Consider the following 57,671-nt stretch of genomic DNA (forward strand, 5'->3'; position numbering starts at 1 on the left):
GGGGCTAAATGCGACGCCCCTGACCGCATTGCTATGCCCCTTGAAGGTGGTGATTTCCTTACCTGTAGCTGCATCCCAGAGTTTGACGGTCTTGTCATCACTTGCAGAAGCGATGGTCTTGCCATCGGGGCTAAATGCGACGCTACTGACCCCTTCGCTATGCCCTTCCAAGCGGTTTTGTTCTGGCCAATTGTAAATTGCACGCTTGAGTGCCACTACAGCTTGCTGGTTAGCCGTTTGTTCTAAATTGACATTTTTAATTGGTCTACCTGAAATTTGTCTACCTGACTGTATAGCTGCAACCGCAGCCTCAAGTTGCCTGTCGGATAGTAAAGAAGCTTCAGAACTTTGAGCCAGAGCAACGGCACTTTGTTGTGCTGCTTCCTTGGCTTTGTTTTGGGCGTTCCACCATTGATAACCAGCAAAGATCGCAACTCCAGCTAACCCCATACTAAATAAAGTAATAACTCGATTTTGCCGCTTTGCTGCTGCTAACTTTTCTTGTTGGCTTTCTTCCGCTTTTAGCTCAAGGCGATTTTTTAATTCTTTACTCTTCTGAATGTATTCCTCCGCTAACCCATTCAGCATTTGCCAATCGCCAAATTTAGTTAAATATTCTTCTGCTACTGCTAACCTGCCATATTGTCTGAGAAATTCCTCATTTTTCTCCTTCTTCTCCCATTCTTGGGCTTCCCCTTCAATCTGCCGCTCAATGCCTATTCCCAACTTATATTCCTCTTTCCACTCCCGCAACATCTGCCAGTGACGGATTAAGGCTTCGTGGACAACATCTAAAATTACATCCTGGGAATCCGGCTCATCCCTCTTGGTAATTAATCGTGCATCTTTATCGGCTAACTTCTCACTCACCTGTTGCAAAAGTTCCAAGGAATGATGGGAATTAACCAACTCGCCTAAACGCACGCGCCGCCTGACATCTGTGGTTTCTCCCATTTGAGTCAATTCTAGAAAAATCCGCCGCGCCACAGTTTGTTCTATTGCTGAAAGACTTTCGTAAACTGCATCAGCGCGTTTTTGTAGCGTTCCTTCCACCCCGCCTAATTTCTTATACAGCGCTTCCCGCTATTATGTAATACAGTTTTTCTTCTTCCCCCTCTCCTGCATAGCTATGAGGTTTGAGGATGTACCTCATAGCTGCCGAAAGTGCTGTAAGTTTCCAGTTTAAGATCCTGATCGTCTTTCTTTCTCGACTCACGCCACAATTCTGTTAGTGTATATTGCAGCAAGGGCAAACTTTCGGGGTAATCTTCAACATCATTAATTAGTTGCTGTTTTAACGTGCCTTCTATGCCTAATCCTACCCAATCAGCCGGTTTAGTAATCGCTTCTTCAATTTCCTCACGGTTTAAGTGTTCGACGTTGACATAAGGTTTATTAATTCTGCTGGCGAATTCGGGATATTCTCGCCATCTCCCGCGAAAATCCGATCGCATCCCAATGAAGATATAGAGGTTATCTGTACAGTCAATTAATTCCTGCAAACAGTCAAAAAATTCTTTGCGCTGACTGTCATCGCACATAGTAAAGCATTCTTCAAACTGGTCGATAATCAAGATGACTGGTGTGTTTAATGCTTTTAACTCCTCGCCGAGGATATATGCAATATTTTCCGTTGTCCCGCCTAACTTTTTAGATCCCCCTAAATCCCCCTTCAAAAGGGGGACTTTAAGAGATTCTTCGCCCTGCTTTTGAAGGGAGACTTTAAGAGACTCTTCGCCCCCCTTTTTTAAGGGGGGTTGGGGGGATCTAAGACTTTGAAAGCACACCCCAGGCAAAGAAAGTGCAAAAGCCTCTTGTAAACTGTCAACAGGAGATTCTTTAGGCGTAAACGGTGTAATATAAGTCCAGCGATCGCTTCCGGGAATCTCTTGTCCTAGCTTCAACTGGTAGAGTAACCCCGCCCGTAACAAAGATGATTTCCCACCACCGGAAGCACCTAATACAGCAATTAGGCGATGCTTATCTTTTACCTGTTGAATCAACTCCTGAATTAGCGCACTCCGCCCATAAAAAACCTCAGCATCTTCCTTTGTCTCGGTAAAATACGACAGAGAACGATAAGGACACTTATCCTGAAAGCTTTTTTGCGAAAACTTAGTTGTCAGCAAAATTGCTCGTGGCGAATTGGCAATTAACGGACGCTGGACTGCACTCTGCATTTGCTTGAGAATGAAATCTCCCAATTTGTGGCTATTAATGATCCCATCTGCGTCATTTTCCGGGTTCAATCCTGCAAGTAACGCCTTCGTCAACAACCCCTGCTTGTGAGGAATTTCCACACCAGTTTCGTAGGAACGGGTTGCAGTAATAAAACAGTAGTCTTTATCTGTGGGAATAAACTTTAGCAATTCACCGCTATAGCAGCAATCTAGCCAAACAACGACTCGTTTAGCCTGACTTCTTTGCAGCTGCTCACCCAACCAACTTAAAGGTATACCATAGATTTCATCTTTCGGTAGAGCATCACTAGTAGCTATAAACACTTCTTCCTTCCCCGCTACAGTTTTGCACCACCCATGTCCAGAAAAAAAGAATAAGGCTGTTTCTGGCGTGGGGTTTGGATGAGGAGGATTGAAAAGATTAGCGATCGCTTCTTCTAATTCTTGCACCTTTACCGCCCCTTGGCGATCAATTTTACTTTCTCCCTTCTGGTTTAAAGTTCTAGGTAAACACTGAGCGCGAAAAGGTCTATAACCGTATATTTCTAGTTGTTCGGCAATTTTCTCTGCATCCTCTGCTGCTGCTGTTAGCGGCTTTAGAGTGGTGTACTCTGGGTAATAATTAATTCCAATAACTTGAGCAGCCCATTCCGATGCCATTTTTATTACCTGACTGACTCTGATAACTTTTTGGTTGAACTGTAGGCAAAATCTGTCTACAGCATTCGTTTAGGTTGTATGAAAAATCACTAGAATACAGTGCAATAAACTAAATTGATTTACACAAGCAAAGGTATAATAAAAAACATTTTAGTTAGTAAATTATTCTTTTTAGAGATAGAAAATCAAAACTGAACATGAAATATATGCTGTAATTATCTCACTGAAATTACGTTTATACTAGTCGTAGTGAGTTTGGTATAAAAACCTATGAATACAAAGGCCGATAATACTATTATCGCTTTTCTCTTGGCGTTTCAAGACTTAAAAACCGCCCTTGGAGAACAAGAGAAACAAAATTTAAAAGAAGTTGCCAAGCAATTAGACACTCAACCCAAAGCTTGGGAAGACTATATTAAAGGACGTTTATTAGAAATAATTACCCTTAATCCTGACTTAAATAATTCTTATCAACTTTATAAATCTCAATTAGATAATCTAGAAGAAATTCCTGATGATTTACTTCCTAGTGAAGCAGAAATTAGTAGACTCAATACTCTTGAAAAGGCTGCAATAACTAGAGGCTTTAAACCAAAAAATGAAGCTACAGGCTACGAAAGCCAACTTAATAATGTTGTAGTCATAGTTGGTAGTTCTTCTAAACCCGAAGAAACAGTTAAACAAGCCACATTTTTAGAAAAATTGAAACAATTTTTATCTCAATCCAATCAATCAAATTAGTTTTGCCCTTGTGATGAGCGATTTAATCTATCCGACACTCGATTTGTTTTTATATGCTTTAAAAACTTCTTTAAACACAACTGATGCAGAAACCAAAAAAAATCAAGCGGCTTTTTTAGCTCAGTTACCACCTATACCACCTAATACTCAATTCCAAGAGCATGAAGGTGAAAATGAATATTTAGAGCTTATAGAACCTGCTCGTCGAATTGACTTTATTTCTCAAGATAAAACTTTAGAAGGATACTATTATCCTGTTAGATTAAATGATACTTATGGCTTACAAATAGATTGCTCTATTAATAATCAAACTGAAACTCAACCAGCTAAGTCTTTTACAATCTTAAAAACTGAAATCGAACAAAAACTAAATAAAGAACTGGCAATAATTGGACAAACCTGGTTGCTGTCTGGTTGGCTACCAGAAAACTCGTCTCGAAATCCTGAAGAGATTGCCAAAGATTGCTATTATGCTTTATTTAAAGATACTTCTTGGCAACCAGAAAAAGGTACTTTTTTAGATGGAAAAGTTTTTGAAATAGGGCACTCACAATATATAAATCAGAGCCAAGAAAAAGTAACCACTCTTCTAAAGAGTAATCAACATCATGTGGTTATCGCTATTTATCCTCATCGAGAGAGTGCAGAACAAGCTGCGGAATTTTATAAAGATTGGATGGGTTTGTTTTGTTATCGAAGTAAGATTGCGTGGGCTTATTGGCAAAGTCGTTTAGTCAAAGAATCTTTGCTCAATCATTATAAAAAAATTGAAGAAAATAGAAAAATTACTAACCAAATTAACCATTGGCAGTCAAAGCAAAGTTTTACCACTTCTCGTCAAGTTTTAAATAACGTTGATAATATTCTCCAGCAATACACAATCGACTTACTAAACCTTTCTTTTCAAAAACAAATTATTGAAATTAATTTATCTAATTATCAACTTCGCTTGGGTTTGATTAAAGAAAAAGCAGGTCAAAATAATCAGTTAGATTTTTTAGAAAAGTTTAGCGATATAGCCAACAAAAAATATTTACCACAAATTACCAAAGATATCGAGAATATGCAGCTTGGCTTGCAACTTTTAGAAGATACAATTAACGCTACTCGCAGTCGCGTAGAAGTCGAGAAGGCAGAACGAGAGCGCAATTTCCAAGAGCTTGTAGCTGTTGCTGGTGCTGGTATAGCAACTGTATCCCTGGTAAGAGAGACAGCAAAAGATTGTAAAGATATTTTTAGTCAAGTTCGCTTCTTTTGCAACTATCCTTTAAGTGCCAGTCTATTACTTGGAATCATTGTTGGTTTTATGGTTTGGTGGCTGAGAAAACGATTCCGATAAGCGTTCGCGTAGCGTCTTGCTGGCGCAGCCTCTCGTTGAGAAGAGAAGCTTAAGCCTTCTCCCTTGGAAACGCTAGCGCAAATCGGTATCGTGAGAAGATGTAATATTATCGGTATTAGATTACTGTTGTATTGCTCTCATAAAAATTCCTGTAGATGCTTACATATTCACCTACAGGATAAGTTGTATAATTATTTTATGTGTTATACGACTTTATTATTGTTGTACAACAGCTACTACCTCTATAAATAGACTATTCTACTGTTACCGACTTGGCCAAATTTCTTGGCTGATCGACATCCAAACCGCGACGGGCGGCAATATGATAAGCCAATAATTGCAAAGGAACTACTGTCAGAATTGGAGAAAGTAACTCTTCCACATGAGAGACGGGAAGAAGATCGTTAAAGATTTCCGCAGCTTCGCCATCGTTGACAGGAGTCACGCCAATTAATCGAGAATCTCTAGCTTTGGCTTCTTGGGCATTAGAAATAACTTTTTCGTACACACTACCAGGGATTGCGATCGCAACTACTGGTACTTTCGCATCTAAAAGTGCGATCGGGCCATGTTTCATCTCTCCAGCTGGATACCCTTCAGCGTGAATATAACTAATTTCTTTTAATTTCAACGCCCCTTCTAAAGCAATGGGGAAGTTGATTCCTCTTCCCACAAAGATAAAATCTTTGGTTTCGGCGAATTCGTGGGCTAGCTGTTCGGTTAAACGTTCTTGACTTTCCAAAGTTGCTTCAATTTCTTTAGGAAGCTGCCGCAACCCGTTAATAATTTTCTCTAATGTGTCTTTGGAAACTGTCTGACGACGAGCTGCTAAATCCAATGCTAAAGCATAAAACGCCATCAGTTGAGCAGTAAAAGTTTTTGTCGCCGCTACCCCAATTTCAATTCCCGCTAGGGTACTAATGACATGCGGTACCATATCACCAAGACTGCTTTCGGGACGATTAGTAATGCCTAGTAGTCGCGCTTGATATTTGGGTTCTTTCCCCTGGCGACGTTCTTTTTCCATTGCCAAAGCTGCTAGGGTATCAGCGGTTTCACCTGATTGGGTAACACCAATAATCAGCGTGTTCGCCGTCAAAGGTGATGGTGCATAGCGATATTCAGAAGCGTAATGTACCTGAGTTGAAATTCCTGCTAATTGTTCGATTAAATATTTTCCGATTAATGCTGCGTGCCAACTAGTACCACAGGCGAGGATCTGAATTTGTTCTAAATCGGTATATAAATCCGCCGGTAAACCAAGATTAATTGGGGATTCGATAGATTCGCCTGGATTAAAGTATGCTTCTAAACTAGCTCTTACTACCCCTGGTTGCTCATGAATTTCTTTGAGCATGAAGTGTTTGAAGCCCTGCTTTTCAACCATTGCAGGATTGAAGTTGAGCAGCCGGGGTTGTTTTTTCAGCCTGTCGCCAGCAAAATTGTAAATCTCAACGCCCAAAGGTGTGAGACGGGCAATTTCGCCATTTTCCAAAGGTAGCACCGCACGGGTGTAGGCAACGATCGCTGGCGTGTCAGATGCACAAAAGAATTCCCCTTGGCCAAAACCAATTACCAAAGGTGCTTGTTGACGAACAACAATCAATTCATCGGGGAAGTCAGCAGAAATAACTGCAAGTGCAAACGCCCCGCGCAAGTGGTTAACGGCTTGACGAATTGCTTCTAGGAAGGGAGATGAGGCAGATGAGGGAGATGAGGGGGGAAGATTCTTTAAAAATTCGGCGATGAGATGGGGAATAACTTCGGTATCGGTTTCAGAACGAAATTCGTGTCCTTTTGCTTTGAGTTCCTCGCGTAACTCACGATAGTTTTCGATAATGCCATTTTGCACCACCGCTACTCGCTTTGCCGTATCTAAATGGGGATGGGCGTTGTACTCTTCTGGTTTACCATGAGTTGCCCAGCGTGTATGACCAATACCAATTTGGGCAGGAGTTTCTATTTGTTCCAGTTTAGAACGCAGATTATGGAGTTTGCCTTTTGCCCGTACACAATTTACCTCACCTTCCCAAATAGTGGCGATTCCAGCAGAATCGTAGCCCCTGTACTCTAGTTTTTCCAGCCCAGCCAGTAAAATGTCTGTCGCCGCTTGAGTGCCTATATATCCAACAATTCCGCACATTGTTCACACCACTTTTTTTCAGGATGATTAAATCCAGTATAGTGTTTACCACAAACTCGACGTTTTGCAAAGAAAAAAGGGAGTAATTTACTCCCTCTACCACTAAGTATTGTTATGGATTTCGGGCTTTGACAGTGAATGCACCGTCAGCGTTTGACCTAACGGTACAAATACGGCTTTTAGGATTTAGATACCCAGAGATTTTATCCCCAATCTAAAATTACAATTTCGTAAAGCGGGCAGTGTCCACTCTACGATACTAAAGTTGCTTGCTATTGAGAAGCTTCAAAGTCTTGAGTTCCGAGTTCCGAGTTCCGAGTGAAGAATCAAGAAATTGTTTTTTTGATTTACTTCTTTCTGTTTCAACACTCGGCACTCAGCACTCAGCACTCAGCTTTTTAGTAGGCTAGACCCATACTGCGAGTTGTTTCAGCGCCCAGGTAAACCCGGATGCTCAAAAAGTCGGTGGGACAAGCGGTTTCGCAGCGCTTACAGCCCACGCAGTCTTCTGTACGGGGTGAAGAGGCAATTTGAGCAGCTTTACAGCCATCCCAAGGAACCATCTCAAGTACATCAGTAGGGCAAGCGCGGACGCATTGGGTGCAGCCAATGCAGGTGTCGTAGATTTTTACGGTATGAGACATTGAAAAAACGGCTCCTTTCGAGTGTTCTTCTCTGCGAAAGAATCATAATCAACGCATAGTCTACCGCAGTGGTTGATAGGCCGTAATCAAAAGGCTACATAACTTCAAACAATGTAATAAGCACCCAAGATATTTGTTTTTGCGCGATTGTCCCATTGACTTATTAATCAGCAACATCACAGGAGCGTATTTATCCCAGTGATATACCATGATGGGGTTGAATAGTAAAGACAGATGAAACAAAAGTCAATTTACAAAACTAGATGAGAAAGTTATCTATGCTACTTATTGATTGGTAACTATGTACCGTCATATAGAGCCAATCTATAACGAAATGTTAACTGTTAATCGAAAGTGCCAAATTAATTTTATGAGTAATAATCTGATTTTGCGATCGCTAATTCTCCGTGTAAAAAGAAAAAACTTGGCTATCTAGGTGACATAGAAGGTTATGACTATTACTGCTTAACACTGCTTTTTCGATGTAAACGATCAATTTAGAGACTGCGATCGCAGCTATATTTTTGGGCGATCGCAGTCAGTAATTGTAAGGGAACGCTCACAGATAACTTGTATATTTGACTGTTCAAGTCTGGCAATCTCATAAATTTTACTCCTACAGTTCAGAGTATTTCCGAAATTGCAAATTCATCATTTATAAGGGGAATTTCTGTTTGAATTTTTGGCTCACAAGGCATCACTTCCAGTTGTTCTTCTGGATTCTTCGCATCAGGCAATTTATCTTTTATATACTCACTTTCTCGGATTTGTCTAGCAATACTTTCTAACAGCCAAAGCTGTTCTTCCACAGACAAGGCAAGGATGGAACGCTCAATTTCGAGTAAATTTGACGATATCATTTTGTTGTTGATTCCTAGCAAGGTGTATTTTTCAAAGATATTATATTCAGTCTATCTGGTTAACCTAGAGCATCGCAAATTCCCGATCATTTTCCCCACGCTTATCTTTTCACAAATCATAAGAGATTGCTAGAAATAACTAGAAGCCAATTCTATGACTTTTTAATTAGGTATTCCTGCTGAAGTAAAATGTACGCTAAACTGGCTACATGAATTACGAAACAGCTCGGAAACTCCTCATAGATCAGACAATCACAACCGAGGAAAACCCAGATGCGCTGTTAACGCGTATGAAACAGGGGAAACCACCGGTACCCGGTCAGATCACTTCGATTTTGTTAGCATTGAAAGTGGTGTTTGAAGCCCTTAAAGATGCAAAGAGCCTAGACCGAGAACTGGCTTTGGCCCTTTATCAATTAAGTATTAAGGCGCAACAGCTATTTGGCGCAGGGCGTAAAGCCGGGGTTGATTGGCCGCCACTTCTGAAAGAAGATTTGCTACGCATTTCCTTAGCATCTGAAAGTATCTTTTCGGGTACATGGCAAACCCTAGCTCAGATGGAGTTGGGGAAGTTGTAGGATACGGATTCAGTAATCTTTCAACGAGAAGGGATAGAGGGATCGAGGGAGACAAGGGGAATAACCAATGCCCAATGCCCAATGCCCTATGCCCATTAACGAATTTGCAGTTCCTTTTCTAATTTGTCTAGGTCAGTTTTAAGCAAAACCGTCATTTGACCAGTAAAAGCTTTGCCAGCCTTGGGTTGGGCAATTTCTACCCAATATACATAGCGATCGCCTACTCGCAATTCTCCCTTCAAGGCTTCCCGAATCGGAGTTCTGGCTAGACGCGCTGAGTTAACTACCTTTTGGTTGGGATATTGATACACGACTTGGGCGCGATCGTAGTCTTGATAAATCTCTAAGCCATAAATCACCCGCAAGGATTCTTGAAGGCGCTCAAATGTCATGCCGTTAATAGCATCATACATAGCAATGCGTTCAGAGCGAATTCTGCCTCGGTCTTTGGAAAACTCCACTCTCCCAGGAGGCAATACCGACGCCTGAAAAGTGAATCGTTGGGCAGCTGTATCAGTCTTTTGTACAAATAATTGTTCTCCACTCCTGGGACGGAGTGTGGGATGTGCTTTAATCCAAGTGCCTACTTCTTCTGTACTTTGCCCTGGTAAAGCATTAGCTTGGGAATCAAAAAGCGTTCCCACGCACAGCCAAGGCATTAAAGATAAAGGCAAAATTAAATAGTTAAGGAGAGATTTTTTGAGCATTTTGCTGTTCGGGATTTTCATGGAAATTTCCCTATTAGGGAATAACCATAGTCTTCCCGTTTTTCAGCAATATTATTTCAATTAGTCACAGCGATAACCCAGCAAAGCCGAATCTTCTTTCTTTGCAAGTACTACAGTGTACACACAAGTCTAAAAAAGCTCGATTTTAGTTCTTCACAAGTTTCTCAACTTCTTATCCTAATGTCAAAAGTAGATTCAGCATAGTCATTGCTAGCCCTTGAAGACCAGGTGCTTTGAAGATGAACAAGAGAAGCTTTGCAATCATAGACGGCAATGAAACTGTTGCCCAAATCGTTTATCGACTGAATGAAGTTATTACGATCTATCCAATTACACCTTCTTCACCAATGGCTGAGTGGTCAGATGCTTGGGCTAATGAAGGAAAACGCAACATTTGGGGTACTGTTCCCTCGGTGGTACAGATGCAGAGTGAAGGAGGTGTGGCTGGTGCTGTACATGGTGCTTTGCAAACCGGTTCACTGACAACCACATTTACAGCATCGCAGGGATTATTGTTAATGATCCCCAATATGTACAAAATTGCTGGGGAATTAATACCTACAGTTTTTCATATTGCCGCGCGATCGCTAGCCGCCCAAGCCCTCTCTATTTTTGGCGACCACAGCGATGTGATGGCAGCGCGTGGCACTGGTTTTGCTATGTTCTGTTCTGCATCAGTGCAAGAAGCACAAGATTTTGCTTTGATAGCAACACGGGCAACCTTAGAATCACGAATACCGTTCCTGCACTTTTTTGATGGCTTTCGCACCTCCCACGAAATTAACAAACTTGAACTGTTAGTAGAAGATGACTTGCGAGAATTTATTCCCGATGAATTAGTATTCGCCCATCGGTCACGCGCCCTCACCCCCGATAAACCAGTTTTGCGCGGTACAACACAAAACCCTGATGTTTACTTCCAAGCCAGGGAAACTGTCAATCCTTACTATTTAGCTTGTCCAGACATCACCCAGAAAGTCATGGATGAATTTGCCGCGATGACTGGGCGACAGTACCAACTATTTGAATACCACGGTGACCCAGCAGCCGAACGAGTTATTGTGCTGATGGGTTCTGGTTGTGAGGCTGTTCATGAAACAGTAGATTCCCTCAACGCCTGTGGTGAGAAAGTGGGCGTTTTGAAAGTACGACTATATCGCCCTTATGATGCTACGCGATTTGTAGCCGCCTTACCAAAAACTATCCGTAGCATCGCAGTTTTAGACCGCACCAAAGAACCCGGTGCATCTGGTGAACCATTGTATTTGGATGTAGTCGCTGCTATTCATGAAACATGGGGAAAAGAAGTAGGGGAGCAGGGAGAAGGATCTTTTCCCCTGCCTCCTACCACACTACCCAAAATTATTGGTGGTCGCTACGGTTTATCTTCTAAAGAATTCACACCAGCGATGATTAAAGCTGTCTTTGATAATCTTGCTGCGGCTGAACCAAAAAATCATTTTACTATCGGCATTAACGATGATGTCACCCACACCAGCTTGAATTATGACCCCGACTTTAGTATTGAACTAGATAACACAGTAAGAGCGATTTTTTATGGTTTGGGTGCAGATGGTACAGTAAGCGCTAATAAAAACTCAATTAAAATCATTGGAGAAGAAACCAACAATTACGCTCAAGGCTATTTTGTCTACGATTCCAAGAAATCAGGTTCTGTCACAGTTTCCCATCTACGTTTTGGTTCACAATTAATTCGTTCGACCTATTTAATTAGCAAAGCTAACTTTGTCGCCTGTCACCAATGGGAATTTATCGAAAAATTTCCGATCCTGAAAGGCATCGTACCAGACGGTACATTCTTAGTTAATTCTCCTTATGAAAAAGATGAAGTTTGGGATCATCTGCCGACATCAGTACAAGAACAAATTATTCAAAAACGTCTGAAATTTTATGTAATTAATGCCTATAAAGTTGCTCGTCAAGCAGGTATGGCTGGCAGAATTAACACGGTAATGCAGGTTTGTTTCTTCGCCTTATCCGGTGTATTACCACGAGAAGAAGCCATTGCAGAAATCAAAAAGTCCATCCGCAAGACTTACGGCAAGAAAGGCGATGAAATTGTGCAGATGAACCTCAAAGCAGTAGATACCACATTAGAAAATCTGTATGAAGTGGGGAATAGGGAAAGGAAAATAGGGAATGAAAAAGAAAACCAATCTTCAATCCCTGGCACTGCACCTGCTTTTGTCCGTGATGTCATAGGTAAGATAATTACTCGTCAAGGGGATGAATTACCAGTTAGTGCTTTACCAGCAGATGGCACTTATCCCACTGGGACGGCGAAATGGGAAAAGCGTAACATTGCTCAAGAAATACCTGTTTGGGATACAGATGTCTGCATTCAGTGTGGTAAGTGCGTTATGTTGTGTCCTCACAGTGTCATCCGTAGTAAAGTTTACGAGCCGCAGCAGTTAGAAAATGCACCACCGACATTTAAAAGTGCTAGTGCTAAAGACCACGATTGGCAAGGCTTAAAATATACTATCCAAGTGGCAGCAGAAGATTGTACTGGCTGTGGTATTTGCGTAGATGTTTGTCCGGCGAAGAATAAATCAGAACTACGCCACAAAGCCATTAACATGGAACCGCAACTGCCATTACGGGAACAAGAACGGGAAAATTGGGATTTCTTTTTGAATATTCCTAATCCAGATAGAAGCCATCTGAAACTTACTCATATTAATCAACAGCAGATGCAAGAACCGTTGTTTGAATTTTCTGGGGCTTGTGCTGGTTGTGGCGAGACACCTTATATTAAGTTAGCAACGCAGCTGTTTGGCGATCGCATGATTGTTGCCAACGCCACTGGTTGTTCTTCTATCTATGGCGGGAATTTACCCACTACTCCTTGGACGCACAATACCGAAGGACGCGGCCCAGCTTGGTCAAATTCGTTATTTGAAGATAATGCCGAATTTGGACTTGGTTTTCGCATTTCCATTGATAAACAGGCAGAATTCGCCGTTGAATTACTCAAACAACTGACAACAAATGTGGGTGAAGAACTGGCAAATAGTATTCTCAATGCTGAACAAAAAGATGAAGCCGATATTTGGAAACAGCGAGAAAAAGTAGCGCTGTTAAAACAGAAGTTAGATCAAATATTGACTGCGGAATTAAACCCTAATCTAAAATCTAAAATCCAAAATCTAAAATCGATTGCTGATTATTTAGTAAAAAAGAGCGTCTGGATTATCGGTGGTGATGGCTGGGGTTATGATATCGGTTTTGGAGGACTAGATCATGTCCTAGCCAGTGGATACAACGTTAATATTCTGATTCTTGATACTGAAGTTTATTCCAATACAGGTGGACAAATGTCCAAAGCCACCCCCAAAGCAGCTGTAGCTAAATTTGCATCTGGGGGGAAAGTTGCACCTAAAAAAGACTTGGGTTTAATGGCGATGACTTATGGCAATGTTTATATTGCTAGTGTAGCAATGGGCGCACGGGATGAACATACTCTTAAGGCATTCTTAGAAGCTGAAGCTTATCAAGGCCCATCATTAATTATTGCCTACAGTCATTGCATTGCCCACGGAATCAACATGAGTACGGCAATGCAAAATCAAAAAGCTGCCGTCGATTCAGGTCAATGGCTACTATATCGATTTAATCCAGAACGTATTAAGCAGGGAGAAAACCCACTACAACTTGATTCACGCACACCAAAGTTACCACTAGAGCAATATATGTATCTAGAAAACCGCTTCAAAATGTTAACTAAGAGTAACCAAGAAACAGCACAGCATTTACTTAAAGAAGCTCAAGCAGATGTAAAGACCCGTTGGCAAATGTATCAATATTTGGCGGCACGTTAAATAATTCGTAATTCGTAATTGTTTGCTTTTTTATAAAAAATTGACTTGGATTTGATCAAGAAATCCAAAATATAAAACCCTAAATGATATGAGGTTATTATGGATCTTACTACAACTTATATGGGGATGAAATTGCGATCGCCTCTTGTTCCCTCTGCATCCCCTCTATCTGAGGACATTGACAACATTCAGCGGATGGAAGACACAGGTGCAGCAGCAGTGGTGATGCATTCGCTGTTTGAGGAACAGTTGCTTTTGGAACGTTATGAACTCCATCATCACCTCACCCAAGGTACTGAAAGTTTTTCTGAAGCCTTAACTTACTTCCCTGATTTAATCAACTTTCGAGTAGGGCCAGAAGCTTATTTAGAGCATATCCACAAAGCCAAGCAGAAGGTGAGCATTCCAATTATTGCCAGTCTCAATGGCTCATCTGTTGGTGGATGGACAAACTATGCCAAACAAATTCAGCAAGCAGGAGCAGACGCATTAGAATTAAATATTTACTACGTTCCTACCGATATGGAACTTACCAGTCATGAAATTGAGCAGACTGATATTGATATTCTTCGTGCAGTCAAAGCAGTAATAACTATCCCTGTAGCAGTCAAACTCAGTCCATACTTCACTAATACAGCAAATATAGCAAAACGTTTGGATGAAGCGGGTGCTGATGCTTTGGTATTATTTAACCGCTTTTACCAGCCGGATATTAATCTTAATCTCCTGGAAGTTGAACCCAATGTGCTATTAAGTACACCGCAATCGATGCGATTACCGTTGCGCTGGATTGCAATTCTCTATGGTCGCATTCATGCGGATTTGGCTGCAACTAGTGGTATTCACAGGGGAGAGGATGTGTTAAAGATGCTCATAGCTGGGGCAAAGATTACGATGCTTTGCTCGGTACTGTTACGACATGGGATTAACCACATTCGAGTCATTGAGCAGGAAATATGCGAATGGATGCAAAAACACGAATACGAATCAGTACAACAAATGCAAGGGAGTATGAGTCAAAAGCATTGTCCAGACCCTAGTGCTTTTGAACGTGTCCAGTATATGCGATCGCTGACCACCTATAAACCTGAATGGAGAGCCACTATTGCAAAAATGGAGAATTAGTCAATATCTATGGGAGGATCGCTACCTTAATCACCTTTCGTGCCTTCATTTCACAAAACACTTGTTCTAAATCTTTTAATGGCCGCTGTTCGCTAATAAGTAACTCAAAGGGAATTTTGCGACTAGCTATGAGTGCAAGGGCTGATCGCACATACTCTGGTGTATTATGAAACACGCCTTTGATGGTAAGTTCGCTATAGTGTAGCTGTTCTGTATTCACAGTAATGCTGGTATCCCGTGGACATCCACCGAATAAGTTGACTGTTGCACCAGGACGGGCGCAGGCGATCGCAGTTTCCCACACACTTGGTACACCAGTGGCTTCAATCACCACATCTGCGCCCCATCCTTGGGTAAGTTCTTTCACTACACTGGGAATATCCGAGATTTTATGATAATTAAAGGTCTGGGCTGCACCCAATTTCTGACCAATTTCTAACCTGTGGTTATTACCTCCCCACAGCAAAACCTCAGCTTTCTCACTCAGCGCCGCCACAAACATTAGCCCGATCGCCCCATCTCCTAAGACGACTACTTTATCTTTGGGCTTAATATGAGAACGCGCTACACCATGCAATACACAAGCTAAAGGTTCCGTCATCGCTGCCAATTCCCACGGCAATTCATCGGGAATCTGCAACAAATTATGTTGTACTATTGGTGCAGGAATTTTCAGGTATTGGGCAAAAGTCCCGTTATTCCAGGTCAAATTTGGACATAAAGAATATTCTTGGCGTTGACAAAAAAAACATTTCATGCATGGGGCGGAATTATTAGCGACGATGCGATCGCCTATTTGCCAATTTGTCACCCCTGCACCCAAGGCAACAATTCGCCCAGCCGCTTCATGACCGAACAGTGTCGGTAGTTTCAACATTTTGGCATGACCACCACGCCGCCAGACTTTCAAATCTGTACCACAAGTTGTTGCTGCCCCCACTTGGATTACAACTTCGCCAGCCGCCGGAGTGGGTTCAGGAACTTGCTCTAGGCGTAAATCTTCTTGCCCATAAAGTAAGGCTGCTAACAAAACTTTAAACCTATCAATTAGCTTCATCTGATTTTACCAGTTGCAGCTAATTGATAGGTCTAAACTAAATCAGTATTGATTTTTAGTAGGTTTTATATGAAAAACTAGGTACTCACTGCTGGCTGGGGAACCACCCCGGTGTTCCGGGTATCCACATTAGGCAAGCGAATAACAGTTAATAGCGGTACTTCTTGTCGGCACGACAGGCAAAACCAATATAGTTCACCATGACGGGCATGACGCAGGAGGGAACCACCGCAGCATGGGCAGGTGTTGGCTCTCGTACTCATACCAATGTCCTCCTAAAAAAAAGTTGTTGTTTTAAACTCAGAAAAAAAAGCAGTTATTAAAACTGGATGTTAGCTGCATGAATGCGGCCATTCGATTCTATGCGGTCTTTAATAATTTGTCTGTAAACAGCTTCATATCCGTTAACCATTTGGCTAACACTAAAGTTATTTTCCACATATTTTCGACAGGTTTGACGATTGAGTTCCAAAGCTGGTGGAATCATTGCTGCCATTTCTGCATAACTGTTGCAGATAAAACCTGTTTTGCCGTGAGCAATCACTTCAGGAACGGAACCGAAATTCATGGCAATGACTGGTGTCCCAGTTGCCATTGATTCAATCATTACTAAGCCAAAAGGTTCTTGCCAATTAATGGGGAAAAGAGTTATGGCAGCATTGCCCAGAAGTTCAGTTTTTTCGGCGTGGGTAATTTCGCCTAAATATTCGATTTGCTGACCATCTATGTAGGGGGCAATCTCTTGTTCAAAAAACTCAGAGTCTTTGATATCAACCTTTCCTGCCATCTTCAAGCGCCAACCACTCTGTTTAGCAATGGCGATCGCATGTTGCGGCCCTTTCTCTGGTGAAAAACGACCTAAAAATGCCAAATATGATGGTTCTGACGGTTGGGCTACGAATGGGTAATCTGCTAGCTCAATTCCGTTATAAACCGTGCCAACATAATTAAGATCGATTTGACGCTGCGAGTTACTAATACTGATGTATGGTTGCTTTTGGTGGTAGCTAAATGCGTAACGGTTGTCAGCTGTAAAATCATTATGCAGCGTATGAACTGTAGAAGTTACTGTTATCAAGTTCGCTAAAGGTAGTGCCGAAATCCCTACATGAGAATGGATAATATCGAATTGGGCAGCACGTTGGTAAACTTGGCTCAGTTCTAGCATTTCGTACACTGCATACTCTTTCACATTTGGGTCTAAGCGCAATGCACGCGGATAAACTGCTTGTAAATGAGCCAAAGTTTGAGAATCGCCAGAGGCAAATAAAGTTACCTCATGACCGCGACGAACAAGTTCATCAGTTAAGCGACTCACTACCAGTTCTATTCCTCCATAATTAGGAGGTGGAACCCTTTCCCATAAGGGGGCAACTTGAGCGATTTTCATACGTTTTTTTGCTTCAGTCTATGAAATTATCCTCAATAATGAGCTACATCATTATTTTATGAGGAAAGAGCATTTGTACTTACTATTTTGACATTTAAATTAACCTAACAGGCTACTAAAAGCGCAATAATAGTTAACCGTACCGCAAACTTTCTACCGACAAATCTAACGGACTACTAATGAAAGTCAGTCCTGAGCTACACTTCTAACCTATAGCTAATCTATTACTTGTTGCATCTGTCTTGGGGATCATAATGCAGTAAAATATTTTGTAGCAGAACTTACAAAATTGAATATTTTGTAGCTGACAATACTAAAATGTTCAATGGGATCAAATAATTAAAGCTGTGTTTAAAGGCAATTAAGAAATGAACTAGAAACTATAAATATTAAGCAACTGTACAATAATTACATAATTTGTAATTAGTAATTTACAAAAATTCTGATAACTAACTAATGAAAATCGCTACTTGGAACGTCAACTCAATTCGCACTCGCCTTGAACAGGTTATCGATTGGTTAACCCTGAATCCTGTTGATGTTCTCTGCTTGCAAGAAACCAAGGTTATGGATGCTGAATTTCCGCGATCGCCTTTTGAGGAATTAGGCTATAACCTTTATATATCAGGACAAAAATCCTATAATGGCGTAGCCATAATTAGCCGCCAGCCACTTTTAAATGTAAGTACCGGATTTCGGGCGATTTTGCCAGATTTACACCACGAATGGGACGAGCAAAAGCGGGTGATTACAGGTGTAATTGATGGTGTTCGGATTGTGAACTTATATGTTCCCAATGGTGCAGCAGTAGGAACTGAGAAATACGAGTATAAAATGCGCTGGTTGACAGCGCTACATGAGTATTTGCGATTGCTCGTGCTGTCACACCCCGCAATTTGTGTGTGCGGAGACTTCAACATTGCCTTAGAAGATAAGGATATTCACGAGCAAGTGAGTACAGAAAATCACATTATGGCAACAGAAGCAGAGCGCCAAGCCTTACGGGATATTCTGAAACTGGGATTTGCCGATGCTTTTCGCAAATTCACCACAGAAGGCGGAAATTATAGCTGGTGGGATTATCGCGCCGCCGCCTTCCGTCGCAACTTAGGTTGGCGGATTGACCATCACTATCTCACACCTATCTTGTATGAGCGTGCTAAAAGTTGCATCATTGATGTCGCACCCAGAAAATTAACCCAACCCAGCGACCATACGCCGGTAATTGTGGAATTTTGAATGGGGTTGGGGCATGGGTACTGGGGATTGGGGACTGGGGACTGGGGAATGGGGACTGGGGACTGGGGATTGGGGACTGGGGATTATTATTCTTCCTAGTCCCTAGAACAACGATTCAGTAATATATAAAACACGAGACTGGACAACCAGATTTTTAGGTCATTTCAAGCACAATTTCCTTCTCTAAAAGAAACCCGAATTTTTCGTCATAACCCTGAATACTGAATCGGTCTTCTAGTCCCCATTCCCCAATCCCCAGTCCCCAGTCCCTAGTCCCCAGTCCCCATTCCCCAATCCCATCAATTTAAAGGCTTATATATATCTTCAGAACAGGGATTGAGATAAGGACGTTGTAAATCTATTAGATGCCGCGCAAAGTGTTGGTCAATCGTCCTCATCCGTTCTTCCATCGCATTTTTACCTTTTTGCCAAGCTTCCAACAAAGCATTTGCGACGATTTGACAACGGTTCATCCCAAAACTTTCCTGTGCGGCAAATTTTTGGGTTGGTTCTTCAGCTAAACCTAAGCCTGGGGCTAAAAATTTAGTAAACAAAGGAATTTCAGGCTGGAAATGGGATTGATTTTCTTGATAAACAGCCTGAAGAATTGTGCGAATTGCTGGATAATCGGGGAGTTCAAAGTAGAGTAGCCCCGAATCATAACGTCCGTATGCACAGGGATTGTGAAGAACTTGAAAGCTAAAGGGAATCGAGGCTGCATTCAATTGCAGTGTTAAGCTCTCCATCAGAGCGATCGCACCTGATGGCGTAAAGTTAAAGTAGATTCGCCCTGCTCCTAAATCAGCATCGGGGTTACTCTGCTGTTCCTGTCCGACATTGCTCACTGCTAAGTAAGAACCGTTTTGCAGTCGATTTTTGGGCATCCAGATTGCTACCATATCACCCACTTTGGTAGATTTCTTACTGGATTCTAGATGGCAATCTGGCTCAACATAAAGTGTTAAACCGCCTTTAGTCACCGCCATAGTCCCATCAGGCTCTTTCCGCAACACCTGCCATCTAGGGTCAAAATAACCTATGCCGTGATTACTGGCGTGCAGCTGCTCGTAAAAGTCCCAATCAATTTCCAAAATGGAATTATCTGCTAAATTATTCTTTGCTGGGTGATTAGTACTATCAGTATTGACTGCTAAAGTAGTTTGCAGAGAGCCATTGTAATAGATTCCATAGAGAAAATTTCGTAGTAGTAAAGTCAGATACTTCTGTTGTAAATCTACGGAATTTTGCTGAAATCTATCGGCTATTTTAGTCGGTAGAGCAAAGGGTTGATAATTGGGATGGTAAATACAAAAATTTGGCTCAATCTGGATATTCTTAGCAATATCAAATAGAGAATTTAGCGGTTGATTGATAGAGGAATTTAGCATTAATCCATTCAGAACTGAAACTTTAAAAACACAGAATTCAGGAGTCAGAATTCAGAATTGTTCTACTCTCTGCCATTAACAACCACGCAGCCGAGTTTTTTCGTAATAAATGCGAAGTAACTGCTGTTCTTTTACAGGCTGAGGAAATTTATGAATCTTTGCGACAGGATTCAGGATTTCGGACTCTGATATCCCGAAAATTGTCAGTACACCTTGCTCCGGCATCGTGAGTAGACTTTTTGCTACTTGGAGCATACAAATATCAGCATTATTAAAGGATTTCCGGCACGTAATCATATCTTGAATTTGATGAATTAGTGCCAGTCCCGCAAACTGGATAACGCGCAAAATAAAGTCACTGCGGTATTCCAAAATCATGGGAAAAGCATTCACGTAAGCCGTAATGAGGGCAATAAGTGAAGGTTGTAAAATCTCTAACGGTGTTAACGCCAAATGTAGAGATTCTTCTAACTCAATGGTGGGGTCTACTACGAGGCTGTTGAGCCAGATTCCTAAGTAGCTTGCCAGTAAAGTTCCTAAATCAAAGGCTGGGTCTCCCCAAGAACAAGCTTCCCAGTCAATTAGTCGTACTAGACAATTGTCTAGTTGTTCCCATCTGGAATGAACCAAAATGTTGCTCAATTTCAGGTCGTTGTGAGTCAAGCAGCAAGGATTCCAGTCATAAGCCAAATCTGCGATCGCAGATTCCAAACTCTCGTACTGTTGATAGAGAACATAGAATTTTAGTGCATCTGTGGGAACAGCCCCAAAAATCTCCGGCCCAATTGACCCTATACCTTGGGCTGGATTGTAAAAGCCATAGCGAAACTCTCCTTGGGGAGCAGTTGCCATAAAATCCTTATATTCTCGGCGGTTGTAGGTGGCGCGATGCAGTCCCGCCAAAGTCGTGCCGATAGCTGAAGCAATTTCTTGTGGAAAAATCTCATTGTTGTGGTACAATGTCGCAAGTTCTAGATACTCACTCAAGTAATTGCAGACGAGAATAGAATTTTCTTCGTCAAAATGCACCACCAATGGTGCGATCGCTGAAGTATTACCTAGAACTGGAAACTGTTGGAGGAGTTGATGAAATAGCCACTCCTGAAACAATTCATGAGGCGCGGCGTCATTGTTGTTAACGTTACGTTCTTGTTTAATTAGCAACTTACGATTATCTGCTAAAGTCACTACTAAATTGAAATTGCTCTTACTATTTCCTGGCAACTCAGATTTTTCTGATGCGCCATCTTCTGAGCTACACAGACCCGCGTCTTGCAGATACTGGATAACATTATGAGAAGACAGTGATAATACCATGTATTATTTCCTACTTCATTAAATTACTTAAACTTATCTCTCTCAAATTTGCTTGGTTTTAGCAGCTTTCCGTAGATAGGAACTAGTGCAAGAAGGCAGGGAGCAGAAGGAATACTGGTGATTTCACCTATTTTTAGCCTTTTTCAACTGGATAGTTATTTATGCCAAGCTGCACTAATGTGTGAATAACAATAAAGATTTGTACAATCTACTAATATCCCATCTTTTGGATAAAAACCTGCCAAAATGGCACCAACTCCTTTATAATTGCTTTAAAATTTGCTCCCAGATCCAGTGACATCTTTACACTTTATCAGCATAGTTACTTAGACACTCTAGAGTAAGTTTTGTGGTAGAGCCGTTTGATGTAGCTCCATCCCCTTTTTGTGGCGGAGAAGCATCCCCAGCAAAAAACTGATTGGCAACAGATGTTGTTTGATGTTCAGTAGCCATTCTGAAAGCAGCGAAGAATTTCAGTAATCCTTCGCAGGACAAGACATGGCATTCAACGCTATTACTTTTATTTATCATCACCAAGCCAAAAAAACCGGACTTTTTAGGCGGTTAACAATTATTTTTTTATTTAAATTTGAGAATTTGTGCCTGAAAGCCTTGTTATCACGTTATTTGTGTTACCTACAAATTGTAGATGACTATGAGCGATCGCAAATAAAGGTGACATGAGTGCATCTTATGGAACTGCACTTTTGTCAATGACTAATGATTGAAGAAGAATTCAGAATTCAGAATTCAGGAGTCAGAATAATTCTGTTTCGATAAATCGGCAGACGGCTATTCTCGGCCACTCTTTTTGTTGGGATGGGATTTCCGTTGATTTCCTTCGAGAATGCTGGAAGTTATCAGGCAAGGGTAACAAGTCATAGTAATATAAATGTACTAGTAATTCCAGGCAAAGAAAGTCATGCCATGTCAAAAAAAGAGGAGGGTGGTTATTACTTAGAGACTGATGCTACCTTAAAGCCACAATTTGATGCACCATCACCGCCAATGACACCATACCCAAAATTGTCATTAATCCCGCAGGCATAAATTTACGTGTTTTTGCTAGTCTAAATACAAAGAAGACTACTAAAACGGCAGTAACTAATACTGCTAAAATTGAACCCCAAGCTTGCCCTTGGAGTTGAAAGTAAGCGGCAAATATTAGTAATAAACCACTAATGCTGCCACTTAGGAGTGAAACTCTACTGGTAGCTTGAATGTAGCCAATAATGCCACCAATAATCGATAATATGCCGTAGGCAAAAGCAGCAACTATACTTAAATTCATTGTTAAAACATCTATAGACTTTGACTTTACTACCAGGGTCAGCAGACAATTTACCATAGCTATTTAGCTATACCACACAGTTGATTGATGGATAATCAAGCGATGCCAATGGCAAGTACTTCCTCATATACAAAGGTTCAATATCTCCAGCGCCAAGCAGCCTCACTTTTACTGTACCAATCTGTTCTGCAAGGCGAAGTGGGGGTGGCATTTCTGGAACTATTGCAATCTATACGTTACACTAATGTCGATGCACGGGGTTGTCTCCAAGCTTACGGAACTTACTTTCACGCTTTAGCCGCTAGAAATCAAAACTGGGAAGATTATTTAATTACTCAACTTCTCTTCTCTGAGAATCCTTTTGCAAAACTGGCTGGAGTGCGAGAATTTGAAGATTTACCCCCAGCTTTAGTAGCAGCAGTTCAGCATGATTTACAAATATTGCAAAGTCTTTACGAATGTAGTAGCGCTTCTCTGAGTGAGTGGGTACAAAGCGTTACTCAGATGCCGATTTCACCAGTAGTGTGGTATAAAGAGCAAGAATTTGTAGGAGTAGAGACAAAGTTCGCTAAATATCTACAAGAGTTAGATAATTGGGCTGATGCTGTAGAAGAGTTAGCAGCTTATTATCGGCAATGTGGCTCTGGCTTATTTGCAGAATATCGCGCTTTACGCTGGCAAGCTGGCCAGTTTATTGGTATTCGGTATTCTGACCCGGTTAAACTGAGTGCGCTTGTTGGGTACGAGTCTCAAAAAGATGCTTTGCTGAAAAATACAGAGTTTTTATTATCAGGAGAGATGGCACTGCACGTATTACTTTACGGTAGTCGCGGTTCTGGCAAATCTTCTTTGGTGAAATCTTTGTTGAATGAATATAGCAATCGCAGTCTCCGCTTGTTGGAAGTAGCAAAATCTGACTTAAAAGAATTACCAGAAATTGTGGAACATTTACGGGGTGTGTCACAAAAATTTATTATCTTTGTCGATGACCTTTCATTTGAAGAAGATGATGACGCTTTTAAAGCCCTCAAAGTAGTTTTAGAAGGTAATTTAACCGCGCGGCCTCAAAATGTAGTGGTGTACGCTACTTCTAATCGCCGTCACTTGATTCGGGAGTTTTTTGTGGATAGACCTGCACCCAAGGATAACGAGGAAATCCATGCTTGGGATACGATGCAGGAGAAGCTTTCCTTTAGCGATCGCTTTGGTTTAACCTTGACTTTTGAACCAGCCAATCAGAAAACTTATTTAAAAATTGTACAACATCTAGCTGCACAAGCTGAAATTAAGATTACCCAAGAAGATTTGGAATTTCAAGCATTACAATGGGCAACTCGCCACAACGGTCGTTCTGGACGGACAGCACGGCAATTTGTTGATTTTTTAAAAGCAGATTTAACACTTTTTAATGCAAATAACAATACATCTAACACCTAGCATTAAAATTAATTTATTGATGATTGCAATTTTTTAATATTTACACAACAATGTTATGCAATAGTAACTAAGACAACAGATTCCAGAACGACTATGTTACCAGACTTTGAAAGTATTTCCTATTTCACAAAACAGAAAAACAGATTAAAAATCACTTTTATTAAGTCTTTAATCTGGATGCATTTTTTAATTACGAATTACGTTAGCGTAGCGGTAGCGAGTCCGCGATAGCGAAGCGTTAGCGACGCAGGAGCGTCGCGTCATTACGAATTACGAATTACGAATTAGTATGAGAGCTACTTATTCTGATAATTTAACTACGTTAAAAAACAGCAATATGCAATCAGTAATGATCAGCAATCGATTTATACTAGTGATAGTTGCCTTTAGTGTGAGTTTTGGTCTTAGCCTTGTCCCAAGCTGGGATTTTAATAAAGCCTTTCTCACAGGTGTAATTACTGCCGCTACTATCTATACCACAGCATTATTCATAGACAAACGACGCAGAAATTATGAAATGTTTGTTTTAGGTTCTCTCCGCAAACGAATTAAAGATATGGAGGGATTAAAGGCTCGTGTTGTCAGGGAAGTTAATCAAATCCAAGAACATCATAATTTATTGTATGCTGAATCACAACAACTGCAAAATCAAGTAGCAGAAAGCCGTAACCAAAGGGATAGTCTACAGCGAGAATTAAGAACATTTGCAGGGCAAAAAAAACAGTTAGAAACCGAAATTAGTAGCTTGCAAACTGAAATTAATAACTTGCATAATAATCAAACAGAATTGAACAATGCTTTTTCTGTACTCACAGCAGAGAAGCGCCGTCTAGAGTCAAATTCTAATGTATCTCGTGCTGAAATCGCCCAGTTACAAAGTCAAATTTCCCAACTCCAACAGGAGAAACAAGAACTTGAAAGCAATTTAACTCTTTTAGGAAGACTAAAACCCCAATTAGAAGAAAAACTATACGAACTACGAATTACAATTCAAGAGCTAGAAGTTGAGACAACTCAAAAAAATCAATTGTTGATAGCGACAAAAACCGAAAGAGAAAATATCCAAGTTATTTTGAACTCTTCACAAACCCAAATAGCAGAACAAAAGGTTGAATTAGAGCAGTTGCAAGGGCAAGTTTCATTATTGCAAGAAGAACGAGACTCATTGCAAAATCAAGTATGGGAATTACTACAACAACTAGAAACCTTCAATCCAGAGCCTTTGGCTGATAATTCCCAAGAAGAAGATCCTGAATTGTTTCCTTTTTCTGAAATAATGGAAACTTCAGCAATCATAGAAAATTCGGATGTTAATACATCAGAGAATATACCTGAAGAATGGGCTAATTTTTTAGAAAATCTCCCAGGATACGAACTACAAGTATTAAAAGCTATAGTCGATCAAGATAATCCCAATGCTGCTATTAAAAAAATTGCCGAAGCAAACATCACTATGCCAAATCTCTTAATCGATTCTATAAATGAACGGGCAAATGATACTATTGGTGAATTAATAATTAACACAGATTCGGAAAGTCTAGAAGTTTATCCTGAGAATATTAACCATGTCAAAAAAATGATTGCAATGCATGAAAATCTCATGGCTAGACATGGTTCGTCAAATTAAATTATTATTGCCGTCATTGATTAGTATAAGGTAAATATGTACCTTATCTATCTACTGCGTGCTTCTGCGTTTAGAATAAAGTGAAATTTAAGACATGGCAAAGCTCAAAATCTCGAAGAAAATCTCCACTGCTTTAATCAATTCCCTTGGTGCGGGGGTAGTACCTAGAGTTGGAGTTGAATATATAGCAGTAGGTCGAGAAAAAGAACTAAAAAGCCTATTACAAAATCTGGATGACATTGCAGAAGGTGTCGCAGCATTTCGCTTCATAATTGGTAACTACGGTTCTGGTAAAAGTTTTTTATTGCAACTACTTCGCAACCGGGCGATGGAACAAGGTTTTGTAGTAGCTGATGCTGATTTATCTCCTGAACGCCGATTAGCTGGAAGCAACAATGAAGGTTTAGCTACCTATCGAGAATTAATGAGCCACCTAGCCACAAAAACTCGTCCTGATGGTGGTGCTTTAGTCTCAATTCTAGAAGGATGGATTAATAAAATTCAACAAGAAGTGGTTAAAGAAACTGAAATGCGTCCCAATGACGATGGTTTTGATGACCAAGTTGAATCAAAAATTAGAGAAGTAGTTCAGTATATTGAAGACTTAGTTCACGGTTTTGATTTTGGTAGCGTGATTATCGCTTATTGGCGTGGCTACCGAATGGATGATGATAATTTAAAAAATGCGGCAATGCGTTGGTTGCGGGGAGAATTTACTACTAAAGTTGAGGCGAAAGCAGCTTTAGGAGTGCGGGTAATTATTGATGATGATAGTTGGTATGACTATATAAAACTGTTTGCGAAATTTGTCGCTGAGATTGGCTATAAAGGGCTGTTAATTTTAGTTGATGAAGCTGTACACATATATCAAATATCTACTACAGTCACACGGGAAAAGAATTATAATCGACTCCTTGCAATGTTTAACGATACCATGCAATGTAAAGCTGAACATCTGGGAATTGTCGTTGGTGGAACAACTAAATTTTTAGAAGACCCGAAACGGGGACTTTTTGCAGACCAAGCTTGGCAAAGACGCACAAAAGAAAGCCGTTTTGCTGCACAGGCTAATGTTCAGGAACATTTGGGGCCGGTGATTCGGTTGAACCCGTTGAGTGAAGGAGAAATATTAACGCTTTTGCAACGTTTAGCTGAGATTCATGCACTCAATTTTGGCTATGAACAGACTTTGATAAATCGTGAGTTGAAGGAGTTTGTGCAAGAAATTATTAATCGCTTGGGTGCAGAAGCATTACTGACACCAGGGGAAATTGTGCGAGATTTTATGAGTGTGTTGAATATTCTTCACCAAAATCCAGGAATTGCATTTGGTGAATTAATTCATGGCTCTAAATTTAAACCTACTGCTATGGGTAAGGATGCAGAAGTGGATGAGGATGGTGCAGCAGAATTTAGTTTGTAGTTTACTCTCTAGTAATTGGTAAACCTAGCCAATCGCTAAGTTCATGAGCTAGCCAGTCAAGTTCTGGAGGAGTGACAGGAAAAAAATAAAATTCACCAGTTAAAATGTCATATTTTTTAGTTCCTGCCCAGATTGTTAAGGAAGGTTGATTATATGTATCCTTACTTCGTTCTAAACGTAGAATATCTTTTCTCAAAGTTGCAGATGGGTGAAGACGTTTAATTCCAAACAATTCATAAATCAGGAAAATTTTCTCATTATTAATATAAAGCTTCTTTTTACCCATGATACCTATGAAGAGAGAAATAAATAACATAATTACAAAGGATAAAATTATTAGAATAACTACTAATGAAAAAACATTTATACTTGCAAATAAAATTGATAAATTAGGGATAAATAACATAATTGGTATAGATAATATCAAATTTATTAGAGTCCTTCTTTTAAATAAACCGTCTGGGGGAATAATAATTTCTAAATAGTTAGTATTCTTATTTAATAAAACTTTACTGTCAGAAGGTTTTCTAGGGAGTAAATTACTTTGTATATTCTGAACTTGATCTGGATTTCCTAGGTTGTTTAAGGCTTGCAAAGCGTCTTCAGCAGAAATCAAACGTTTACTCGCAATTGGTTCTGTCATTCTCCTCAACCAACTGCTGAAAGTAAGATTAATATTGGCTACCTGTTCAAATTCAAGCCGCAAGTCAGTTAGTGGTAAATCGGCTGGATGCTGACCTGTTACCAGATAAATTAAAGTGGCTCCCAAACTGTAAAGGTCAGAAGCAGGAATAGCTCTACCATTAAATTGTTCTGGTGGTACATAGCCGTAAGTTCCCATTACTATAATTGTGCTGCTTCTTCTGGCGATGGTTTGCACTGAACCAAAATCTACCAAGTACACTTCACCCACACTATTACCAGAGCGATTTGTTAAAAGAATATTGCTTGGCTTGATATCACGATGAATCACGGGCGGTTGACGACCATGCAGATATTTGAGAATTTCTAGAATCGCTTTTGCTAGTTCCTTAACTTCTTCTTCACTGAAACTACGCCCAGCTTTGAGTTGTGCTTCTAGAGATTGGGCTGGAATATAACTTTGTACGAGTGCAAATCCTGTGCTGTTGGGTGAATCTAGCTCGAAGTAGTCAAGGTAGCGGGGAATGGCTGGGTGCGAGAGTGCTTTGAGAGTTTCAGCTTCCCGCTCAAATAATTTGAGGTCGTTCCATTCAAACTCATTACCAAAAGACAGTATTTTGACCACTACTAATTCTTGAGTTTGTAAGTCACGAGCTAGCAGCGTCCGCCGTCCGGCTTTTTTGCCTAGTTCCTGTTGCACTTGATATCTTTCCAACAGGATTTCTTGGTTAGAATCTGGTGATTCTTGACTTGTCATTTGCTCGTGACTCCAAAACTTTGTTGCTTTTATAGCTTTCCTGTTTATTACTGCCCCACTGTAAGATTACTTAAGTTAGCAACAAGCATTAAAGAGAGTATTTTTCTAAAATTTGACTTACTAAGCTAATGAGCATTTATGTTGTATAAAACCAGGGCTGTTCGCAAAGCGTTCCCGTAGGGTAGCCCTTACTACAAGCGAATAAGTCTGGAAAAATGAATGATGATTAGCTTATCTACTCAATACTGCCTAGTAGTCTGCCAACCCAAAAATGCTAAGTGAGGACTGGGGAAAGGGGAAAGGGAAAAGGGTAAGAGATTTAAACCCTTTCCCCTTACCCTTTACCCCGCCAAGTTCACTTGGCGAACTACTAGATTTTGCCTAAAAATAAAAATGTATAAAAATCAAACTCAATAAGACCTGCAATTCTCATCACATTCATCTGTTTTCAGGATTGGTTAAAATAGCTTTTGGTTGATTAGTATTAAATAAAGAAGCAGACAACAGAATAATCGGTTTGTTTGTTTGGTTTTCTCCATAATGCACCATTCCGGCAGATTCAACTAAAGCATCTCCCACTGTAAGCTGTATAGTTTTCCCTTTTTGAAGAATGAATTCTGTGCCGTTAGCTTTCGTTACATTAGCTTCTCCTTCCACAACAGTATAAGTTAAAATTCCCGCCTCTACTCGTTCAATCTGCATTCCCGGATGAGTATGAGTAGGGAGTTTTGCTCTTGGTGCGATGGTATAGCGTACAAGCTCAAGAATCTGCTTTTTATCTTGAGTAGGATAACCACTCGCTAAAACTTCACGGGTAACAGATTGAGTGTAAGTATTGGGTGAGGACGTTTCTTGGCTATTAACAACTACACTGCCAAAAGCTAGAATAGCTAAGGGGAGAATCAGCGACACTTTTCTCATATTAAAAGTTTTTTATTTGGATAATACCTTTAATCAAATCATAATTTGGGATGAGTTAAACCGTGCAAATGGTACTCTGGTTGAGATTAAACTGACTGCGTTGTTTACCGCCGCAGGCATCGCAACAACTTAAATATTCATAAGTAACGTTAAAGCTATGAATTTTTGTAAGAAATCTATTGCAAACCAGTTGCGATCGCTTCAAATTGCTGCCAACAAAGGTACAATGCACGCGGTACGTGAAAACATCCTTTCCATTTGCCGCCTTTGAGGTTCAACAATACTTCCCCACGCCGATTGAGATAGCCAAACCACTCACCGTATTCTGCATCAGCAAAGTGTGACCAGGTATAATCATGCATTTTTTGATACCATTCCCAGCAAACCTCACGCCCGGTTAGGCGATAGCCCATCGCTAATGCAACCAAAGACTCTAGGTGAACCCACCACAGCTTTTGATCCCATTCCAATTGTTGTGGAGGATGACCGTCTGCATCCATAAAGTAATACAATCCGCCGTACTCGCTATCCCAAGCAAAATTCAGAATATTTAGCACCACATCAATGGCTTGGTTAATAGTTTTGGTATCGTTTTTCCGACGCGCGATATCCATGATAAACCACATAGCTTCGATACCGTGACCTGGATTAATCAGCCTTCCCTCAAAACAATCTATGTGGGAACCATCAGGGGCAACGTTTTCGTACATTAGCCCCCGTTTTGAGTCGAGGAAATCGGTCATCACTTCGCGGACAGTTTCAGCTAGGACATTCTCTAATGTTTCCTTTGGCAGTAACCATTCCATTTCTAGAGTCAGGTTGGCTAAAATCATCGGTACAGCCAATGATTTCATCGGGCGTGTATCGGGATAGGTTTTATTATATTTGCCTTTCGGGTTATCTTTGCGGCGTAATACGTTGTTGTAAGCTTGCATCGCCACATCCTTTGCCCATTCTTCGCCGTCAGCAAGTGCATATTGACTAAATGCCATCGCTGCAAAGCAGTCAGAAAAGATATTATAGGGTTGAACCAGTGGTTTTCCTTCACGGGTGAGGGCAAAGTACCAGTTACCATCACTATCTCTGCCATGTTGGGCGAGAAAATTAGCGCCGTTGCTGGCAATTTTTAGCCAGTTTTCGCGTTTTTCTAGCTGGTTGCAAAGCATAGAAAAAGTCCACACCTGGCGGTTTTGCAGCCAGATGAATTTGTCTGTATCATAAATTTTGCCTTCGCGATCGAGGCAGGTGAAATAGCCGCCTTGCTGCCAATCGAGAGAATATTTTTCCCAAAATGGGAGTACGTCGTTGAGGAGAGCGTTTTTGTAAAGTTCAGCGTAGGCGTAGCCCGCCGCAGGCATCGCTTGAAAATTATACACCATAAATTTCCTCCCCCTTTGTGCCAAAACCAACAGCTTAACAGTTATCACATTTTGGCTCAAACATGAAGCGTAGGCGTAGCCCGTCGTAGACATCGCGTCAGTCTCTTACAAGATTTAGCCAGCAAAAGCTATACTTCTATCTTGCGCCATTCTCAATAACCGTAGGGTAAGCATTATAGTATCAGCTCTACAAGTTTTTTAGATATGAGGTTGTTATGAGTCAGATTGAACGAGTTGCGATCGTTGGAGGAAACCACGGTAATGAGTTAACAGGAGTATATCTAGTCAAAAAGTTTCAGCAGTATCCTAATTTAATCAACAGAGGAAGTTTTGAAACTCTGGCATTACTTGGCAATCTCAAAGCTATTGAAGAAGGCAAACGATACATTGAGAAGGATTTAAATCGTTGCTTCACTAATCAAAGCTTACAAAATACCCAACTCTCAAGTTATGAAGATACGCGGGCAAAAGAAATTCAACAGATATTGCAACCGCAAAATCAGCCTTTTGTAGATGTAATTATTGATTTGCACAGCACAACTGCCAACATGGGTTTAAGTCTGATTTTTTGTGATATGCACCCTTTCTTACTTCGGTTAGGCGCTTATTTGACTTCGATAAATCCGATGGTAAAGATTTTTGTTAATCAACAATCTAGAGAAGGTGGTTTTCTCCGTTCTTTGTGCGAATTGGGTTTTGTGATAGAAGTTGGCGCTGTGGCTCAGAATATCTTAAACGCCGAATTATTTCAGCAAACAGAGCAGCTTATGTATGCAATTTTAGACTATTTTGAAGGTTGCAACCAAGGTAATATTCCGCAGACAAACAGCAAGCTTACATTCTATCAATACATTGAGACGATCGATTATCCTAGAAGCGATGCCTACGGCGGGTTGTGCCCACGCGGCGAAATTCAAGCTATGATTCATCCCCAACTTCAGTTTCGGGATTATGAACCTCTGAATCCAGGCGATCCAATGTTTCTGACTTTTGCAGGAAAAGATATTTTCTATGAAGGAACGTCTACTGTTTATCCTGTTTTTATTAATGAAGCAGCTTACTACGAGAAAGGAATTGCGATGTATCTAAGCCAAAAACATCAAGAGGTAGTTTAATTTGTTCGCCCTTCTAACCAAGATTGCAAGTCAGCCAAAGTAGTAAAATCAAGCAATGCCTCGCTCAAATCTACGAGAACAGGCAAAGATAAACTAGAAATGGAGGATCGCATTTCCTCAGACAGTTTTCCAAGCCGCTTAGTTAATTGTCGGGAAATAGCATTAGCCATCGCTTCTCGTCCTTCTTCTCGCCCTTCTTCTCGCCCTTCTTCTCGTCCTTCTTCCTTGATTTCTCGATAAACTCTCGTTTGCTGTAGTGTTATTCCTAGCATAGACTCTACCTCCGCTTGGCTCAATTGTTCAAATCTGTACATCATTATTGTCGTCACTATTTCTATTATGACGCGACCCTCTGCTAATGGTACTTCTTGATCAGTTCTTGTTAACAAATACCTTGCCTCTTCAGGTGCTTGTTCTTCCTTTATCGTAGTTAGTACCATCAATGCCACCCATAAAGGTAATTGGCGAATATTCCCCAATTCATCCAAATACACCCGATGTACTTGGTTACTATTGAGCAATCCCCGATGAGGATAAATGTTACTTTGTTCGGTATTGCGAGATGGATAAATTACAACTGCTTGCCAGTCATTAAATCTGGTGCGGTTGCGGTAGAAATATAATGAAGATTCAGCAAATACTCTTTCATAAAGCTGTTCATCCTTTTGAAACTGTACCTCACAGAAATATACAACCCCAGGAGTCTCGCTTTCTGGTAGAAGAAATACTCCGTCAATTTCAAATTTGGGTTCCTTGACAGCTACCGAATCAAATCGATAAGCATTCGCATTTGTTGGTGGATTTGTCAATAGTTCAAATAAGAGAGTGGGGGATTGTTGAAACAGTTTGTAAAAAATTGAGTCTCGACGCATGGAGCATTTTATCTGATTAAATCTGCGATACATTTAATCACATATTCTTGTACATATAGCAATCCTGAATAAACAAGATCCCCGACTTCTTTGAGAAGTCAGGGATCTGTGGCTTGGTTAAGCTTACAGGTAATTGCTGTAAATACTCACCCCGCCAGCCGATAAATAATCACTTTCCCTTTCCAATTTTCTTCTACAAATACTAAATACTCACCATTTGAACGACGAAAAGCGCGGATACCATAGGGTATATCAATCCAGCCACTTTCGCTACCAACTTCTGGGCCTGGTTTTAACAGTTGTACTTGTACTCCCATTGTGGCATTGTAGACATATACCTCTGCGGTTTTAACGGTGACAGCAAATACATAGTCTCCCGCCACACTTATGGACGCTGTAGATACTTCGCGTTTGCCAGTGGTGTCGTAGGGAATCACAATTCGCCACTTGGGAGTACGATTTCCTTTACTCCAGTTGTCAAAACGGGCAATTTCAGATCCAGCAACTCCAGCATCGTCACCGAATGCAGGGTGATCTACCGTAAAGCCTGACAAATACATACTATCTGTTTCGGGGAAATATTCGATCCGCCGCAAGTCGTTAAATATGTTGGGAGTAGTTTGCTTTTCTATCGAACTATAGCTGTAGATGGGGTTGCCTTTAGGATCTATTCCCTGTAAAGGATAGTGGCGAATGCCATCTTCGGTTCGCAAAGCTTTCCAAACATCTCCTTTGCTGTCTACCCACCAGCCGCCGATATAGGGATAATCTTTGCTGGTATCATATTCGTCCTTTTCAAATTTGCCATTTCCGTTGCGATCGCGCCAGATCCATTCTCCTTGTTTTGGTTGATGCGGTGGCCAATTTCCGCTAATAAATGGTTTGTCTGCGCTATTAGTTCCGACAAACATTCCGGCTGGGATGGCTACTTTACCATCTGTATCTGGGTTAAAACGATATATTTGCAGAAAGCTGTTATACATATCTGTGAGGAACAAAAACCGCTTTCCTTGGATGCGGCGAACAAAGGTTCCATCTGGCGATGTATGCAGACGTGGATCTTGAGGATATTTGAAAGCATTTAAAGTATAGGCTTTGTAAGTCCATTGCTTACCAGCAGGCTTACTGTAATCCATCAGATAGTGTTCTTGTTTGGTGAATACATCTACACCATCAGTTTTAGGATCGGCATCTGCATTATCGACGAATATCAATCCCAGCGATCGCCAAATTAGTTTTCCTGATGGCGAAAATTTCCGCAAATCTGTTCCTGATTTGTTGAAACCATTACTATTTATGTAGATATTGCCAGAAGCATCTGTACCAACTCCGGTAAGTCCGTAAAGTTTCAAATCTCGAACTTCACCAGGAACTCCTGCATAGATACCGCCTTTACAGCCGAAACTACCTAGCTGTACTGGCTTATCTTTGATGTCATAAATCAACATCTGCTGACGCGGCCCATTTTCTGCCACTAACAGCTTACCTTGATGATTAATTGCGATCGCACTTGGTTCAACGATATCTGCAATCTCTTGGGATAATTGCTTTCCACTCTGGGAATAATGTAAAATTTTCGCAGGTTTACTACCATTTTTACTTTGAATAATCCACAGATTTTTTTGTGAATCAATAGTTATTCCTCCCGGATTAGCAACGGTAAAGCTGCGGAGTTCTTTCATCGTATCAGTATCATAAACACGAATCCGGTTAGCAGCAGAATCACTCACATACAACTCGCTTCCCAAAGTTGCTAATCCAGTAACTTCACTTTTAGTACTGGTAATCAACATACTTTTATCCCAGCCACGCCCTTCAGGAAACGGTGCAGGTTTTCCTGTCAAATCATAGCGTCTAACAGAATACCAAGTTGTTCCTTCTGGTGGGTAATCTTCTTTTGTATTGCCCCTCGAACCTTGAGTCATGGCAATGTAAATATATTTACTATTTGCTGTTACAGCTTTGCCACCACCACGACTCCAGCCGTGAGTATCCCCAAGAGCACCAATAATCTTACCATCTTTATAGATTCCTGCTTCTGTTCCCGCTTCATCCCAATGGCTGTTGGTATAAACTGTGCCATCAGGGGTAACATACATGGCCTCAATATTATTTTGTATCCGTAGATTTCCACTGCCAATAGTATTACCTATCCACGATGTTTTATAGGTAAGCGTGGGTGTTCCAGTTGTCGCCCAGTCTGTTGTAATGCCAATGGTAGTAACAATGACTCCAACAGTCAGACTGAGTAAAAAATTAAAAGTTTTACTTCTTTGTAAATATCTAGGTTGAGATAATTTTTTGATGTGCTGATTGAGCTTGCGACGGAGTTTTTCTAACTTCGCCAGTAATTTATTTATCATATAATTTTTCAGCTTTTAATTATTTATATACAATCATTGATCATAAAATCCGTACAAAAATATAACTATTTTTAACTTGACAATATGTAGATTGTGTAAGGACGTTGCATCTAAAACTTTTGATTAATCATTAATATTTACTCCTCGTATTATTTTTTACTTCTTTGTAAATAAAAATGGTAAATATTAATACAAAATTATTTGATGTTAATTTATTGTTGGTACTTTTTTCCTTTCCCTATATACCTCTCATCTTCCTTGACTTGCAGGTATCATATATGTCGTGGTCGGTACTCTCTAGTTAAGAAAAACACAGACTTTAATTCCTTGTTGACGTTGGCAGATAAATAGTTTATAAATTGGTGTTCTATAAAAAATATGATTGCTAATGTGTATTCGTAAGTTATTGTGATTTAGGTTTTGATAAAACACGCTTGATAAAAAAATATCTATTTTTTTATCTGCATCGGAAGCATGAGATTTTTATATTATTCAAAAATACTCAAAAAATTATAGGACACACATTAAATGGAAAGTAAAAAAAATAATTTGGATTCATCCTCTGCATCTATTCTCACTCTAGGATTAGGCTGGTTTCCCAAAAGTCCTGGAGGATTAGAAAGGTATATTTATGAACTAACCCATAAATTAGCAGCAAATAAAGACCAGGTTGAATTATGTGGAGTCGGTTTACCAGAGGATGAAATAAATTCAAGTATTAAGCTGACTAACTTAGCTTATGTTGATAGTCCGATTTGGCAAAGATTATGGTCAATTCGCAATAACTTTAAGAAAACAAGAACAAGCAAACCAGATGCTATTAATCTGCACTTTGCATTATATAGCTTTCCTATTTTAGATATTTTACCAAAGGGAGTACCAGTTACTTTTAACTTTCATGGCCCTTGGGCTTCTGAGAGTCAGCAAGAGGTAGTTAATAAAAATCTTAGTCTTTTGATCAAACACTGGCTAATAGAACAAAAGACTTATAATCGCTGCGATCGCTTCATAGTTTTGAGCAAAGCATTTGGTAAAATTCTACATGATAAATATCAAGTACCGTGGAGCAAAATTAATATTATTCCTGGTGGAGTTGATATTAACTGGTTTCAGCCAAATTTATCACCCCAGGAGGCTTGTGCAAAGCTAGGCTGGCCTAGTAATCGCCGGATAATATTTACATCACGCCGCTTAGTACATAGAACCGGAGTTGACAAATTATTACAAGCACTGGCTATAATTAAGCCCAGAATACCAGATGTGTGGCTAGCGATCGCAGGTCGTGGTCACATTCAAGCCGCACTACAACAACAGGCTACAGAATTAGGACTAGATGACAACGTTAAATTTTTAGGTTTTCTCCCTGATGAGCAATTACCTATAGCTTACCAAGCTGCTGAATTGACTATTATGCCTAGTCAATCTTTTGAAGGATTTGGATTAGTAATAGTTGAATCTCTAGCCTGTGGTACTCCTGTTTTATGTACTCCAGTTGGAGGAATGCCAGAAATTTTATCAGAATTTTCACCCGATTTAATTACTACTTCAACAGAAGCCTCAGCTATTGCTGAAAAATTAGAGCAAGCACTATTGGGAAATATCCCCATACCTTCACGATCAGCCTGTCGCCAGTATGCAACTACACACTACGATTGGAATCAAATTGCCCAACAAGTACGCAATATTTTATTAGCTTAAAGAAAATTGATTGTAATAGATTACAAGGGCACTGTGTGGGGCAAAATAGATAAAATAGAGGTTTTATGAGAATTCTTTTTTTAGACCAAAGTGGTAAACCAGGCGGTGCCGAATTATGTTTAATAGATATTGCTAAACCTTATGGCGCTAGCGCTTTGGTAGGTTTATTTGCAGATGGCCCATTTAAACATTTACTACAGCAAAATCATATTCCAGTAGCAGTTCTCGCTACTCAAGCAATCCAAGTTCGTAAAGAAAGCAGTTTGGTACAAGGATTAAAAAGTTTGGGACAACTTGCACCTCTAATTACTAAGGTAGTTAAAAAAGCCCGTGAATACGATTTAATCTATGCCAATACTCAAAAAGCATTAGTTGTAGGAGCATTAGCAAGTTTTTTCAGTCGTCGTCCTCTGGTATATCATTTACATGACATTCTTTCCAAAGAACATTTCAGCCAAACTAATCTTCGCATTGCTGTTAACTTAGCTAATCGTTTTGCATCATTAGTAATTGCTAATTCCCAAGCTAGTAAGATAGCCTTTGTGCAAGCAGGAGGACGTAAAGATATCATCGAAGTTGTCTATAACGGCTTTGATCCAAAAAGTTATCAAACTGATGAGTCTGAAATTAAGCAATTACAGCAAAAATTAGGATTACAAGGAAAATTTGTAGTCGGACACTTTAGCCGTCTTGCACCTTGGAAAGGGCAGCATATTTTAATTGATGCTCTTGCTAAATGCCCGTCAGAAGTGACAGCGATTTTAGTGGGTGATGCACTGTTTGGTGAACAAGATTACGTCCAAAAGTTACACCAACAAGTTGCCCAATTGGGACTAGAAAACCGCGTCAAATTTTTAGGATTTCGTTCTGATATTCCCCAGTTAATGACAGCTTGTGACTTGGTGGCACATACCTCTACTTCGCCAGAACCCTTTGGTAGAGTGATTGTTGAGGCGATGCTATGTAGAAAACCTGTAGTTGCAGCCAAAGCTGGGGGTGCAATGGAATTGGTAGAACATGGACTTAATGGTTTTCTAGTGACACCAGGAGAACCCCAGGAACTTGCACAAGTAATTATCACCTGTCTTCAGGAGACAGAAATAACTGCAACTATAGCCAATAATGCTCACACTATGGCTAGTCGGCGTTTTGATGTGGCAACTATTAATCAGCAAATTGCCCAACTGCTATCCCACAGATTCTAGTAGTCTGTCCCTTATAAAAGTTTGTAGTAAGCACTTAAGTGCTTAAAAATCCAGGACTAAAGTCCTTACTACAAACTTTTATAACCCTTCAGAACTAATGGGACAGACCAGTAGGTTGAAACAGGACGTAGCGTTACCAGGGCCCCCAAATAGCAAAGGTTATTCCTGGACTCTGGGTGTTGACAAACATCGTCTGACCATCGGGGGAGAAGCAGACACCGGCAAACTCTGATGTGTTGAGGGCATTCTTAGCAAACTTATAAAGACTGCCACTGGGAGTAATGCCCAGAATGTAATCCGTTCCATCCCCATCTTCACAGAGGAAGATGTCCCGGTTGGGGAAAACCACAAGATTGTCTGGATTGTCTAGCACACTAGAATTGTTGGGTTCAATATAGAGTTCAACGGTATTATTAGCGGGCGAATAACGCCAAATCTGCCCATTTCCAGAACTACTACCACTCTTGCAAGTGAAGTAGACATAACCACCGCCATAAAAGATGCCTTCCCCACCTGAAAACCTGGCGGCACCGCTGTTATACCCTGCTGTTCTGACAGTATCAGATGTGGGATCAGGATTGCTAATCTGTACCCAGTTCACCGCCCTAGGCGTATTTTTTGGGAAACCCGTAGCTGTGTTGATTCCAGACGACCCTATAATCCTTAAAGCGTATAGCGTGCCGCCAGCACTCAGGTTGTTAGTTTGGTTGGGAATGAAGCGGTAGAAAAGCCCATTACTCCGGTCTTCTGTCATGTAGATATACCCTGTGTTCGGGTCTACAGCAGCAGCCTCGTGATTAAAACGCCCCATAGCGGTTAGTGGGACGGGGGTGACAAAAGTATTTGCACTACTGGGAACTTCAAACACATAACCATGCTTCTTGCCGTTATTGGTTTCAAAAGTTTCCTCGCAGGTTAACCATGACCCTGAAGGCGTAGGACCACCAGCACAGTTGCGAATAGTTCCAGCTAGGACACCTCGATGTTCTACCAGGTTACGGGAAGAATTAACAACCAATTTAGTACAACCGCCCCTCCCATTTGTGTTGTACTTGCTGCCATTGGGAGCGCCCACACCATTGCCAGAAGTACCGAGTTCATGATTGCGAATTAGAATCGTATTGCCATTAGACCCAGCAAAAGCACCCATACCATCGTGACCACCCGGCACTAAGTAACCATCATTCATCGTTTGGCCTGTTTCGGATAGTCTGCGGTAAGTGAATCCAGCTGGCAAATCTAATACTCCGTTGGGGTCAGTCACTAAATTGCCGTAGGGGCCCGCAGCGATCGCAGGTTTAGCATAGAATGCTTGCAAAGGAGATAGTAGGACGGCACCTGTAGCAGATGCCCCTGCCAGGGTAAAAAACTGACGTCTCGATAAATTCAATGTATGCTCCCTGATGTTTTGGATGAGGCTTAATTTGTTGCAAATAGCTAGCCTCAATTATCTAGGAAGAGTAGATTTTTTTAATTAATAAGAGGTTAAAAAAAGATTATTCAAGGCATTAAAGTAATACAATTTTATAAACTTATCTCTTTAATGTTTTTTCTTCGGAAAATGATTATTGGTGTGTAATAAGTGAAGTCTCACTTCTATCGTTACAATTGTGTAAAATTAATACAAAAATGACCAAGTTACAAATTGGCTCTCCATCAGAAACAATAATAGACGCTCACAAATACTGGAACGCCACTGGTATTTTTCTAGAAATAGGAGCAAGTTATACTTTTGAAGTACAAGGAGAACAGTTTTGGTATGATGCCAAGATTAGAAGTGATGCAGATGGGTATACAAAACCGTGGCTACGTTGGGCTGAGATGTTCCGCAGAAAACCAAACGAAAACTGGTTTTCCCTAATTGGGAATATTGGTCAGTCTAGTGAACAAGATTTCTTAATTGGGAAGAAATTGGATAAATATAAAGCTTCTTCAAGTGGGGAGTTGTTTTGTTATGCCAATGATGTTCCAATAATGTATTTTAACAATCATGGAACTTTAATTTTGACTATTACAAGATTAAGCTAATTGAAGAAGAATTCAGAAGCCAGAATTTAGGAGTGGAGCCGGAGACGCTGCGCTATCCGCTAGTCGTACAGAACTCATTCTGTTAGCGGATAGCTAAGGTTTAGCCCATTTTGACTCCTGACTCCTGAATTCTGTTCGATACAGCACTTCCGGCGGCTATGAGGTACAGCCTCAAAGCTGAAAGCTATGATAGGAGAGAGGTAAGAAGAAAATTGTATTGCATAATAGCCGGAAGCGCTGTAAAAGTCGGGAAAAAAGTCGGGTTCACAGAATCTTATCCGAAAACTCCCGCAACATAACTGTAAAGTGATTTATAGTTGTCCCTAAAATCTGAACTCCCCTTGTCGTTACACAATGGACGCTGAAGCAGCATTAGCATGGTTAGACGCCACAATTCCCCCTCAGACTGGGGAACGGTTGAGCGATTTGCAAAAAGTGATTCTTGTGCAAGTTTGGTTGGGTAGAAAATACTTGGATATCGCTCATGCTTACGGTTGTACGGAAGGACACGCCAAGGATGCTGGTTCTCAGTTATGGAAGCTGCTTTCTAAAGTATTGCGAGAAAAGATAACCAAAAGTAATTGTCGCGCTACTTTGGAACGGGTTCTGAGAAAAACTACTGCTATATCATCCAGTCTGATTGATTACTCGCGATCGCACCAACTCACCCCAAAATTAGAGGATACCAATTTTATTGGACGAACAGCTGCGATCGCTCACCTGAATAATTTGGTAAATCAAGGTTCGAAAGTCATTGTCATCCAAGGTGAAGGCGGTTTAGGGAAAACTACCCTAGCGCAGCAATATCTGCAAACTCAGGGGTTTGATTTAGTTTTAGAACTGCTGATGGCGAAGGAAACGCAAAATATCACTCCCGCCGAACGAGTAGTAGAGGAATGGCTCAAACAAGACTTTGATCAAGAACCTGGGGTAGAATTTGGCGTAACTTTAGGAAGACTCAAGCGCCAACTCCACAATCGGCGAATTGGGGTGTTAATTGACAATTTGGAACCTGCACTGGATCAACAAGGTGGGTTAATTGCTTCTCACCGCAACTATGTAGAACTATTGCGGGTGTTGGCTGATGCCAGGGTGCAATCTGTTACTCTAATTACTAGCCGCGATCGCCTTTGTGAACCTGGGCTAAATGTGAATCACTATCGGCTTCCTGGTTTAGATCAAAGCGCATGGCAACAGTTTTTTAGCAACCGTGGGTTAGTCATCAACTCGTCAACCTTGCAAATCATGCATCGCACATACGGCGGTAATGCGAAAGCAATGGGAATTCTCTGCGGTTCAATTCAGGAGGATTTCGACGGTGACATGGTTCTTTATTGGCAAGAAAATCATGCTGATCCTTTAGCAGCAACCGACTTAAAAAATTTAGCGGTTAGTCAAATTAATCGTCTGCAAGCCCTCGATCCTCAAGCATATCGCCTACTTTGTCGTTTGGGATGTTATCGTTACCAAGATATACCCAGCATTTCATCACAAGGGTTATTTTGTTTACTTTGGGATGTCCCACCTGATCAACATCGCCAAATCATCGTCTCCTTGAGAAATCGGTCTTTGGTGGAGTGCGATAAAGGTGAATACTGGCTGCATCCGGTGATTCGGAAAGAAGCGATCGCACGTTTACGTCCCAGCGATGAATGGGAAATTGCCAACCACAAAGCCGCAGATTTTTGGACAGCTAGCGTTAAGCAAATTGAAACCTTTAAAGATGCTTTACAAGCTTTAGAAGCATATTATCACTACATAGAAATTAACGAATTTGAGTTAGCAGGAAAGGTCGTTCTCAAAAGCCGAAATAATCAATGGCAACAGTTTTTGCCTCTTGGTAGTACCTTGTATCGGATGGGTTTAATTCAACCGATACTTGCGGCAATTAATCAAGTTGTTAAAAAACTCGAAAATGACCAAAATCTTAGTGAACTTTATAATATATTGGGCGATTTATATTGGATAACAGGTAAGATTAGTCAAGCGATCGCCTGTCAGGAAAAGACTATTACTCTGGCAACCCAAGCACTCAAATCACTTGTACCTCAGCCAGAAAATAAACATAAAGTTTACTATTTGAGAATGCTAGAAGTAGATTCTTTATTAAGTATTGGTCTTTACCAAATAGATTTGTGGGAATTAGAGGCAGCCGCAAAGTTGTTTCAACAAGTAATTTACCTGGCTCAAAATACCGAACATCATCGCTGGGCAGAGAAAGCTTCAGTCTGTTTAGCTTTAGTATATTCTTATTTAGGTTTGCGTGATGCCTCATATCAATTAGCAGATGTAGCTTATGAAAATATTACGAACGAAAAATTGGTAGAACAGACTGGAAGATTTGTCTATTTCATGCAAATTTTGGGTCAAACCTATGTCAATTTAGGAGACTTTTCCCAGGCTAATCAAATATTTCACCAAGCCTTGATATTTGCTGAAGAAAGTCACTATATGCAGGTAAAAGCCAAAACACTCAATGGTTTAGCAGAAATCTATCGACAACAAACAGATTTTGCATTAGCTCTTGCTAATCATACAGAAGCAATCGAACTTTTGGATAAAATAGGTGCAAAATGTGATCTAGCAGAAGCTTATTTTCAATTAGGTTTAACAAATCAAAAGATGGCCAAGCCTGATGAAAGTCAAATGAATTTTAATAGAGCAATTCAGCTATTTACTGAAATCAAAGCACCGAAACAAGTTGAAAAAATTTTCAACTTGCGGTGCTGAAATTTGTGTCACAGTAATTGAGTGGCGTAGTGCAACGCCAATTTATTAATGGTGACTGTAGGAATCCTCAAATTGGGTTTTGAGTCTTTGAGCCATAACTGCCAAAATAATGAATGCTACAGCAGCAGACACCGCTGCTATTTTTATTCCAGAAGCATCTGTAAGTATTGCTATAGCCGCGAAAGCGATCGCAACTCCCACGCAGCTTTGTTGTAATCGTTTGGTTAACTTATAAGCTTGGCTACAGGAATTACAGATAAGTGTGTGTTGCGAAAATCGGTCTAAGGGTTTTAAATCTTTACTATCTTCGCTACTATCAATATTTTTTGCAGTGGAATAACCTTGGTAAAAAGGCAAAGACGAGCCATATTTATCTAACCACTTGCGATATGCAACTACTAATACATCTGATGTTTTGAGCGGTAAATACAATTCTTGTAAATTTTTTCCTAGCCGCTCAATTTGTCCCTGTTGTTCAACAACTATTGGCATATCACCTTCCAATACTTTGTTGCGGATCATTATATGATCTACCCAAGGAGGCATCAACTTCGTCTTAAAATCAAAAAAGTTACTATAATTTCTGACGAAAATCCGACATCTATTTTTACCGAGGGGAATTGAATACAAACCAGATCCCCAAAACTTGCTTTCATGTCCATGACCAATTCTGTAAAGAACTAAGTTGGGAGCAACAAAATCTAACAAATGCCAAGGCTGATTGGGGGTTTTTGTCTTGCGATACCTTCCACGAATTCCTTGATGGGAACTCTCAAGGACTTCCATATCTAGTGGTTGAGCTTCAGTGCGATCGCTAAATATGCCCTCATGGCTAATAGGAATATGCGCTGGGTCAATAACGTTTTCAATAAAATAGCTTTGGTCATAAGGTAAGTCTCGCATGTAATCTAAGTGAAAACATCCCGGTTTATCCAAATCTGGTACAGTTGGTATTAACTCATCAACAGCTGTTTCAACTTCTCCAGCCCAAATCCAAATCATTCCTTGACGTTCTATAACTTTAAAAGATGAGACACAAGCACTAACAGGAATTTTCGCCTCTGTTGCTAACTGGGGAATATGCAAACATTGACCATCTTGGCCAAATTGCCAACCATGATATAAGCACTCTATTCTACCGTCAATAATTTGTCCATCAGATAGTCTAGCTGCACGGTGGGGACAACAATCTGTTAAACAAATAATCTCTCCATCTGTGTTTTTGAATAAAACAAAAGGTTCATCGTATAGCGAAAAGCTATAAGGGCGATTTAGAGGCAAGTCTTGCAGCAAACAGACAGGATACCAACATTTTCTCCAATTAAATTCTGATTGAGATTCAAGAGTCTCGAAAGCAGAATTTATTGGTGTTACCTGTATTTGTTTTGTTTCTAATGTCATAGTTTTCTCCAGAGTTTTATTAGTCTATGTCCTTAGAAAGAATTATCCCAATTTTGTAGCTGTGGCTGCATTTGTTAGTAATTTAAGTTTTCTCTACGAAACTTTTCTAAGAGTATGTTTGAAAAGTCCTCTTCTCGGTATCAAAAGTTTTAGATCCCCCTAAATCCACGCCAGTTGCTCATGGGGGAAACCCCCAAGACCGCACTGGCTCCCCTTAACAAGGGGGACTTTAATTCCGGTTCCCCCCTTTTTAAGGGGGGTTAGGCTTTCAAGGGTAGGTATTTAAAAATCAGGCAGTAGAGAGGGTGATTTGAGAGACATGGAGTTGTGGAGTCAAGGAAGGCCAAGGTTCAGGGAAAAAGCTACCTTGAGGTAGGGGAAGACGATTAAGAACGGCAGCCTTAATCACTAAAAATCCACGACGGAAACATGAGAGACAACGATGGAAGACACTATTTTTCAAATTGCGTCGTGCAACGTGGGTTTGTGGTAATTCGTCTAAACTACTAATAGGCAAATTGGCATCAATAGCACCTCCAACACTAACCTGCCATAAAGTAGCGATTGCGATCGCTAACCAATGTCTCTCGGCTCGTTTGGTATCTGTCATTTTAGTTTGATGCCAAGCAAAACCACCTCTTTTACCGTCTTTAAATAGACATTCAATCCAAGAGCGCATCGAATACCAACAAGCATCCGCAACTTCGGGTTGTAAATCGGTGAGAATTAACCAAGGTTCGGCATAGCCCTCGTCATGACGGGCTAACAATGTACATTCAATCGGGTTACTTTTGAAACAAGTTACCAATGACTCAAATGACTGACCAACTTCTCGAACAAGAGTATTTAGAGGTAGCCAAGAAACAGTACCTTTAATTTGAAACTGCCCCTGAAGGTTAATCCGCATAAAAGGATGCCAACCACAGTTCAAGATTTGTTGATACAACCACTCAGCATAAAGCCCTCTATCTGTGGTGACAATTACAAACCAATCTGGTGGTACAGTTTTGTCTATATGGCGAAATAATTCTTCCCAGTGAGGTTTCCAACTTCCAGGAATGGTAGCTTCAACTATTTTCCAGGCAATTGGAATTCCACAGCCACGGTAAACAATGCTAATTGCTAATACAGTAAAGCGATCGCTTAAAGTTGAAGCATCTGCTGCCAATGCTAGACGTTTTTCACCTTTAGGCCAAAGACTTAGAATCCAAGATAGTAGTGGACTAAAACAAGATGTCACATCCAATGAAGTTCGACCAGTTTTTGTTTTATCTTCTGCGTCTCGATACCATTCCCGCAGTTGCTGACGTATAGTATTCTCCTTTTTACCCAGTAGTTCTGCTAAAAATACTGAAACCGTTGTCAGTCCACTTGATTGGGTCATTACTATCCCAAAAGTCCACATTGCCAGTACAACAGCTTGAGGTTTTGTGAGATTTGGCATTTTTTCAATTACTTTTCTAGTCCATTCTCTTAATTCCTCGCTTTTTCCTACTTGCATTCACCCTCCTGCACCCGTAGTAATTCTGCTGATAAAAGCTAGATAGTATTTTACCTGCAAAAATACGCCTTTATTAAATACCTACCCTTGAAAGGGGGGGTTAGGGGGGATCAACAAGTGCCTAAAATCACAGACAATTACTTTTCAAACATCCTCTAAGATTAACAGTACAAATTAACCATCACTATATTTACTAGTGAGGTGTTTATACTTATAGCAGAAGGCAGAAGGCAGGAGGCAGGAGGTAAAAGTATTACTATTCCTAGCCTTGGGGTTTTCAAAACTTCCTAACCTATGTGGCTACGGCTATAATTTTCTGCAATTACAGCAGTTTTCTTTTACATGAAGTACAAAGTTATGGGTTTTGAGCCAGAAAGCAGAAACTCTTGGTGTTTGATTTTAAGTCCTGCATTTTGTACTGGATTTACTTGAAAACTGCTGTAACTTACTGAAGAGTATCTCAAATGCTTCTTCTACATTCAATTTTTTAGGAATATTTACAACCCACTTCGGCGTCAACAAAGGTGAATTTGCTGACAAAAAATTAAATAATACAGAGGCAACACAAAACTTTGGGTTTATCTTATACCAATTTAATGTGAAGTTGCACATATCTTGATCCCCCTAAATCCCCCTTAAAAAGGGGGACTTTGAATTCCCCCCTTTATAAGGGGGGCTAGGGGGGATCGAATTCTATGCAGCTTCATAAAGAATTGGTATTAGTGCCATTCCATCCATAGTCTATGTCTTAATATGATTGGCTACAGCTATACTAATTCTTTGCTCAACCATTCCTCCCACTGTTGAGCAGCTTTGTCGCGTTCTGCCTTTGGCCCTACGGGATCATAACTTCCTAAACTCTGCCATAACTGATTCCAGTCTTGCCCTTGGGGTAATTTACTCACCACAGCTTTAACAATCAAAAAAGCCCGTTCACGAGTCAAATCATTAGGTGCTTGTAGCAAAGGAACAACCAAAGGCAAAACTTCTTTTCCCCCCCGCATTAAAGGATACATCGAAGCTGTGTAGGGATTGTGCAGGATGTCAGGGTAATCGTCAAGGGTGGCAACCAAAGCGGCCAATGAACGTTTATCCCCTAATTGGTGTAGAGCAGTGGCAGCACGGGCACGCACTTCTGGATTAGTGTCATGGGTAGCTTGGAACAAAGCATCAGCACTAGCGGGGTCGCCAATTTCGCTCAGTCCTTCAGCAGCAAGCCGACGGGTACGGGGGTTGGAATTAGTCAAGGCTTCCAACAAAACGGGGGTAGCTTGTTTGCCTAAACGGATCAATTCACCCAAAGCTAAACCGCTAGTGTCTTGATCTGTGGAGTAGAGCCGTGCTTTGATCTGCTCTATAGGCGTCGCGGTAGCGTCTTGATTATTCATATACAAATTTCCTCCAACTAACAGTATCAAAACTGTTATGAATATTCCTGCCGTTCTCCAAATCACGGTGTCGCTCCTCCTCCGGCTGGTGCTGCTGGTGCTGCTGGCACATGCCTAAAGTTCAAAACGACCCGGCGATTACCCCGACGATTCGCTTCTGTATCTTGGTTAGTAGTCGCATCAGGGGTAAAGTCTTCGGTTGCTCCAGAGCCGATAGTGACAGCACTAATCTGAGCTTCAGCTACACCCTTAGCACGCAGGGCTGCCCCAACTGCTTCGGCTCTGCGTAAAGACAGATCCAGGTTGTGCTGCGATGCACCACCACGCCTGTCGGCGAAACCTTCAGGAGTCACATTTACATCAGGGAACCGCTGTAGATAATCCAAGAATGTATCGATTTTACTTGTTTCGCTGGAACTGAGTTGGTCGCTGTCGAAATCAAAGTAAAAAATTACTGGTTCGTGTACGTAGAAATCCCGATGCTTCTCCAAAGCTGCATCAAAAGTTGCAGATTGCCCTTCTTGTGCTGACGCATTATCATTCTCAACTTTACCGGCACGAATCTGGAAGCCCCAATGAAGCGCACCGTAAGTTGTCATGGTGTCTTCTCCCTTAGCCACCGTCTGAAAGTCGAAGTTGAACTCACCAGCTCCTCCAGGGGCGTCCGTTAGCTCTGCTGCTTTGATATCGCTGGGATCATCCGAGCGTTTGTAACCGATAGTAGCTCCGCTTGCACCACTGGAAGAAGGCCGCGAAAGTCCAGGGGTTGCAGGATTGGGTTGGGCTGGGTCATTACCAAAGGGATACTGAGCAGGTAAAGCACTTCCGGCTGGGGCATTGGTTCCTGTACCACCGTGGGCAGGTGCATCATTATGCAGTACATCAGTGAAATATCCGCCCTCAACTCCTGTGGTGGCATCAGCAGTGGTGCGTAGGCTAGCACCACGAGCCGCAGGTAAAGATTGAGGTTCGACATTTGTGCCTGTAGCATTTGTCAAACGCACAATCTGAATCAGTCCAATTTGGTTAGAGTAGGGAGCAGTGGTTTTGGGTTTGAAACGAATAGTAATCGGTAGACTTGCACCGTTTGGTGTGGCATTTACCTCAAAAGTACCGTGAGTCAGGTCGTATGTAGGGTTAATTGCCCGTTGAATTAATTTTCTCTGGGCTGCACCTGTCTGCTGTACTACATGAGTCAGTTCATGGGCGGTTAATGCATCATTTCCTGGTGACTTACCTGCACCAAAAAAAATGTTTTGCTTGTGCGTAAACGCCTGGGCATTCAAATCCCGATTCATTTGTACCGCTTCATTGCCTGTATGTACCCGCACTTGACTAAAATCAGCGCCAAAGCGGGGTTCCATAAAGGAACGTACTGTATGTGGTAGCGGACTTCCTCCACTTTCACTGCTGTTTAGCCGAGTTTCAAAATTGTCTCCAGTCTGGAAGCTGCCATTTGTAGCGAGTTGTAGCGATCGCTTTGTTTGCAATTCTTCTTCCTCTTCTGGCATTGCTTCCCTTTGCACTAGGGGAGTTATAGCAGCTGCTAAAGGCTTGGTTTGCACTTCCTCTTGAGTCTGTGTATCCGGCAAATCTATGGGCTGAGGTTTAGCCATTCGCATGATTTGATCGGCGACTTTATCGGCTTCCTGCTCATAATAGTCGTCTGGCGCACCAACTGTAAGTTTTGCCTGGGGACGATGCAAGGATATGCGACTAATGTCGTGATTAAGGGGCTGTTGTTTGATGGCTTGTGGTTCCAATAATTGCTCATCAACAGACTGCACCTCTTGAAGGTCAATTGATGCCTCAGTTAGTCTTTGAATTGGAGGATTATTTGTTTGTAAACCAAAGCCACGTGTTGGAGAAGCTAGTGTAGGAATAGTTGAGGAGGCAAGGGCGGGATTTGTAAAAGTTGATGTGGCTGATTTTTGGCGCCCAAGCGTGTGTAGACTTCCAGTGGCTTGTCGTCCGACATCGCTCATCTCACCTTCCCTCCATCAATATTCTTGGTAACAGACATTATAGAATTTGTCTAGTTGCGCTCGCTATCGACTTAAGTGTAAAGTGCTGCGATCGCGATCGACGATTCACTATTTGTATTAGGAAATTTTCTGGTGGGAAAATTAAGCCTAAAAGTAGGAATTATCATCTGGTTCACCTCTCCATTTTGGACTAGCAAATGTAGGTTTTCCATCGGGTTGAATATACAGAGGAAAATCTCCTTGTGTCGTATTGCCATCCCAATTCCAGTCAGTAGAGTAAGTGTGTTCTCCATGTCCATTGTTGCCTGCATGGTCAATTGTCGGGCCGCTACCTGTCAAATTGATCGATAGTGAATCACCATAGCCAATTGACATTGAAGAACCCCGGCGCATACTTCCACCTCGGAATTGTCTCACATCCATCTCTTGTCCCCGGCTCGGTGGATCTAAGTTCGGGATTTGAGCCGCATCACTACTTAATTGCAGAGTTTCCTTAATAAAAGTTCCTCTCAGATTACTAAACTCAACTGCTCCAACAGTACCGATTGAATCTGCGGTGTGATCTCCACTGTCTGACCAGATATACTCTACGTTGGTTAGTGTTTTTTGGTTTGTATTGAGTAGTGTTTCAACCTGCAACTGAACTTCTGCCTTTACAGCTTCTAAAATGGCTAAATCCAAAGTGCCACCAGATTGATTAGGTGAATCGGGAGCAGCTGGTGCTGGAGTTGTTGGGGTTGGGGCTGGAGTTGCTGGGGTTGGTGTTGGAGTGGCTGGGGTTGGCGCTGGCGTTGGGGCTGTTCCCTGAGTCGGTGGAGCTAAGGGTACATCAGGATGTTGTCGTTTCCAGTGACTCACGTAGGCATTAATCAGACGATACTGAGTAATCAACTGTAGCTTTTGTTTATCTACAGGTGACATATATCCATTATCTAGTTGAACGCTTTGGACACCGCTTTGTCCAGGAGCAAGTGCACCTCCTACTTGTGCTGCGGCTTGAAGACCTTGAATTGTTGCTGCTGTTACGGTTGCTGCTGCTGCTGCTGATTCAGTTGCAAGAGTACCACCCCAAGCAGTTATTGCACCTATCACTGGTAAAGCATTTTGTACAATTGGCTTTTGCTGGACTGCGTTGCTTACAGTTCCGTCTATTTTCTGGGCTTGAATGGACTGCTTGCTGTCTACCTCAGAGCTAGCTGCCGCCTGATTACCTAGCATATCGGCTTCTGCTTCTAAAGCCTGGTCTTGCACAACTATAGAATTCCCTTCTCCAGACAGTTGTGGTATGTTGACCCGCCCTTGTCGCTGTTGCACTACATGAGTTAATTCATGTCCAATTAAAGCTTGACCAGACTGGCTTTCCGGGTCGTATTTGCCCTGAGCAAAATGTAAATTATTACCAGATGCGAAAGCTTGAGATCCTAACTTTTCGGCTTGACCGTCTGTATGAACTTTTACATCTGATAAATCTGTACTGAATGCCGTTTGCATCTTTGCCAGCAAAGGCTCTGGAAGATTTTGTCCACCACTAGGAGACACAACATCGACTCCATAGGAGGCATTTTTTATACCACTTCCCTGGATGACTGCATTTTCTGGTCTATTCACTACGCCTTTGTTCAAGGCTTTTTGTGGACGCAATGACATGCGACTAATGTCATGACTTAGGGGTGATTGTTTGATAGCTTCTGGTTCTACTAGTTGCCCATCAACAGAATGCGCCTCTTGAAGGTCTGGTGATGCCTCTGTTACTCTTTGTAGACCAAAGCCGCGTATCGGGTTCGCCAGTGTCGGAATACTTGGTGAGGTAAGGGATGGATTCAGAAAAGTGGATGTATTTGCTTTCTCACGCCCAAGGTTACCTGGACGCAAAGCGGCTTGTCTTTGGACATTGCTCATCTCAACTTTCCTCCATATACCGCTAACACATAGGATACAATTTGTCTGCATCAAATCCTTATGGACTTTAGTATAAATTATCCTATTTCACACCTGAATCTAACTTCTCAAAAATCCTTGGTTTATTAGCTTTTATTGCTTCTCTACCCAGAACCCGCTTCTATAATATTTGCAACTACTTGAATCATCGCTGACCAAGAACACCGGGTTCTGGTTGAGGTGGGCCACCGATCGCAGTAGGAGAAGACGCACCAAAACCTAAGCTGGGAGGTAACAATCGTCCGACATCTACATGCATTCCTAACATCAGGTTGTCGCCACCTGTGTTAATTTCCAAGCGCAACCAGTTCAATCCAGGTACGGGTAACGTCCGTCCATTGAGTTGATCGAGTGCAAACCGTCGAGCGGTTGGATCGGAAAGAACGCCTGCTAGCGCTCCAACTCCAATTAAGGCTGTAGTGCTAACGACACCAATCTGCTCTCCTGTGCTTAAGCGTCGCCAGTCTTGCTGAATGCGATCGCTTGCTTGTGTTTGCAACGAAGTCAAAGCACCATCGATCGCAGGAACAGCCATAATTGCTTGTACCAAATCCCCTGCGGTTGCAGTTCGGGAAGTGTCTGGCCCCGCACCCGCAGGTACGGTTGGAGAAGCCGCAGGTACGGTTGGGGCGGCAAATGGGTTGGGTGTGCTAGGACTACCAGCCCCCGGAGTAGGTAAGACTCCTAAATTTATCTGATTTAGGAAAGGTCGAATTGTTGCCGGATTCAACTGCTGCTGGACATGCTGCATGATCATCGCTTGAAACTGGGGATCGAGTTGCAAATGCATATCCATACCCAGTTTATAACGTGAGGTAGGGTCGGGAGGTTGCAGTAATGAAGGGGGAGTCAGTTGGTAGTTGGGAACAGGTGGTAAACTGGTGCTTTCGTCTCGTTGGATTACCGAAACATTTCCGTCCTCACAAGCAACACTTTGGCGCTGCAAAATTTCTGGGATAATTTCTCCTCCCCGACTAGCTACCCAATTTGTTTCCGGCTGATCAGTATTTCCTAGTTGATGTTTTGCCTGTGGATGAAACAGCGATATTCGACTAATGTCATGACTAAGGGGCTTTTCTGAAATAGCTTCTGGTTCCAAGGATTGCTCACCAGTAGACTGCACTTCATGAAAGTCCTTTGATACCTCAGTTGCAGTTTGGATTGGGAAATTATTTGTGATGCCAAAACCGCGTGTTGGATTTGCCAGCGTTGGAGATGTTGGTGAGAGAAGCGATGGATTTGAAAAAGTGGATGTACCTGCTTTCTTGGGCCCAAATATGCGTAGGCGTAGCCCGTCGTTGACATCGCTCATCTCACATCCTCAAGCACATTTTTGGATCAAATTATACAGTTTGTTTCGTGGCGATCGCTATCTACTTAAGTAGAAATTATTCTTTGCCAGCAGTGGCTCTGTGTAAGCAAGACTTATAATCATAGAAAGCGGTGAATGAATTGGGTTAAGTTAGATTTATCTTGTCAAAATAAAAATTATTATGTCTTCTGCTCAAGATTTAGGAATAATTTTAGAAGACACACCAGAAGATGTTATATTTCCTCCTGGTGATTTATACAGTGATGAACCACCTTTGGAAACAGAACTTCACTTGCGGCAAATACTGCTGTTGATTCAGTGTTTGGAATGGTTGTGGCAGGAGCGTCAAGATTTTTACGCTTGCGGTAACATGACGATTTATTACAGTCCGCGTCAACGCAAGTCTGAGCAATTTAGAGGCCCCGACTTCTTTGTAGTTTTAAATACCCAACGCAAAATACGCAAAAGCTGGGTAGTTTGGGAAGAAGATGGCAAATACCCAAATGTGATTGTAGAGATTCTTTCTGACAAAACAGCTGCTACTGATAGAGGGTTGAAAAAGGAAATCTATCAAGATATTTGGCGGACTCCTGATTATTTTTGGTTTGACCCGGTAAGTTTAGAATTTAAGGGATTTCATTTATTAGATGGTCGTTATCAAGAACTGCAAGCAAATGAAGCAGGTTGGTTATGGAGTCAGCAATTGCAGTTATATTTGGGAGTTTATCAATCGAAGTTGCGCTTTTTCACTCCCGATGGACAACTGACGCCCACACCAGAAGAAGTAGCACACCAAGAACAGCAACAGCGTCAACAAGCTGAACAGCAACTTGCCCAAATGGAGTCCATGCTTGCTCGCTATCGGGAAAGATTTGGTGAATTACCAGAGTAATACTATTTTAGATTTTGGATTTTAGATTTTGGATTTGGAATTGCCTTGGTGCGTCTGGCTTGGTGTGAATCCATCTGTCGCAATCATTTTTCAAATTGGTATAAGGTCAAAATTGCCAAATCACATCCATCCTCCAACTTCCGCATCAGTCAAGGGTTTCTCCAACTTACTATATTCTGTTTGAGCCGCCCGCAATACGTGTTTCATTTGCACTGGTTCCCCAGCATCGGCTGCCAAAAAAGCGGCATTTAAGGCTATATTACGGATATTACCCCCAGCGACATTGAGCCGTGCTAGTTGCAGAGCATCTAAGTCTGCGGTTGGGGTTTCGGCTGGAAAGACGCGTCGCCAAATTTCCGCTCGTTGCGTTGTATCTGGGAAGGGGAATTGCACTACAAAGCGAATCCGCCGCAGAAAGGCTGTATCAATTGAACTCTTCAGGTTGGTAGTTAGGACTGCTAAACCTGGGTAGCTTTCCATGCGTTGCAATAGGTAGCTAACTTCAATATTGGCATAGCGATCGCGGGCATCTTTAACTTCACTCCGTTTACCAAATAAAGCGTCAGCTTCATCAAATAACAAAATCACTCCACCTTGTTCTGCTGCATCAAACACCCGGCGCAGATTCTTCTCTGTCTCGCCAATATATTTGCTGACTACCGATGATAGGTCAATGCGATAAAGGTCGAGGCGCAATTTATGGGCCAGTACTTCTGCTCCCAATGTTTTACCAGTGCCGCTAGCACCTGCAAATAGAGCGCTGATTCCCAATCCCCTAGCACTTTTGGCACTAAAACCCCAATTGTTATATACAGTACTACGTTGGCGGACATGAGCCGCAATTTCCCGAAGAATTTGTTTCTGCGCCTCTGGTAATACCAAGTCCTCCCAATCACCCGATGGCTCAATCCGTTGGGCGAGTTCATCTAAGCGCGGACGTGCTTGCACACGGCAAGCATCCCATAAAATATCGCTGATATTATCGTTGTCTGGTGTTTGTGCTAACTGTCCTGCGGCTTCTGCACAAGCTGCGTGGATGGTTGCAGTACTTAGGTTAAACTGATCCACTAGGGTTTTAACTTGCCCGTTCATTTGCGGTGCGATGGTACTTAGTGCATCTTGCCAAACAGCACCTTGTTCTTTGCTAGTTGGTTGATATACGTCAAAATTAACTACTAGGCGTTGTGATAAGCCGATGCGTTCCCGACTAGTAACGATTAAAAAGCCCTTTGTGCGTTCGATAAAACGAGCGATCGCATTTAGCCGCGCTGTATCATTGGTATCCAGTTCGTTGCAATCTATGAGTAAAGCGGACTTACTTAAAATCGTCTCACGAGTCCACAGGCGGATGAGATTATCCAACTCGCTAGGTACTAATGGAATGACTTGTGCAGGCATTACCCACAGGTTTAAACCTTGGAGTTGACAAATTTTAGCTGCGATCGCACGTTTACTAGTAGTTTCTTTACTACATAACTGAACAACTGGCAAGCTTTTAACCTTGTAAGCTTGTGACCAAACTGCCGCTATTCGCTCTGCTAAATCTTGGTGGGAGGGTACTAAATCACTAATCTCTTGTAATGGCTCAATGATGCCAGCCAAGCGTTCGTCAAGATATTGAATGCCCGTGAGATAATGTAAAATCCGCTCGTCAATTCTTAAGGGACTGAGGGTCAGGGCATGACCATCACCAATCTGAATCAATCGCCAATGACGTAAGGGAGCATTTGGAGCGATCGCATCCCAATGGACGTTCGGTAAAGTTGCCAGAGCTAAACTTAAGGTTGGGTAAGCTCGTTGCAAATCCCCATGCATTGTACCACACAGTTTCGCAAAATCTCCATTCAACTCCATACCTGCACACAACAGCAATAAATCACGTTCAAAGGATGAGAGGCTAAACATTTTGCATATTCTCTCCAATGTCGATGGTGCAGGCATAGCAGCAGCAGCTTTCTGTAACGCTTGCTGTAAATTAGCTTGCTTTTCCTCCTCTGGTTGATTTTGCTCTTTTGCCGTGTGATTTTCTAAAATACCACGCACCACGGCTAGGGCTGCTGATAAGTAGCAGTAGTTTGCTTCATCCCAATTGCAATTAATTGTTGTCGGATTCATAAAATTGTCACCTGTGGCGAATCATAAGCTCCAGACTGATTCTTGAACAGTGGACTTTCCGCTCCATCTACGTGCACCCGGACAATATAAGTTCCTGGCTTCACGTTTTTAACAGTAATCGTAACTACATCAGTATCTTCAGTGCGTGGTGCAACCAAAAAAGAGTAAGTTACCGGACTATCACCTGATACCTCATTGAGTAGTAAAACTACCCGCTGTGCCTTACCTACTTTAGGTTGGAATTTAACAGTAATTTCTGCTGTGCGTAAATTGTCGCCGCTATTTTCCACTTGAGCGACAAATGCTGTAATTGTTGGATGGAGAACAAAAGCCGCAACGTTTGATTCAACTAGATGATTTGTTTGCCCTGCATTACCCATTGTCAGATGGACAACTTGGATACCCTGTACGCTTGCGTATAAATCTGGCGGGACTAACAAACTGATTTGCGTTTCTTTTACTTCTTGAGGTACTAGTAATGTCTCCGTATTACCCAAACGAACTCGTGTGATTTCACCGCGTAACCGTTTACCACGAATTACTAATGTAGTACCTGCAACAATCATTTGATCAGTCTTTGCCGGAGCTATAACTTGCTCTATACTCGGTTGAGACAAAGGCATCATGGAGAAACCTTCAGACTTATCATTGCTACTTTCAATCAATACCATTGATGCCAGATAGGTAGCTGAAGGTCGATAGTGCGTTTGTAAAGCAGACCATAACTTAGAAGTTTCTTCCATATTAAAAAACTCTGGAGTCAATTTTATCTGCCCAATTTGTTCAGCTAAATCGGATACGGACACAGTTGCTACAGCTTGCGAAAAAGCACTTGAGGTATTGGTTGTAGATGCATTTATTAAAGTATTCTCAATAATATCTGATGTGATAGCTGGTGTTTTATGTAATAATTGCATTGCGTATCCCAGTAATAGCTCCGCCTGAAAATCTTTGGCTCCGTAGGCTGTTAGCAAGTAGTGGAGGTCAAGAGCTAGTGGTGGAGTTGGAGAGCGCGGGTTTCCATTAATACGCGAATGCCTACTCCGAAATTCTTGAGATACCCAATCGACATTGCGATTCTGCGTCACTTGATAGAGAAAGAGGTTGATTTGGGCACGCTCGTCAGCTTCAACTGAAATTCGATCAGGCGGTAAGGCAGTTACAATCACATCACCAACACTAGCAGCGATCGGATCGCTGACTAAACCATTTTCCAGCAAGACTTTAAGTACTGCTGTCACTGCGGCTATAGAGAGCACATTACTCATCCTTATTCCTCATGGCAATAGCACATATTAATCATGTACGCCAGAGCACATTGACAGAATATATTTTGCAAAACTTTAAATATTCTGTAGCGGAGACTATCCGCAGGGTATAGAAAAGCATATTGGCAACTATTAGTACAGCACTGCATAAATGCACTTAGCATCTCAATTAACAAGGCTTGGCAAGGGGCAAAATCCCCTAACTTAATTTTTCGTTAAACTTCATGCAGTCTATAGGACTCATATTTGATTTCTGAAAAAACTCAGTACAACTAAGAAGCCTTCTTTCCTGTAGCAAGATTGCCTATTGCCTATTCCCTGCCTACGCAAATCAGTTCAGAAATCAAAGCGGATTCCTATAGAAAAAGTTTTTGCCGTGTCCAGAGAACCAAGTTCTGAATTTGGGATAAAGTCGAGCTTAGTTAAGACTTTAAATGATTAAAACTAAAGTACCTATGAATATTAACCCAGCTCCTAAAATAATCTTCCAGCTTAAGGATTCTCCCAAAAAAATGACTGAAAATAATAAAACTAATACCAAGCTTGATTTATCAATTGGTGCGACAAGAGAGGCTTTTCCGGCTTGTAAGGCTTGGAAGTAAAAAATCCATGATAACCCTGTAGATAGTCCAGATAATAATAAGAAAATCATGGTTTTTTGGGGTATAGCTAAGATATTAACTACATTTCCCTGAAAAAGTACAATCCCCCAAGCAACTACTAAGATGACAACAGTTCGGATTGCTGTTGCTAAATTAGGATTCACATTTTCTATGCCAATTTTGGCAAAGATAGTTGTCAATGCTGCAAAGCCAGCCGAAAATAATGCATATATCCACCATGCGCTGGTGTTGCTTTCCATCTTGCCTCCTGATTCACTGGTCAAAATTAGCAGTGTAATTTAAGCTCATCTTGCTAGCATAAATTACTCATCTGTCAAGTTTGACTTGCTAGGTTCGTAGTTTGCGCTTTGCCGTTTCCCTCTCTTGGTTACTCAGCACTCAAGACTCAGCACTACTGAAGCTATTACCTGCGTCAACTTTGCATTAACTTAACATTAGGAACAAATTTCAACTGTCATAGGTCTTAATTTTAAACATTTTATCAAATTGCTAGCATTACTTTTATGTTAAGCTGGGTATAGTTAGAAAA

General features: G+C 41.3%; 44 protein-coding genes. 16 read left to right on the plus strand and 28 right to left on the minus strand.

Annotation, left to right across the window (positions count from 1 at the left end; all coding sequences use genetic code 11):
• Together RRG12_RS20590 and RRG12_RS20595 are read right to left on the minus strand one after the other, a co-directional pair.
• Window positions 1-1,053 (minus strand): WD40 repeat domain-containing protein (locus RRG12_RS20590; RefSeq protein ID WP_420760545.1); only part of this gene is annotated, 1,053 nt, incomplete at its 3' end.
• Window positions 1,054-1,127: 74 nt separating this feature from the next.
• Window positions 1,128-2,840: a caspase family protein gene (locus tag RRG12_RS20595; RefSeq protein ID WP_420760546.1), complete on the minus strand. Its 1,713-nt coding sequence runs from the start codon at window positions 2,838-2,840 to the stop codon at window positions 1,128-1,130.
• A gap of 270 nt (window positions 2,841-3,110) precedes the next feature.
• On the opposite strand from RRG12_RS20595, the gene RRG12_RS20600 reads away from it, so the two are divergent.
• Window positions 3,111-3,581 carry a hypothetical protein gene (locus RRG12_RS20600; RefSeq protein WP_069070530.1) on the plus strand — a complete coding sequence of 157 codons (471 nt, stop codon included), beginning with the start codon at window positions 3,111-3,113 and terminating at the stop codon, window positions 3,579-3,581.
• 13 nt (window positions 3,582-3,594) lie between these two features.
• On the plus strand, window positions 3,595-4,920 hold the full coding sequence (locus tag RRG12_RS20605; protein WP_069070529.1) for a hypothetical protein: 1,326 nt from the start codon (window positions 3,595-3,597) through the stop codon (window positions 4,918-4,920).
• A gap of 253 nt (window positions 4,921-5,173) precedes the next feature.
• Here RRG12_RS20605 and glmS read toward each other — a convergent pair whose 3' ends face one another.
• From glmS to RRG12_RS20620, 3 genes are all read right to left on the minus strand, one after another.
• Window positions 5,174-7,063: a glutamine--fructose-6-phosphate transaminase (isomerizing) gene (gene glmS / locus RRG12_RS20610; protein WP_420760547.1), complete on the minus strand. Its 1,890-nt coding sequence runs from the start codon at window positions 7,061-7,063 to the stop codon at window positions 5,174-5,176.
• A gap of 398 nt (window positions 7,064-7,461) precedes the next feature.
• Window positions 7,462-7,707, minus strand: coding sequence for a photosystem I iron-sulfur center protein PsaC (gene psaC, locus RRG12_RS20615; protein ID WP_012411495.1), 246 nt, complete (start codon window positions 7,705-7,707; stop codon window positions 7,462-7,464).
• Window positions 7,708-8,330: 623 nt separating this feature from the next.
• A complete protein-coding gene (locus RRG12_RS20620; RefSeq protein ID WP_420760548.1) occupies window positions 8,331-8,567 on the minus strand; it encodes a hypothetical protein in 237 nt (78 codons plus the stop codon).
• 209 nt (window positions 8,568-8,776) lie between these two features.
• On the opposite strand from RRG12_RS20620, the gene RRG12_RS20625 reads away from it, so the two are divergent.
• Window positions 8,777-9,145, plus strand: coding sequence for a Dethiobiotin synthetase (locus tag RRG12_RS20625; protein ID WP_069070526.1), 369 nt, complete (start codon window positions 8,777-8,779; stop codon window positions 9,143-9,145).
• Window positions 9,146-9,240: 95 nt separating this feature from the next.
• On the opposite strand, the gene RRG12_RS20630 is transcribed toward RRG12_RS20625, so the two are convergent.
• Window positions 9,241-9,852, minus strand: coding sequence for a hypothetical protein (locus tag RRG12_RS20630; RefSeq protein WP_420760578.1), 612 nt, complete (start codon window positions 9,850-9,852; stop codon window positions 9,241-9,243).
• 260 nt (window positions 9,853-10,112) lie between these two features.
• Between RRG12_RS20630 and nifJ the strand changes: the two genes are divergently transcribed.
• Together nifJ and RRG12_RS20640 are read left to right on the plus strand one after the other, a co-directional pair.
• On the plus strand, window positions 10,113-13,715 hold the full coding sequence (gene nifJ, locus RRG12_RS20635) for a pyruvate:ferredoxin (flavodoxin) oxidoreductase (protein WP_420760549.1): 3,603 nt from the start codon (window positions 10,113-10,115) through the stop codon (window positions 13,713-13,715).
• Between the two features lie 99 nt (window positions 13,716-13,814).
• Window positions 13,815-14,840: a dihydroorotate dehydrogenase-like protein gene (locus RRG12_RS20640; RefSeq protein WP_420760550.1), complete on the plus strand. Its 1,026-nt coding sequence runs from the start codon at window positions 13,815-13,817 to the stop codon at window positions 14,838-14,840.
• Window positions 14,841-14,847: 7 nt separating this feature from the next.
• Here RRG12_RS20640 and RRG12_RS20645 read toward each other — a convergent pair whose 3' ends face one another.
• The 3 genes from RRG12_RS20645 to RRG12_RS20655 form a co-directional block, all read right to left on the minus strand.
• Window positions 14,848-15,870 (minus strand): zinc-dependent alcohol dehydrogenase, encoded by a 1,023-nt coding sequence (locus tag RRG12_RS20645; RefSeq protein ID WP_420760579.1) that lies wholly within the window; start codon window positions 15,868-15,870, stop codon window positions 14,848-14,850.
• Window positions 15,871-15,974: 104 nt separating this feature from the next.
• On the minus strand, window positions 15,975-16,160 hold the full coding sequence (locus tag RRG12_RS20650; RefSeq protein ID WP_420760551.1) for a hypothetical protein: 186 nt from the start codon (window positions 16,158-16,160) through the stop codon (window positions 15,975-15,977).
• A gap of 56 nt (window positions 16,161-16,216) precedes the next feature.
• Complete coding sequence (locus tag RRG12_RS20655; protein ID WP_420760552.1) at window positions 16,217-17,287, minus strand: glycosyltransferase family 4 protein; 1,071 nt, start codon at window positions 17,285-17,287, stop codon at window positions 16,217-16,219.
• Window positions 17,288-17,743: 456 nt separating this feature from the next.
• Here RRG12_RS20655 and xth point away from each other — a divergent pair, with 456 nt between their 5' ends.
• On the plus strand, window positions 17,744-18,526 hold the full coding sequence (gene xth, locus RRG12_RS20660) for an exodeoxyribonuclease III (RefSeq protein WP_069070519.1): 783 nt from the start codon (window positions 17,744-17,746) through the stop codon (window positions 18,524-18,526).
• A 299-nt stretch (window positions 18,527-18,825) separates the two neighbouring features.
• Here xth and RRG12_RS20665 read toward each other — a convergent pair whose 3' ends face one another.
• From RRG12_RS20665 to RRG12_RS20675, 3 genes are all read right to left on the minus strand, one after another.
• Complete coding sequence (locus RRG12_RS20665; protein ID WP_420760553.1) at window positions 18,826-19,914, minus strand: T3SS effector HopA1 family protein; 1,089 nt, start codon at window positions 19,912-19,914, stop codon at window positions 18,826-18,828.
• A 75-nt stretch (window positions 19,915-19,989) separates the two neighbouring features.
• Complete coding sequence (locus RRG12_RS20670; protein WP_420760554.1) at window positions 19,990-21,231, minus strand: phosphotransferase family protein; 1,242 nt, start codon at window positions 21,229-21,231, stop codon at window positions 19,990-19,992.
• 303 nt (window positions 21,232-21,534) lie between these two features.
• Complete coding sequence (locus tag RRG12_RS20675) at window positions 21,535-21,684, minus strand: hypothetical protein (RefSeq protein WP_176727009.1); 150 nt, start codon at window positions 21,682-21,684, stop codon at window positions 21,535-21,537.
• Window positions 21,685-21,729: 45 nt separating this feature from the next.
• Between RRG12_RS20675 and RRG12_RS20680 the strand changes: the two genes are divergently transcribed.
• The gene (locus tag RRG12_RS20680) at window positions 21,730-21,915 is read left to right on the plus strand and encodes a hypothetical protein (RefSeq protein WP_069070515.1); all 186 of its coding nucleotides are present in this window, start codon (window positions 21,730-21,732) and stop codon (window positions 21,913-21,915) included.
• A gap of 286 nt (window positions 21,916-22,201) precedes the next feature.
• Here RRG12_RS20680 and RRG12_RS20685 read toward each other — a convergent pair whose 3' ends face one another.
• Complete coding sequence (locus RRG12_RS20685) at window positions 22,202-22,522, minus strand: TMEM14 family protein (protein ID WP_420760555.1); 321 nt, start codon at window positions 22,520-22,522, stop codon at window positions 22,202-22,204.
• An 87-nt stretch (window positions 22,523-22,609) separates the two neighbouring features.
• Here RRG12_RS20685 and RRG12_RS20690 point away from each other — a divergent pair, with 87 nt between their 5' ends.
• The 3 genes from RRG12_RS20690 (at window position 22,610) to RRG12_RS20700 (ending at window position 27,009) form a co-directional block, all read left to right on the plus strand.
• Window positions 22,610-23,959 (plus strand): ATP-binding protein, encoded by a 1,350-nt coding sequence (locus RRG12_RS20690; protein ID WP_069070514.1) that lies wholly within the window; start codon window positions 22,610-22,612, stop codon window positions 23,957-23,959.
• Between the two features lie 337 nt (window positions 23,960-24,296).
• The gene (locus tag RRG12_RS20695) at window positions 24,297-25,586 is read left to right on the plus strand and encodes a tellurite resistance TerB C-terminal domain-containing protein (protein WP_420760556.1); all 1,290 of its coding nucleotides are present in this window, start codon (window positions 24,297-24,299) and stop codon (window positions 25,584-25,586) included.
• A gap of 94 nt (window positions 25,587-25,680) precedes the next feature.
• Window positions 25,681-27,009, plus strand: coding sequence for an ATP-binding protein (locus RRG12_RS20700; protein WP_420760557.1), 1,329 nt, complete (start codon window positions 25,681-25,683; stop codon window positions 27,007-27,009).
• A gap of 1 nt (window position 27,010) precedes the next feature.
• Here RRG12_RS20700 and RRG12_RS20705 read toward each other — a convergent pair whose 3' ends face one another.
• From RRG12_RS20705 to RRG12_RS20715, 3 genes are all read right to left on the minus strand, one after another.
• Window positions 27,011-28,408 (minus strand): serine/threonine protein kinase, encoded by a 1,398-nt coding sequence (locus RRG12_RS20705; RefSeq protein ID WP_420760558.1) that lies wholly within the window; start codon window positions 28,406-28,408, stop codon window positions 27,011-27,013.
• Window positions 28,409-28,846: 438 nt separating this feature from the next.
• The gene (locus RRG12_RS20710; protein WP_420760559.1) at window positions 28,847-29,329 is read right to left on the minus strand and encodes a cupin domain-containing protein; all 483 of its coding nucleotides are present in this window, start codon (window positions 29,327-29,329) and stop codon (window positions 28,847-28,849) included.
• Window positions 29,330-29,505: 176 nt separating this feature from the next.
• Window positions 29,506-30,708: an AGE family epimerase/isomerase gene (locus tag RRG12_RS20715; RefSeq protein WP_420760560.1), complete on the minus strand. Its 1,203-nt coding sequence runs from the start codon at window positions 30,706-30,708 to the stop codon at window positions 29,506-29,508.
• 215 nt (window positions 30,709-30,923) lie between these two features.
• Between RRG12_RS20715 and RRG12_RS20720 the strand changes: the two genes are divergently transcribed.
• Complete coding sequence (locus tag RRG12_RS20720; protein WP_420760561.1) at window positions 30,924-31,823, plus strand: aspartoacylase; 900 nt, start codon at window positions 30,924-30,926, stop codon at window positions 31,821-31,823.
• On the opposite strand, the gene RRG12_RS20725 is transcribed toward RRG12_RS20720, so the two are convergent.
• Entirely contained in the window at window positions 31,820-32,695 is an 876-nt protein-coding gene (locus RRG12_RS20725; RefSeq protein WP_420760562.1) for an Rpn family recombination-promoting nuclease/putative transposase, read from the minus strand. The genes RRG12_RS20720 and RRG12_RS20725 overlap by 4 nt on opposite strands.
• Before the next feature lie 146 nt (window positions 32,696-32,841).
• Complete coding sequence (locus tag RRG12_RS20730) at window positions 32,842-35,058, minus strand: hypothetical protein (protein WP_420760563.1); 2,217 nt, start codon at window positions 35,056-35,058, stop codon at window positions 32,842-32,844.
• Between the two features lie 528 nt (window positions 35,059-35,586).
• Between RRG12_RS20730 and RRG12_RS20735 the strand changes: the two genes are divergently transcribed.
• Window positions 35,587-36,756, plus strand: a complete 1,170-nt coding sequence (locus RRG12_RS20735) for a glycosyltransferase family 4 protein (protein ID WP_069070506.1) — start codon at window positions 35,587-35,589, stop codon at window positions 36,754-36,756.
• 65 nt (window positions 36,757-36,821) lie between these two features.
• On the plus strand, window positions 36,822-37,961 hold the full coding sequence (locus RRG12_RS20740) for a glycosyltransferase (RefSeq protein WP_420760564.1): 1,140 nt from the start codon (window positions 36,822-36,824) through the stop codon (window positions 37,959-37,961).
• A gap of 133 nt (window positions 37,962-38,094) precedes the next feature.
• Here the strand turns inward: RRG12_RS20740 and RRG12_RS20745 are convergent, their stop codons facing one another.
• Window positions 38,095-39,351 carry an alkaline phosphatase PhoX gene (locus RRG12_RS20745; protein WP_069070504.1) on the minus strand — a complete coding sequence of 419 codons (1,257 nt, stop codon included), beginning with the start codon at window positions 39,349-39,351 and terminating at the stop codon, window positions 38,095-38,097.
• Window positions 39,352-39,590: 239 nt separating this feature from the next.
• On the opposite strand from RRG12_RS20745, the gene RRG12_RS20750 reads away from it, so the two are divergent.
• Both RRG12_RS20750 and RRG12_RS20755 read left to right on the plus strand, forming a co-directional pair.
• The gene (locus RRG12_RS20750; protein WP_069070503.1) at window positions 39,591-39,989 is read left to right on the plus strand and encodes a hypothetical protein; all 399 of its coding nucleotides are present in this window, start codon (window positions 39,591-39,593) and stop codon (window positions 39,987-39,989) included.
• 354 nt (window positions 39,990-40,343) lie between these two features.
• Window positions 40,344-42,719, plus strand: a complete 2,376-nt coding sequence (locus RRG12_RS20755; protein ID WP_420760565.1) for a tetratricopeptide repeat protein — start codon at window positions 40,344-40,346, stop codon at window positions 42,717-42,719.
• Window positions 42,720-42,764: 45 nt separating this feature from the next.
• On the opposite strand, the gene RRG12_RS20760 is transcribed toward RRG12_RS20755, so the two are convergent.
• From RRG12_RS20760 to RRG12_RS20785, 6 genes are all read right to left on the minus strand, one after another.
• Entirely contained in the window at window positions 42,765-44,120 is a 1,356-nt protein-coding gene (locus tag RRG12_RS20760; RefSeq protein WP_420760566.1) for a Rieske 2Fe-2S domain-containing protein, read from the minus strand.
• Window positions 44,121-44,409: 289 nt separating this feature from the next.
• Complete coding sequence (locus tag RRG12_RS20765; protein WP_420758009.1) at window positions 44,410-45,621, minus strand: endonuclease; 1,212 nt, start codon at window positions 45,619-45,621, stop codon at window positions 44,410-44,412.
• A 767-nt stretch (window positions 45,622-46,388) separates the two neighbouring features.
• The gene (locus RRG12_RS20770) at window positions 46,389-47,009 is read right to left on the minus strand and encodes a HEAT repeat domain-containing protein (protein ID WP_420760567.1); all 621 of its coding nucleotides are present in this window, start codon (window positions 47,007-47,009) and stop codon (window positions 46,389-46,391) included.
• 62 nt (window positions 47,010-47,071) lie between these two features.
• Window positions 47,072-48,994: an eCIS core domain-containing protein gene (locus RRG12_RS20775; RefSeq protein WP_420760568.1), complete on the minus strand. Its 1,923-nt coding sequence runs from the start codon at window positions 48,992-48,994 to the stop codon at window positions 47,072-47,074.
• A 147-nt stretch (window positions 48,995-49,141) separates the two neighbouring features.
• Complete coding sequence (locus tag RRG12_RS20780) at window positions 49,142-50,893, minus strand: DUF4157 domain-containing protein (RefSeq protein ID WP_420760569.1); 1,752 nt, start codon at window positions 50,891-50,893, stop codon at window positions 49,142-49,144.
• Between the two features lie 184 nt (window positions 50,894-51,077).
• On the minus strand, window positions 51,078-52,244 hold the full coding sequence (locus tag RRG12_RS20785; protein ID WP_420760570.1) for a hypothetical protein: 1,167 nt from the start codon (window positions 52,242-52,244) through the stop codon (window positions 51,078-51,080).
• Window positions 52,245-52,425: 181 nt separating this feature from the next.
• Here RRG12_RS20785 and RRG12_RS20790 point away from each other — a divergent pair, with 181 nt between their 5' ends.
• Window positions 52,426-53,136 carry a Uma2 family endonuclease gene (locus RRG12_RS20790; RefSeq protein ID WP_334981622.1) on the plus strand — a complete coding sequence of 237 codons (711 nt, stop codon included), beginning with the start codon at window positions 52,426-52,428 and terminating at the stop codon, window positions 53,134-53,136.
• A gap of 120 nt (window positions 53,137-53,256) precedes the next feature.
• Here the strand turns inward: RRG12_RS20790 and RRG12_RS20795 are convergent, their stop codons facing one another.
• The 3 genes from RRG12_RS20795 to RRG12_RS20805 all read right to left on the minus strand — a co-directional run bounded on the left by RRG12_RS20795 (window position 53,257) and on the right by RRG12_RS20805 (window position 57,381).
• A complete protein-coding gene (locus RRG12_RS20795) occupies window positions 53,257-55,251 on the minus strand; it encodes an ATP-binding protein (RefSeq protein ID WP_420760571.1) in 1,995 nt (664 codons plus the stop codon).
• Window positions 55,248-56,519 (minus strand): DUF4255 domain-containing protein, encoded by a 1,272-nt coding sequence (locus tag RRG12_RS20800; RefSeq protein ID WP_420760572.1) that lies wholly within the window; start codon window positions 56,517-56,519, stop codon window positions 55,248-55,250. Before RRG12_RS20800 ends, RRG12_RS20795 begins: the two co-directional genes overlap by 4 nt.
• 430 nt (window positions 56,520-56,949) lie before the next feature.
• Complete coding sequence (locus RRG12_RS20805; protein ID WP_420760573.1) at window positions 56,950-57,381, minus strand: EamA family transporter; 432 nt, start codon at window positions 57,379-57,381, stop codon at window positions 56,950-56,952.
• Window positions 57,382-57,671 lie beyond the last annotated feature (290 nt).

The sequence above is a fragment of the Nostoc sp. CALU 546 genome (genome assembly GCF_048836525.1).

Coding starts and splice junctions, on each gene's coding strand:
- RRG12_RS20755 (WP_420760565.1), top strand. CDS start 40,344: ATGGACGCTGAAGCAGCATTAGCATGGTTAGACGCCACAATTCCCCCT.
- RRG12_RS20705 (WP_420760558.1), bottom strand. CDS start 28,408: ATGACAAGTCAAGAATCACCAGATTCTAACCAAGAAATCCTGTTGGAA.
- RRG12_RS20700 (WP_420760557.1), top strand. CDS start 25,681: ATGGCAAAGCTCAAAATCTCGAAGAAAATCTCCACTGCTTTAATCAAT.
- RRG12_RS20695 (WP_420760556.1), top strand. CDS start 24,297: ATGCAATCAGTAATGATCAGCAATCGATTTATACTAGTGATAGTTGCC.
- RRG12_RS20620 (WP_420760548.1), bottom strand. CDS start 8,567: ATGATATCGTCAAATTTACTCGAAATTGAGCGTTCCATCCTTGCCTTG.
- RRG12_RS20770 (WP_420760567.1), bottom strand. CDS start 47,009: ATGAATAATCAAGACGCTACCGCGACGCCTATAGAGCAGATCAAAGCA.
- RRG12_RS20730 (WP_420760563.1), bottom strand. CDS start 35,058: ATGATAAATAAATTACTGGCGAAGTTAGAAAAACTCCGTCGCAAGCTC.
- RRG12_RS20665 (WP_420760553.1), bottom strand. CDS start 19,914: ATGCTAAATTCCTCTATCAATCAACCGCTAAATTCTCTATTTGATATT.
- RRG12_RS20775 (WP_420760568.1), bottom strand. CDS start 48,994: ATGAGCGATGTCGGACGACAAGCCACTGGAAGTCTACACACGCTTGGG.
- RRG12_RS20640 (WP_420760550.1), top strand. CDS start 13,815: ATGGATCTTACTACAACTTATATGGGGATGAAATTGCGATCGCCTCTT.
- psaC (WP_012411495.1), bottom strand. CDS start 7,707: ATGTCTCATACCGTAAAAATCTACGACACCTGCATTGGCTGCACCCAA.
- RRG12_RS20605 (WP_069070529.1), top strand. CDS start 3,595: ATGAGCGATTTAATCTATCCGACACTCGATTTGTTTTTATATGCTTTA.
- RRG12_RS20715 (WP_420760560.1), bottom strand. CDS start 30,708: ATGGTGTATAATTTTCAAGCGATGCCTGCGGCGGGCTACGCCTACGCT.
- RRG12_RS20760 (WP_420760566.1), bottom strand. CDS start 44,120: ATGACATTAGAAACAAAACAAATACAGGTAACACCAATAAATTCTGCT.
- RRG12_RS20750 (WP_069070503.1), top strand. CDS start 39,591: ATGACCAAGTTACAAATTGGCTCTCCATCAGAAACAATAATAGACGCT.
- xth (WP_069070519.1), top strand. CDS start 17,744: ATGAAAATCGCTACTTGGAACGTCAACTCAATTCGCACTCGCCTTGAA.
- RRG12_RS20720 (WP_420760561.1), top strand. CDS start 30,924: ATGAGTCAGATTGAACGAGTTGCGATCGTTGGAGGAAACCACGGTAAT.
- RRG12_RS20655 (WP_420760552.1), bottom strand. CDS start 17,287: ATGAAAATCGCTCAAGTTGCCCCCTTATGGGAAAGGGTTCCACCTCCT.
- RRG12_RS20680 (WP_069070515.1), top strand. CDS start 21,730: ATGGCATTCAACGCTATTACTTTTATTTATCATCACCAAGCCAAAAAA.
- RRG12_RS20595 (WP_420760546.1), bottom strand. CDS start 2,840: ATGGCATCGGAATGGGCTGCTCAAGTTATTGGAATTAATTATTACCCA.
- RRG12_RS20780 (WP_420760569.1), bottom strand. CDS start 50,893: ATGAGCAATGTCCAAAGACAAGCCGCTTTGCGTCCAGGTAACCTTGGG.
- glmS (WP_420760547.1), bottom strand. CDS start 7,063: ATGTGCGGAATTGTTGGATATATAGGCACTCAAGCGGCGACAGACATT.
- RRG12_RS20805 (WP_420760573.1), bottom strand. CDS start 57,381: ATGGAAAGCAACACCAGCGCATGGTGGATATATGCATTATTTTCGGCT.
- RRG12_RS20710 (WP_420760559.1), bottom strand. CDS start 29,329: ATGAGAAAAGTGTCGCTGATTCTCCCCTTAGCTATTCTAGCTTTTGGC.
- RRG12_RS20740 (WP_420760564.1), top strand. CDS start 36,822: ATGAGAATTCTTTTTTTAGACCAAAGTGGTAAACCAGGCGGTGCCGAA.
- RRG12_RS20765 (WP_420758009.1), bottom strand. CDS start 45,621: ATGCAAGTAGGAAAAAGCGAGGAATTAAGAGAATGGACTAGAAAAGTA.
- RRG12_RS20795 (WP_420760571.1), bottom strand. CDS start 55,251: ATGAATCCGACAACAATTAATTGCAATTGGGATGAAGCAAACTACTGC.
- RRG12_RS20675 (WP_176727009.1), bottom strand. CDS start 21,684: ATGGCTACTGAACATCAAACAACATCTGTTGCCAATCAGTTTTTTGCT.
- RRG12_RS20735 (WP_069070506.1), top strand. CDS start 35,587: ATGGAAAGTAAAAAAAATAATTTGGATTCATCCTCTGCATCTATTCTC.
- RRG12_RS20630 (WP_420760578.1), bottom strand. CDS start 9,852: ATGCTCAAAAAATCTCTCCTTAACTATTTAATTTTGCCTTTATCTTTA.
- RRG12_RS20685 (WP_420760555.1), bottom strand. CDS start 22,522: ATGAATTTAAGTATAGTTGCTGCTTTTGCCTACGGCATATTATCGATT.
- RRG12_RS20690 (WP_069070514.1), top strand. CDS start 22,610: ATGGATAATCAAGCGATGCCAATGGCAAGTACTTCCTCATATACAAAG.
- nifJ (WP_420760549.1), top strand. CDS start 10,113: ATGAACAAGAGAAGCTTTGCAATCATAGACGGCAATGAAACTGTTGCC.
- RRG12_RS20800 (WP_420760572.1), bottom strand. CDS start 56,519: ATGAGTAATGTGCTCTCTATAGCCGCAGTGACAGCAGTACTTAAAGTC.
- RRG12_RS20600 (WP_069070530.1), top strand. CDS start 3,111: ATGAATACAAAGGCCGATAATACTATTATCGCTTTTCTCTTGGCGTTT.
- RRG12_RS20725 (WP_420760562.1), bottom strand. CDS start 32,695: ATGCGTCGAGACTCAATTTTTTACAAACTGTTTCAACAATCCCCCACT.
- RRG12_RS20785 (WP_420760570.1), bottom strand. CDS start 52,244: ATGAGCGATGTCAACGACGGGCTACGCCTACGCATATTTGGGCCCAAG.
- RRG12_RS20625 (WP_069070526.1), top strand. CDS start 8,777: ATGAATTACGAAACAGCTCGGAAACTCCTCATAGATCAGACAATCACA.
- RRG12_RS20670 (WP_420760554.1), bottom strand. CDS start 21,231: ATGGTATTATCACTGTCTTCTCATAATGTTATCCAGTATCTGCAAGAC.
- RRG12_RS20790 (WP_334981622.1), top strand. CDS start 52,426: ATGTCTTCTGCTCAAGATTTAGGAATAATTTTAGAAGACACACCAGAA.
- RRG12_RS20650 (WP_420760551.1), bottom strand. CDS start 16,160: ATGAGTACGAGAGCCAACACCTGCCCATGCTGCGGTGGTTCCCTCCTG.